Origin of the sequence: Campylobacter bilis (assembly GCF_016806695.1) — a bacterium.
In the GTDB taxonomy this organism is placed as follows: domain Bacteria; phylum Campylobacterota; class Campylobacteria; order Campylobacterales; family Campylobacteraceae; genus Campylobacter_D; species Campylobacter_D bilis.
In genome coordinates this window covers 55,600-113,270 of the sequence record NZ_WUED01000004.1, presented here as the reverse complement: position 1 = coordinate 113,270, position 57,671 = coordinate 55,600, and the positions used below count along the sequence as shown (strand labels likewise).

Below are 57,671 nucleotides of genomic sequence, written 5' to 3'. Positions count from 1 at the left end.
AGCACATAAGAACTCTTTTGATCTGCATTAAATACATTGATTAAAAAATAAGCAAATTCAGAATCATTTAATATTTTATCGCTAAGCTTGACACTCTCACGAGAACTATCACGGCTGACAAAACCTATATCATCGCCTTTAAAATCAGCTAAACTATTTTTAGCCTGTTCTTCCAAATTTTTCCTAGTTTGTTCGCTTAAATACATAGGCAATACTTCATCTCTTGCTTCTTCAAAGGTCTTAATCCTTACAGGATCTGTTTTATTCAATCTGATTATAATATAACCATTATCATAAAGTACGGGTCTTAAAAGTTCAGCGTTTTTAGCCTTATTTAAAAGCTCGATAGGATAGTTAAAATCAGAAGAAGTGATATTAATATCTTTTTGGAAATTGTCTTTTTTATTTTTTAAATCCAAAAATTTAGCATTAGCAAGATTTTTCAAACGTATTAAAGCATAATCTTTTGCGACTTCATTTTTAGCACTTTGAAAATCCTTGATTTTACCAAAAGAGTCTTTGTATTTTAGTTTATTTTCATCTTGATTATAGAATTTTAACAGCTCTTCTTCATCGATTTTTTCATCATCTGCACTTAGAAAATAAGTAGAAATTTCATATACTTTTTGAGTTTTATAATCTTGTTTGTGTATATTCCAAAGTTTTTTTAATTCTTCTTCATCAAGATTAATATTTTTAGGATTATAATCGATCTTTGCAATACTTAAATCATCTTGCATAAAATAACTAGAACCTAGCATTTTTAATTCTTCATCTTTACTAGAAATGTTTAAAATAGGGCCAAGTTTGCTTATAATAATTTCATTTGCAAGCTGAGTTTCATAATCTTTTGGAGTTAAGTTATTAGCATTTAAAAGATCATAATAAATAGTTTTATTAAAATCTCCATTAGGGTTTTGGAATTCTTTAGTATTTGCTAATTTTTGTAAAATTTCATTTTCACTTACACCTATGCCTAAATCTTTAGCAAAATTTAATAAAAGCTTATCTTCAATAAGAGAACTTAAAGCTATGTTTTCAATGCCTAAATCTTTAGCATTCTCCTGGGTTAAAGTACCATTGCTAATTTGATTATAATAGCTTAAAATTTGCTTGTATCTCATATCCCATTCATCAAAAGGGATTTTCTCATTTCCCACTATTGCAACGCTAGAACTACGATTGAGATTAAAATCATAAGCACCCCATCCCAAAAAACCCGCACCAACAAAAGCTATAGTACTAACCCATATAGTGACAATAAGGTATTTTTTGTGATGTTGCATCCAAGTAAGCATATCATTCCTTGATTTATTTTAAATGCTATGATTGTATCGTAGAAGTGTTTAAGTAGAGTTTAATTATGAAATTTTTACCAAAAATATTTATTCTTTCAATTTTTTGAAATGAAATTTAGCTATAATTTAATCTTAATTAGCATAAAATTTTAGGATTGCATTGTGGAAATTCCTCATACTCCGGTTTTACTTCATGAAGTTCAAGAAGTTTTTAAAAGCCTTAAAACAGGTTATTTTCTAGACTGTACTTTGGGTTTTGCTGGTCATAGTAAAGCTTTACTTATGAAGCATCCTCATATGCAATTTATTGCTTGCGATCAAGACACACAAGCATTAGAATTTTCTAAAAAACATCTTGAATATTTTGGAAATAGAATCACTTTCATACAAAGTAATTTTAGTGAAATTTTAGAAAAAATTCCTTCCAAAGAGAATTTAAAAGGTATTTTAGCTGATATTGGAGTTTCTTCATTTCAGCTTGATAATAATTTAAGAGGATTTAGCTTAAAATCTGATTTTTTAGATATGAGAATGGATCAAAATGCTAAAATATCAGCTTTTGACGTTGTAAATACTTATACAAAAGAACAATTAGCCTTTATCTTTAAAGAATACGGACAATTACATAATGGCTCTTTTCTTGCTGAAAAAATTTGCCTTGCAAGAAACAAAGCTAGCATTAAAAGCGGCAAAGAACTTTATCAAATTATAGGAAAAAGCAAACAAAACCATAGAAAAGTATCTCAAGCCACCTTAGTTTTTCAAGCTATTAGGATAGAAGTAAATCAAGAACTTAAAGTACTTGAAAATTTTCTACAAAGTCTTGAAAATTTAAGATTGAAAGATTGTATTTTAGCTATTATTAGTTTTCATTCTTTAGAAGATAAAATAGTAAAAAATTTTTTTAAAAAATGGGCGAAAAATTGTATTTGCGATGAAAGAACAATGCGTTGTACGTGTACAAAAAACCATAGTCTAGGAAAAATAATAAGCAAAAAAGCCATAAGTGCTACTAAAGAAGAATTATTAAAAAACCCCCGATCAAGCTGTGCTAAAATGCGTGTTTTTCACTTTAAAACATGGGATAAGGTATGTTAGAAGACGATTTTTTAAAAGAACGCCAAAACATACGTCAAAAAATGCTAAAATTTTCTCGCGCTATGAATCAAGGCAAACCGCTTGATGATGATTTAAAAGAAGAACTTTCTAGTGATAATATTTTAAGGCGTCGCTTTAAAAAAACAAACACGCATACATTTTTAGAAGAATTAGATAAAGAATACGAATCACAAAATACTCAAAAATCCAATATTTACCTTAAAAAAGATCTCATTAATGTTAAATTAGAAGAAAGACAATCACTTGCTAAAAAAATTCTTTCTAAAATGAAAAAAAGAAAAAAAGAAGATTCTAAAAAAACTAAAAAAATTTTTCCTTTTGTAAGAAAAAAACTAAATGATAGTAAAAACATCCCTCTTAAAACTCAAAATACTTCAAATCCTGATGTAAATGCAAAACCAACTCAAGCAAAAAAAGAATGTAAAAAGCCTTTAAATCAAAGCTCTAATAAAACTCAAAAAACACCTCTAATAAACACCTCAAATACTCTTAAAAAACCCTCGATAGAAAATCAAGTAAGCATCAAGCAAAGTCTAGAGAATTTACAAAAGAAAATCACACAAAAAGAAAGCAAACAAAACCACGCCCCTATCCTCTTAACGCAAAAAAAACAAGAAGATGAAGACTCTCAAAAAGTAAAAAACGTTTTATTAGAAGGTTTTTATGATGCTACAAAAGAAGATAGAAATTTAAATTTTCATCATCTTTTATTTGCAATCTTACTTATCACTTTTGCATTAATCTTATTTACACCTCAAATTTATATTAGAAATCAAATTTATTATCTAAGCAGAGAAATTGCCACGTTAAAAACAGAACAAAGTGTTTTAAACGAAGAGAATAAAGATTTACAAAGAAGATTAGAAAATATGCGTTTTCAAAATCAAATTTTAGATTATTTAGAATGAATGATTTTATCTAAGACGTATTGTTCTAACTGGGCTTTTGGGATTTCTTTTTTTAAAGCTTCTTTATAAAATTCACCTGCCATTGTAGAGTATTTTTCATAAGCAAAATAAGGAAAATGTAAGGTCCAAGCCTTTTGGATGAGTTGCTTAGAAATCATCTTACGAGCATAAACTTTAAAAATATCATATCCTATAAATACACAAGCACTAACCATCACAGCACTTATAATACTTATATGAAAATCAAGCTTAGTCAAAAAATAATGTGTAATTAAAAGCAAAGGTAATAAAATCACCATACATAAAACCCCAAAATACACATAAGAATTTAAAATCTTGAAATTAAAATTTAACTTAGAAGGATCTACAAGCATACCATCATTAAAAAGTGCATTAGCTTCTAGTAAATCACGCACAAGTACAGGCTGATGATCTGATACTCTAAATAAGAAATGAAGACTGAATTCTTTAAACCGTTTCATGACCCACACTTTGTTTTTTGATGAAAATTCTACCTAAAGAAAATTAATTCCAAGTAAAAATGCTTTTGATAAAGTCAAGTTTTCAAAGCTTTAAGCGCTATTAAAATCATACATTCATGAAAAACAAAATATCTTAAACAATAATCTTTTATCAAATATTTTAAGCATTGAATTTATTAATCTTTGATGATTTTAAGACACTAATCCATGCCATGTTTAAAAAAGTTTTTTGATAAAAGATCTATAAAAAAAGTCCTTAAAAATCTTCAATGAAAAAAGCAAAAACATACTCTTAACTAAGCAATTGTAAAAAATCACAATTTGTCTTTATAAAGTTTTACTAACAAGCTCTTGAGTAATTCTAGCAATTTCTAATTCCTCATCTGTAGGCACAACCAAAATCTTTACCTTAGAAGAATTAGAATTTATCATCCTTGCTGCTGAAGATTTTTCTTTATTAAGCTCATGATCTAAAACTATGCCAAGATGGCTTAATCTTTCACAAACTTTTTGGCGTACTAAAGTATCATTTTCCCCTATACCTCCAGTAAAAATAAGCACATCTGTTTTTGGAAGTACAGCAAAATACGCACCTATATATTTTACAAGACGGTAGCAAAACATATCTAATGCCAAGCGTGCTTTATCATTGCCTTTTTGCATTTGATCTTGTATATCTCTAAAATCATTATAAGCACAAATCCCATAAACCCCGCTTTTTTTATTCAATAATGTATCAATTTGCTCTATACTCAAACCCTCAAAATGACTAATAAAAGGCAAAATAGCAGGATCTAAATCTCCACATCGCGTCCCCATAATCAATCCTTCAAGAGGAGTAAACCCCATAGAGGTATCCACACTATGCCCTTTTTCTATAGCACACACACTAGCTCCATTGCCAAGATGAGCTGAAATAGCGTTAAAATCATTTTTATCCTTTTGGAGTAAATTAGCCGCTTTAGAACTCACAAAAGCATGAGAAGTTCCATGAAAACCATATTTTCTTATACTGTGTTTTTCATAAAGCTCATAAGGTAAAGCATACATATAAGCAAAATCAGGCATACTACGATGAAAAGCTGTATCAAAAACAGCGACATTGCGAACATTAGGGGCAGCCTTGATTAGAGTTTTTATACCTGCTAAATGCGCACGATTGTGCAAAGGTGCAAAAATACTTACTCTATCTATTTCCTCAAGAACATAATCATCCACCAAACAATGTGCGTTTAAATTCTTTCCTCCATGCACCACACGATGACCACAGCCATCAAGTGCATTTAAATCAGCTAAAATTCCTGATTCTTTAAAAAGCTCATTGACTATTTGCAAACCCTCTTCATGATTTTTTACAGGGCATTCTCTTTGGAATTTTTCATTGTTTAAAGCATTATTTAAAACAACCTTTGATTGTGATTCTCCGATTTTTTCTACTAAGCCACTCGCCTTAACATGAGTATCATCAAATAATTTAAATTTAATTGATGAAGAACCTGAATTTAAAACTAAAATTTTCATTATTTTTCCTTTATTATTGTGCTTGAATAGCACTTAAAATAACCGTATCTACAATATCATCCACCAAGCACCCGCGGCTTAAGTCATTAACAGGTTTTTTAAGTCCTTGTAAAATAGGGCCTATAGCTAAAGCATTAGCTGTTCTTTGGACGGCTTTGTAACAAATATTTGCCGCATTAAGATCAGGAAAGATATAGACATTAACATGACCTGCTATTTTAGAATCAGGCATTTTCTTTTGTGCAGTTTTTAAATCATAAGCACAATCAAATTGCATAGGACCATCTATATTTAAATCAGGATATTTTTCTTTAGCAATTTTTAAAGCCTGCTTTATAAGATCTACGCTTTCGCCCTTACCACTATCCCCACTAGAGTAAGAAAGCAAAGCTATTCTTGGTTCAAGTCCAAAAGATTTAGCAGTCATGGCACTCACATAAGCACTAGTGGCAAGCTGTTGAGGGGTTGGATTAGGATTTACAGCACAATCAGCAAAAGCTAAAACCTGATCTTCAAGCCCCATGAAAAAAATCCCTGAAACCGAACTGATTCCTTCTTTAGTTTTAATAAGTTCAAGAGCAGGACGTATGGTTTGAGCTGTTGTAGTAGATGCACCACTTACCATAGCATCAGCTTTTCCAGTATAAATTAATAAAGTTCCAAAATAAGTCCTGTCTTTAACCTTATTTTGGGCTTGTTCTAAGGTCATGCCTTTTGCTTTTCTTAAATCATAAAGCACAGAAGTGAATTCTTCATGGTATTGTGATTTTAAAGGATTGATTATTTGTATGGTACTTAAATCAAGTCCTAATTTGTCTATATCTTTTTGGATCTTTTTTTCATCTCCTAATAAAATAAGATCAACAACCTTGCTTTTTAGCAAAATTTCAGCTGCCCTTAAAATTCTCTCATCCTCGCTTTCAGGCAAGACTATGGTTTTTTTATTTTTTAAACTCTGTTTAATAAGATTGTATTTAAAACGATAAGGGGTAATAAAATCATATTCTTTAAGCTTTTGTAATGCTTCAAAATTAAAATTTTCATTGATTAAAAGATAATTTCGCCCATCTAAAGCATGATCAAAATATTTTTGTGCTATGAGTTTATCTTCATCATTAATAATAGCAGCTATAGGTGTATTGAGATTTTTAGCTAATTTTATACTTAGATCAAAGCCATCAAGAATACCAAATTCACAAAAGCTATTTACCAAGACAAAATCGTATTTACGTTTTAATTCTTCATATTCTTCTATAATGACATTGAAAAAATTATGCGGATCTTTGCTAAATTCTTCCATAGCCTCTCTAAAAGTAAAACCGTAAGCACCTTTTAAGGTTTGATTAATATTAAATTCTTCTAGCCAAGTTTGCAAAACAGGTATACGATGTATATATATCACAGGGCAATAAATTGCAATATTTTTATAAATTTTACTATAATTTTGAAGCAATTTTGCACTAATAAGAGTATTTAACTCATCACTTCTAGATCGCATTAAATAAAGATTTGCCATCTTTTTCTCCTTGAATTTACAGATATGGAACACTCTTTGCTTTTATAATTTTAACAAAAGAAAAATAAAAAAATTATATTTTAAAGGACGAAAATGAAAAAAGTTTTACTTTATATGTTACCATTTGCGTTTTTTGGTTGCTCTGCAACAGTTGATCCTCAAATTTCTATGAAACCACCAGCTTATGTTGAAGAACTCGCTCCTAAACAAAGCAATAATATCCAAAGTTCTCCAGGATCACTTTTTGGAAAAGGCGATAATCCTTTATTTTCAGATAAAAAGGCTATGAATGTCAATGATTTAGTAACAGTAGTGATACAAGAAAGCACCTCCCAAAGCACACAAGCAAACAAAGCAACAAGTAGAAGCAATATTTCTAATTTAGGCGGTGGAAGCTTAAGCGGAAGTTCAGGGATTATAGCTAGTGCTATAGATAAAGTCAATGCTTATTCTAATATAGGCTTTAAAACCAATAGTTCTAATAATTATACAGGTACAGGAACGCAAAGCCGCAATGAAAGCTTTAATACTACGATTTCAACACGTGTAATTAAAATTTTATCTAATGGGAATTATTTTATAGAGGGATCAAGAGAACTTTTAATCAACGGCGAAAAACAAATCATACAATTAAGCGGGATTGTACGCCCTTATGATATTGGTCAAGACAACACTATAGACAGTAAATACATAGCCGATGCTAAAATCTTATATAAAACAGAAGGCGAAGTAGAAAGAAGCACTAAAAAGCCATGGGGCAGCAAAGTCATAGAAGCCATATGGCCATTTTAGCAAGGCAAAAAGCCTTGCTTTTTAGGATTTTACCTTTCTGCTTTTAAGCTCATCTTCAACTTCCATTAAAAACCTCTCTACAAGCTCATTTTCTTTAAGCTTAGCTACAACTTCTCCTTGCCTTATCACAAGCCCTTGATTTTTACCAAAAGCTATGGCCACATCTGCTCCTTTAGCCTCCCCAAGAGCATTTACAACACAACCCATAACGCTAATATTTAAAGGTTCTTTGATATGTTTAGTTTTTTCTTCAACTATTTTAATAGCGCTTAATAAATCACTTTGAATCCTTCCACAAGTTGGACATGAAATGATATTTACCCCACTTTTTTGAACACCACTATCTTGCAAAATCGCTTTTGCAACGCGAATTTCTTCTTCAAGCTCTCCTGTTATAGAAATACGCATAGTATCACCTATACCTTTAAGAAGTAAATTCCCCAAAGCAATAGAACTTTTTATAGTACTGTGAAAACGCGTTCCTGCTTCTGTCACACCCAAATGAAAAGGATAATCACAAAGAGGTCTAAGTCTTTCATAAGCTTCTATAGTTTTTTGTGTATCTGAAGTTTTCATAGAAATTTTAATATCAAAAAAATCAAGATCTTCTAAAAACTTGATATTATACATAGCACTTTCAAGCATGGCATCCACACCATAGCCTAATTTATCACTAAATTGCTTTTCTATAGATCCATGATTAACTCCTATGCGTATAGGAATATTGCGTTCTTTACAAGCTTTTACAACTTCTTTGATATTTTGTTTTGAACCTATATTGCCAGGATTAATACGTACTCCATCGATAAATTGGGCACAATATAAAGCTAATTTATGATTAAAATGAATATCCACTATCAATGGTAAAGGACTTTGTGCTTTAATTTCCTTTAAAGCCCTTGCATCAGCCATATCAAGGCAAGCTAAACGTACTATATTAGCCCCTGCAAAATAAAGACGATTGAGTTGTTCTAAACAAGCTTTAACATCTCTTGTCTTAGTAAAAAGCATGGACTGGACTGAAATGGGTGCATCACCCCCTATTAAAACATCGCCTACTTTAATCTGCCGGGTTTTAAATCTTTTATATTCCATAATTTCACTCTTTAAGTTTTTGATATTAAATTTTAACTTTTATTACTTTAATTAAAGTTTATTTTTGATAATATTTAAAGATTTTATCTAGAATCTAAACTAGCATCAATATAAATCATTATAATAAAGAGGAACATTGCAAAATCTTCTAAAATATATTAAAAATAATTTAAATCATACTTTAGCTCGAATTCTTTTGCAAGCCTTACAAAATTCTAATAATGAAAAATTTTTTGCCTTTGTCTTAGAAAATATCCAAATCATTTGCACCTGGCTTAATTCTCATGAATTTTATGAAAAATATTTAATGACAAAACACCCTTATCCTCCTTTAATCAATCCTAATTTTGTAGAAATAGATGCAAGTAAGCATTGTGCACAATTAGCTTGGGATTTAAATTTGCCACTGCCTAAACATTATAAATTCATTTATATTTCTGCTCATGGAGTGGGTGCAGCAGCATTTTTAAGATATCTTCATCAATGCTGCAATGTGACTTGTTTTCCTTCATGGGTTTTACCCCATGATGCTAAAGAAAGATACTGCATCCATCACATGTATCTTAATAATGATAAAATCAATCAATACGCTATTAATATTTCAGAAATCAATCTTCCTTATTTTGATAAATTCTTATCCCTTATAGACTATAATTCTAATATACTTTGTGGGGTACGCGATCCTATAGGAATTTTAAAGCATAATTGGGGAAGAGATTGGAGTAAAGTACAAAGAAATTATCCTTGCGAATTTAATTTAACTTATGATTGGCGCTATTATATCCATTTTTTAACCCATCAAAACCATGCTATTAAGATTGATTTTAAAGAACTGCAAGAAGGGGTTTTTATTCTTGATTATTTATTAAAATACTTTAATAAAAACAATATACATTATCTTGATATGGAAGAAATCAGTCAAACAAAGGCCTTAAATACTATGAATTGCCTTGCTAAAAGATTTGATTTCACTCCAGTACATGAAGATAGTTATGATTTGTTTAAAATCAAAGAATTTAGAGGATATATCCGCTATCTTCTTCCTCTTACTTTCTATGCTAATCCTAAAGATCTTGATAATATGTTTTCACTCAGCACCCCTAATAATAAAAAAAATCCTCATATCTATGCTAAAAGCATTCCTATACTTTTAGAAAGAACCCATATAAATTCTGAAAAAATCAATATTATAAAAGAAATCATCAAAAACGACCTATGCAATGATATAGGTGTATACATTGACAAAAAAGATTTTGAAGAATTAAAACACAATGAACTTTTATTTACAAGTGTTAAAAACTACTTGCATGATTTTTTATCTCACATTAAAACAACCCTAGATGAAGATGAAGCAAAAATGATGAAAGAAAGCGATGTGATAGATTATCTTCGCAAAGATAAAGCCCTAGCACTTAGATTTTTTAATATTTTTGAAAAAGATTTTTCCCATTTAAAACAATGCCGTCATGATATCATTGCTTCTTGGAAGTACTATCAAGAATTTATCAAAATGCACAAAAACTTATAAATCATATAAAATCAATAGGATCTATATCAGCATTGACATTTTTAAATTGCAAAACATAGTTTTCAATCGCAACTAAAGCTTTATAATTTTGACTTCTAAATAACAAATAAAAACGGTATTTTCCCTGTAGCATTTCAACACTACAAACACCATAGCCTACTAATTGCACCTGCTGCATTTTTTGAAATTGGCTTGCAAGTCTTTCGCAAAGTTGCTGGGCATTTTTTTGATTTTTATCCTCTATAAGCACTCTTAAAAGGCGGATAAAAGGCGGATAAAGCTCTTTTCTATTTTCTAGCTCATCTTTTAAAAAAGCATCGTAATCTTTAATATACTTTTCAAAAAAAGCCCTATTTTTGGTTTGTAAAAGCACTCTAGCCTCGCCTTTGCGTCCGGCTCTTCCTGCAACTTGCATTGCTAAGGCTAAGGTTTCTTCACTTGCTTTAAAACTAGGACGAAACAAATACTCATCAAGTCCTAAAATAACACTTAAATCCACACTATGATAATCATGCCCTTTAGCAAGCATAGAGGTTCCAATAAGCACATCAATCTTATTATCATTAAAAGCTTTTAAAATGGTATTTAATTTTTGAATACTAGTAATTTCATCGCTATCAAATTTAGCTATATTTGCCAAAGGCAAAGCATTTTGCAAAAGCTCTTGAAGTTCAGCTGTGCCCATTTTTTTAGCTTCTAACATTTGGCCTTGACAGTTAGGACAATTTTGCTCTATTAAAGAAGTATAATTACAATAATGACATTTTAAAATCTTTTTCTTTTTATGCATGCTCATAGCAATAGAACAAAAAGGACATTGAATGCTTTCTCCACAATCTTTGCAAATAATTTGTCTAAAATTAGCCCTTGTAGGTAAAAAAACGATAGCTTGCTTTTTACGATCTAAGCTTTTTTGCAACTCGTTTAAAAGCATAGGTGTTACACTAAGCTCACTTTCATCATATAAAAAATGCTTTTTGCTTTTAAAAAAAGTACCTTGAAGTCGAAAACTTCGATGTTTATAAAAACTTGTTAATGAAGGAGTAGCTGATCCTAAAACCACTTTAATACCGCTTTTTTGTCCTAAAAAAAGCGCTAAATCCCTTATATTAATAAAAGGCTGATTTGAAGCCTTATAGGAATTATCATGCTCTTCATCCACTACAATAAGTCCTAAATTTCTAAAAGGCAAAAACAAAGCCGACCTAGCACCTGCAATCAAAAGTGCTTTACCTTTAGAAAAAGACTCTAAACATTCTTGCTTTTTTTTCTTTGAAATTTTAGAATGCCAAAGAAAAAAACTGTCTTTAAAATAGACTTCTAAACGCTTTTGCATTTGGGCTGTTAAAGCAATTTCAGGCATTAATAATAAAGCCTGCTTGCCTTGTTCTAAATATTCTTTAATCAAAGAAATATAAATTTCGGTTTTACCACTGCCTGTATCAGCAAAAAGCAAAGAAGGATTTTCTTTCTTGATAAAAGCTAAAGCTTGCTCTTGCTTAAAGCTTAGCTTAGGAGTATTTTCTATACAAATTTTATGGCTTTGATATTGCATGCTTGCGTGGAAAAAACCCAAAACAAAACCGAGTTTTGAAGCATAATAATACACAATAAAATCTGCCAATTCAGCTTGCAAAGGGCTTAAACAATATGGTGTGATTTCTTTAATTGGTGCGGTTTTAAAATCAGGCTTAGGACATTGTTTAATAACAATGGCTTTAAGATTTTTTTTAGTTCTTAAATCCACAAAAACTTGTGTTAAAGGATCAATCTCATCAGCACTATGAAAGGTTAAATTATCTAAATACAAACCACAAATAGCAAGTTCATAATATTTCATAGAAGTTCTTTGCATCTAAAACTTTCTATACATTTTAACAAACCCTGTTTAAAATCATAAACAAAATCAACTTTCTCTTTAGCATTTAAAGCAAAACTATAATGATTTTCACCCGTTTTCATCCAAAATTTAAAATCAGAATAAATAGGCGTATCTAATAAAGAATAAGCACAATCGTTCAAACAATAAAAAAGCTTTTGTTTAGGATGATTGATTTTTGCATGTTCTAAAACAGTTGGGAAATTTAAATTTTTAAGTTTCATTTGAGTGCGCATGAGTGCAAGGGCGGAATTTAACATTTCATAATCAGTTTTTAATTTTAATATTTTTACTTTATCCTTTGTAGTGCCTATAAAGGATAAAGATAAACTTGCCAAAATCGCTAGAATCAACATGACAAAAACAAGTTCAAGCAAAGTAAATGCTTTTTCATTTTATGGGAAGTTCTTCATTGATGGCTTTTATTAGCTTTTTGAGTTCTCTTTCTAAAATATAATTTTCATAGCTTTTTTTTACAAAAGCATCGACAAAATGTTTTAATTCTATTTTTTTGGTGCCACCAGAAATAAAAGCAATATCATCCTCTAAAAAATTCGCAAATTCTTCACTGCATTTAACAATAAAATCTTTCGCATTGACATTAATAATAACTTGTTTAAGATTATCTGCCAAGAACAGCCTCTATTTTCTTATAAATATCTTCGCTTTCTATATTACGAGATTTAAGCTCTTCTTCTAAACGCATGATTTGATTACTCTTTGCTTCATTTTGTGCTTTGACACTAACAAGCTCATTTCTTAAAGCTTCATTAGCCTTGCAAACTTCATTATACTTTTCTATCAACTCATTTACTTTATCAGTCATAGTATTGATTATTTTTTCATCAAACATATTTTTGCCTTATCTTTTGGAAATTTATAATTTTTTGGAAAATATTTTTATAATTGTAGCAGAAAAAAATTTAATTTTAGGTTTTTATTGTTGATTAATTTTTAATTAAAGTATTTTCTTTTAGAATTTTTCATTGAATCAATTAAAAAAGTGAAAATCATGTTAGAACTAACAAGTCAATTTAAACCAAGTCCTGATCAAGAAAAAGCCATCAAAGGTATAGTCAATAGCATCAAAAAAGGCAACAAATACCAAACCTTACTAGGCGTTACAGGAAGCGGGAAAACCTTTACCATGGCAAATGTTATTAAAGAATTAAATATGCCAACTCTTATCATGAGTCATAATAAAAGCCTTTGTGCACAACTTTATAGCGAATTTAAAGGCTTTTTTTCTAATAACCATGTAGAATATTTTATATCTTATTATGATTATTACCAACCTGAAGCTTATATCCCTCGTACGGATGTTTTCATAGAAAAAGACAGTTCTACAAATGAAGATTTAGAACGTTTAAGATTAAGTGCAACAGCCTCTCTTTTAAGCTATGAAGATGTTGTATGCATTGCTAGTGTATCGGCAAATTATGGATTAGGGAATCCTCAAGAATACACAGGTATGGTTTTAATCTTTGAATTAGGCATGCAAATTTCACAAAAAGAACTTTTAAAAAAGCTAGTGGATATGGGTTATAAAAGAAATGACAATTTCTTTGATCGTGCTGATTTTCGTGTTCAAGGCGATATTATAGACATTTATCCTGCTTATTATGAAGATGAAGTAGTAAGACTTGAATTTTTTGGCGATGAGCTAGATGCTATGTATCATTATAATGTTTTAGAAGGCAAAAAAGGTAAAGATTTAAAACGCTTTATACTCTATCCTACAAGCCAATTTAGCGTAGGTCAAACACGCTTAAAACAAGCTATAAATGATATAAAAATAGAATTAAACCAACGCTTAGCCCAATTTGAACACGAAAACAAGCTCGTAGAATATCAACGTCTTAAGCAAAGGGTAGAATTTGATCTTGAAATGCTAAATAGCACAGGCATGTGCAAAGGCATTGAAAATTATGCAAGACATTTAACAGGATTAAAAGAAGGCGACACGCCTTACACACTTTTTGATTATTTTGCTATAAAAGATAGGAAATTTCTTGTTATTGTAGATGAAAGCCATGTTTCTTTGCCGCAATTTCGCGGTATGTTCGCAGGCGATAGAAGCAGAAAGCAAACTTTGGTTGATTATGGTTTTCGTTTGCCTTCAGCATTAGATAATCGGCCTTTGATGTTTGATGAGTTTATCCATAAAAATTGTCAATTTCTTTTTGTATCGGCTACACCTGCACCTTTAGAGCTTGAGTTAAGCAAGGAAAATATTTTTCATCAAATCATGCGCCCTACAGGGTTATTAGATCCTTTTATAGAACTTAAAGATAGCGATAATCAAGTTGAAATTTTATTTGATGAAGCTAAAAAAGTCATAGAAAGAAACGAACGTGTTTTAGTCACTGTACTTACTAAAAAGCTTGCTGAAGAACTCACAAGGTATTATCTACAATTAGGCATGAAAGTAAAATACATGCACTCTGATATTGATGCTGTAGAACGTAATGAAATCATTCGTAATTTAAGAAATGGTACTTTTGATATACTTATAGGTATTAATTTGCTTAGAGAAGGACTTGACTTACCTGAAGTTTCATTAATTGCGATTATGGATGCAGATAAAGAAGGATTTTTAAGAAGTACTACAAGCCTTATTCAAACCATAGGAAGAGCTGCTAGGAATGTCAATGGCAAGGTTTTGCTTTTTTGTAAAAAAATCACAAAATCCATGCAAGAAGCCATGGATATAACCCATGAGAGGCGTAAATTGCAAGCAGCTTATAATAAAAAGCATAATATTACCCCAACTTCAGTCAAGCGTCACATAGAAGAAAGTCTTAAAAACGAAGAAGATCAAGGTATCATTTATCGCAAAGGAAAAAAATTAGAAAAAATGCCAGCTAAAGAAAGAGCCAAATTCATCAAAGAACTACGCAGACAAATGCTAGAAGCAGCTAAAGCACTTGAATTTGAAAAAGCAGCAGCTTTTAGGGATGAAATTCATAAGCTTAAAGATTTATAAGAATAAGATATTTTACTAAAAACTATCCTTCTAACTCATAAAGTTTTTTTCTGTCTGTAGAACTTGCTATATTAAGATGCTTACGGTATTTTGTAATAGTCCTTCGTCCTATATCAATATGAAATTGCTTTTTAATAAGATCTAAGATCTTGCTATCACTTAAAGGTTTATTATGATTTTCATTTTTTACTAAATTAACTATAAATTCCTTCACCCCGACATTTGAAGTTTCTCCTTCTTCATCTAAAGCAAAAGAAAAGAAATCGCGCAAAGGTATAAGGCCTCTTTCACAACTTAAATATTTATTTGCCACAGCTCTTGAAATGGTAGAAGCATTACGACCCAAATCAAGCGCTAAATCCTTAAAAGTCATAGGCTTGATTTCTTTACCCATAAAAAAATCATACTGATATTCTACTATCATAAGCCCTATTTTATAAAGAGTTGCCTTTCGCATTGCTAAAGCATCGACTAAATTTTTTGCTTCTTTAATATAATGGCTTAAAAAATCATGTTCTAAACCATCAGTTTGTATAGAAATTTCAGGATAATAATCATCGTTGATTTTTACCTTAATTTCACCTTCTTCTTTATAAACGAAAATATCAGGAACTATCACACGAGAGTCTTCAAAATATTCTAAAAAAGGAGGAGTACTAAAACGCTTAATCACTCCTAAAGCTTCTTTATACAAAGGTTCTTTAGTATATTTTTGTATGTTTTCAAAATTCATGATCAAAACTCTACAAAATTCATCCAATTTTTCATCCAATTGCATATTATCAAGTGCAAATAAAAAAGCTTCTTTATAATCTTTTGAACCCACGCCCACAGGATCTAAAAATCGAAATCTCAATCTTACACGTTCAAGCTCTTCTAAAGAATATTCTTTTAAAATATTCTTATCATACTCAAAATAACCCTCTTCATTTAAACACTCTATAATCTTTTTTGCAAGTTCTTGAGATTTACTTGTAGGAAAAAGAGGAGGAAGAATTTGTTCATTTAAAAGTTCATAAACACTTTTTTTAGCTATGCCTTTACTATCTACTAAAGCTGAATTGACATTATGTTTATAAAATGAATCAAAATAATTCTTACCATTAGCACAAGTTTGTATAGAATCTTTAACGCTTAAAAAAGGATTTTCTTGGGAAAATTGATCTAAATTCTCCTTTAAATCTTCTATATTTGCTTGTAAAATAGGCAACCAAGAACGTAAAGTCTGAGAAATTTTACTCTTAGGTACTTGAGAAATTTTTTGCTTTAGCATCAATCAAGGAGTTTAAACTCCGCTCCTAGATAATATTTTTTTACATCTTTATTTGTAGCTATTTCATCTGCATTCCCACTAGCAAGCAAAGAACCTGATTTTATAACATAAGCCCTATCACAAATAGCTAAAGTTTCACGCACATTATGATCAGTAATTAATACTCCTATATCAAGCCTTTTAAGCTCTTTAATTAAAGTTTGAATCTCAGCTACTGCTATAGGATCAACACCAGCAAAAGGTTCATCAAGAAGCAAAAATTTAGGCTCACATATAAGACTTCTAGCGATCTCGCAACGCCTCCTTTCACCACCGCTTAAACTCAAACCTTTCCTTAAACGGATGGGCTCTATACTTAAAAGTTCAAGCATTTGCTCGACTTTATCATGTAAAATTTTCTTATCTTTATAAAAAATTTGTGCTGCTAAAAGCAAGTTCTCTTCCACGCTTAAATCTTTAAAAATGCTGCTTTCTTGAGGTAAATACCCTATACCTGATCTTGCACGTTTATTTAAAGGATTTTTCGTAATATCTAAACCATCTAAAACAACCCTTCCACTACTAGGGGCTATAAGGCCACATATCATATAAAATGTCGTTGTTTTACCCGCTCCATTTGGACCTAAAAGCCCAACGACTTCTGCACTATTAACTTCTAAAGAAATTCCATGGATAATTTTGGTTTTTTTAATGATTTTTTCTAAATTGATAATTTCTAATTTACTCATAAATTTGATACTTTCTTTTATTTTCCTTAAGGCTGATTTTAATCTGCATGCTTAAAATTCCAAGTTTTAATAAAGCCTTTTTTAAATTTTCATCACCCCATTCCACTAAATGCAAACCTTCTTCAAAAAAATTTTCAAATAAACCATTAATCAAAAGCCCTTCTAAGCCTTGTTGGTATATATCATAATGATAAATGCAAATGTTTTGATCATGGTATTTTTGCATTATAGAAAAAGTAGGAGAATCCGCCTTATCATTAAGACCTAGAAACTTAACCCAAGCTTGAACTAAACTTGTTTTTCCACTAGCTAAATCCCCTTCAAGCAAAACAACGCCACTTTTGGGCAAATGTTTAAGCATAATTGAAAGCTCCTCTTTGGCTAAAATAAATTCTTTCATAATTTCACCACATACTCATTTTGTGCATTTTTAGGAATATTTTTAGTACTTGGCAAAGCTAAAACCTTATAACTTTGAGTGTATTGAATAAAATATAAAGTGATAATATCTCCTATTTTAACTTCTTTACTTGCTTTAACAATAACGCCATTAATCCCCACAACCCCACTCCTACACATATCTTCAGCAATTGCACGTCTTTTAATAATATTAACTGCATTTAAAAATTTATCAATTCTCATAAAAATAATTTTAGCAAAAAAAATCAAATGTTTTGAAACAAACCTTACTTCCATCCTTCATCTTTCTTTGAAAAAACAAAGCTAAAAAAACTTTTCTTTAAAGTATTTTAGATACAATATTGATCGTTTTTAACACTCATTAATAAAGGATATCTTTAAATGAACAATGAAATAAAAAAAGTGGTTTTAGCTTATTCTGGTGGACTTGATACAAGTATTATTTTAAAATGGCTTCAAGATGAATACAAATGTGAAGTCATAACCTTTACAGCTGATATTGGCCAAGGTGAAGAACTCGAACCCGCAAGAAAAAAAGCCCTTTCTTTAGGCGTAAAAGAAGAAAATATTTTCATTCAAGATTTAAAAGATGAATTTGTTAAAGATTATGTATTTCCTATGTTTAGAGCTAATACTATTTATGAGGGAGAGTATTTGCTTGGAACAAGCATAGCAAGACCTTTAATCGCTAAAACCCAAGCACAAATTGCTTTAAAAACAAAAGCCGATGCAATAAGCCATGGTGCTACAGGTAAAGGCAACGATCAAGTACGCTTTGAATTAGCCTATCTTGCCTTTAATCCTGATTTAAAAATCATTGCCCCTTGGCGTGAGTGGGATTTAAATAGTCGTGAAAAACTCCTAGCTTATGCACAAAAACATGGCATTGATATTTCTAAGCAAAAAGGCAAATCTCCTTATTCTATGGACGCTAATTTACTTCATATTTCTTATGAAGGACTCATTTTAGAAGATCCAGCAAAAACTCCTGAAGAAAGCATGTGGAGATGGGTAAAAAATCCAAAAGATGCTCCCAATGAGAGTGAAATCATAGAATTAGATTTCCAAAAAGGAGATTTAATCGCTATTAATGGTGAGAAATTAAGCCCTTCAGGGCTTTTAAGCCGACTTAACAAGCTAGGTGCTAAACACGGTATAGGGCGTCTTGACATAGTAGAAAATCGCTATGTGGGTATGAAAAGTCGTGGTTGTTATGAAACACCAGGAGGCACTATACTTTTAAAAGCACACAGAGCACTTGAAAGCATCACACTTGATAAAGAAGCAGCACATTTAAAAGACGAATTAATGCCAAAATATGCAAGCTTAATTTACAATGGCTATTGGTTCTCTCCTGAAAGAAAGATGCTTCAAGCCCTAATTGATGAATCTCAAATCCATGCTAATGGAAGTGTAAAACTTGAACTTTATAAAGGCAATGTAACAGTCATAGGCCGCCAAAGTGCTAATGATAGCTTATTTAATACAGCTTATTGCACTTTTGAAGAAGATGAAGTGTATAACCAAAAAGATGCAGCCGGTTTTATTAGACTTAATGCTTTACGCTTTATTATCGCAGGAAAAAATAAAAGAAAATTTTAATACAAGGAAAACACAATGAAAGTATTATTAATCAAAGATGTTAAAAATCTTGGAAAAGCAGGAGAAGTAAAAGAAGTAAAAGATGGTTATGGTCAAAATTTTCTAATCGCTAAAGGCTTTGCTAAAGCAGCTACTAATGAGGTTTTAAAAAAATATGAAAGTGATAAGAAAAAAGAAATGGAAAATTTACGCTTTGAACTTGCAAATTTAGAAAAATTAAAAGAAGAGCTTGGTAAAATCACACTTGAAATTTCAAAGCCCGTAGGTGCTAATGGGAATTTATTTGGCGGAGTGACTAAAGATGAAATCACTCATGCCTTAAAAGAACAAACACATATAGAAATTGACAAAAAAACTCTAGAATGCGACACTTTAAAAAGTCTTGGACTTCATGAAATTAGCATTAAACTAGGTCATGCAATCCACGCAAAATTAAATATAAACATAAAGGCACAATAATGTTTCATGCAACAACAATTCTAGCTTATAAAGGCAAAAACAAATCTGTAATCGGAGGAGATGGTCAAGTAAGCTTTGGAAATACTATTTTAAAAGCCAATGCAGTAAAAATCAGAAAGCTTAATAATGGCAAAGTATTAGCAGGTTTTGCAGGATCTACTGCTGATGCTTTCAATCTTTTTGATATGTTTGAAAACCTTCTTCAAAGTTCAAAAGGAGATCTTTTAAAAGCTGCTATTGATTTTTCTAAAGAATGGAGAAAAGACAAATATCTAAGAAAACTTGAAGCTATGATGCTAGTATTAGATAGAAATCATATTTTCTTGCTTTCTGGAACTGGAGATGTGGTAGAACCTGAAGATGGGCAAATCGCAGCCATAGGAAGCGGTGGAAATTACGCACTTTCTGCTGCAAGGGCCTTAGCAAAACACAGCTCTTTAGATGAAGAAGAACTTGTTAAATCAAGTCTTCAAATTGCGGGTGAAATTTGTATTTACACAAACACCCATATCAAAACTTATGTGATAGAGGATGAAAAATGAATCTAACCCCAAAAGAAATTGTTAAATTTTTAGATGATTATATCATAGGTCAAAAAAAAGCCAAAAAAATCATCGCTATAGCTTTAAGAAACCGCTATCGTAGAATGCAATTAAGCCCTCAATTACAAGATGATATAGTCCCAAAAAATATCCTAATGATAGGATCAACAGGTGTAGGTAAAACTGAAATTGCTAGACGCCTAGCTAAAATGATGGGCTTTCCTTTCATTAAAATTGAAGCGAGCAAATATACAGAAGTGGGTTTTGTAGGACGTGACGTAGAAAGCATGGTAAGAGATCTAGCCAATGCAGCTTTAAATTTAGTAAAAAACGAACAAAGAGAAAAAAATAAAGATAAAATTGAAGAATTTATAGAAAATAAGATTTTAGAAAAACTCTTACCACCTTTACCTAAAGGTATTAGTGATGAAAAACAAGAAGAATACAAAAATAGCCTTGAAAAAATGAAAACCAAACTAAGAAAAGGCGATCTTGATGAAAGCACTATAGAAATAGAAATTTCTCAAAATATGTTCGATACCAATCCTAATTTACCCCCTGAAATGGGTGTAATGCAAGATGTAGTCAAAGTCATTGGGGTTGGCAGTAAAAAAGTCAAAAAAGAAATGAAAATCAAAGATGCTAAAAACGCATTAAAAACAGAAGCTGCAGAGAAAATTTTAGATCAAGAAAACATCAAAAGTGAAGCCCTAAAAAGAGCAGAAAATGAAGGCATTATTTTTATCGATGAGATTGATAAAATTGCAGTTTCAAGTAGAAATTCAAACCGACAAGATCCAAGCAAAGAAGGTGTACAAAGAGACTTGCTTCCTATTGTAGAAGGATCAAATGTACAAACAAAAATAGGAACTTTAAAAACCGATCATATCCTTTTCATTGCTGCAGGGGCATTTCATCTTAGCAAGCCTAGCGATTTAATCCCAGAACTTCAAGGACGTTTTCCTCTAAGAGTAGAACTTGATAGCTTGGATGATAAAGCACTTTATGAAATCTTAACACGCCCAAAAAATTCACTTTTAAAACAATATTGTGAACTTTTAAAAACCGAAAATTTAGAGCTTGAATTTGAAGATGAAGCCATTAAAGAAATCGCTAAAATCGCTTCAAGAGCTAATGAAGAAATGCAAGATATAGGAGCTAGACGCTTACATACAGTGATAGAAAAATTGCTTGAAGATTTAAGCTTTGAAGCTGATGAGTATGCGGGTCAAAAATTCATAGTTGATAAAAAAATGGTTAATGAAAAACTTGGAGATATCATAGAAAATAAAGACCTTGCAAGGTATATTTTGTGAAAAGTGGCTTTGTCAGTATTATAGGGCGAACCAATGCAGGAAAAAGCACTTTAATCAATTCCTTGCTTGAAGAAAAAATCGCCCTAGTCTCTCATAAACAAAACGCCACAAGACGCAAAATCAAAGCTATAGTAATGCATGAAAAAAATCAAATCATTTTCACAGATACACCAGGACTACACCAAAGCAGTACAACCCTAAATCAATTGCTTGTACAAAGCGCTATTAAAGCTATGCAAGATTGCGATGTGATTTTATTTGTCGCAAGCATTTTTGATAGTACAAAAGATTATGAAGCTTTTCTTGGTTTAAACCCAAAAGTGCCTCACATTGTCGTTTTAAACAAAGTCGATCTTAGCAATAACGCTACACTTTTAAAAAAACTAGAAGAATATGCAAAATTCAAAGATTATTTTAAGGCCATTATCCCTTATTCTTGTAAGAAAAAAAGTTATAAAAAAGTTTTATTAGACGAAATTATTAAGCATCTTGACGAACATGAGTATTTTTATGATCCTGATTTTCTTACCCCTAATAGTGAAAAAGAACTTTATCGTGATTTTATTTTAGAAAGCATTTATGAAAATTTAAGCGATGAACTTCCTTATAGTAGCGAAGTATTGATCACACATGCTAAAGACACACCAAAACTTTTCATTTTAGAAGCAAATATTATCACTGATACAAACTCACACAAAGGCATGCTTATAGGAAAAGAAGGAATGACTTTAAAAAGAATAGGTAAGACTGCACGTTTTAAAATTGCAAAACTTGCACAAAAAAAGGTACTTTTAAAACTTTTTATCCAAGTGAAAAAACATTGGCAAAAAGATAAAGAATTTTTAACTCAAATTTTAAGCGATGATAAGCAATCCTTTAAAAAAAGTAAATTTTATTAAGTCCACAGATCTGCTTTACATTCAAAAAATAGGCACCTATCAAGAAGATGAACTTTTTAATAATCTAAGTACAGATTTTAAACTCAATAATCCTTTTAATTATCAAATGGCTTTTTTAAAACACAATGAAATCTATCATTGTTTTTTAACACCTGTTTCTAAATTGAAAAAAAAATCTTTTTGCTTTCCCGAACCTTTAATTTTTCAAGCTTTGCTTGATGAAAACCTTATTAAAGAAAATAATTTTTGCATTTTAAACCTCTATAATGGGAATTTATATTTATATTTTTATAAAGAAGGAAAATTCAGTAGTTTCAAAAAAATGGAAAATTTCAATCATGATAATATACAATTTTTTTTAGAACAAAACCGATTTATAGAACTTTTAAAGCATTATGGAAGCAAATTAATACTTCATAATAAACTCCATACTATTCAAAATCATATTACAATACAAATTAAATGCTTGAATTTAGAAGATTTAATAAATAAAAACAGTTTTTAAAAATTAAGTTTATATAGTGCAAAATATTTGGATTAAACTTGCAATTTTATAAAACACAATAAATTAAAAATGCCTTTTTATAATAAAATGATGCTATTATTTATTTTTATCTTTGCCTTTGTTGTGTTATTTTTATTATCTAAAGATTTCATACAATACAAACAAAATAAAGCAATTCAAAATAAAAATTTTCTAATACAAGAGCAAATCACTCAACTCAAACAAGACAAAGAAAAACTTTTATCAAAAATACAAGATTTAAATCTTACTCTAGAACGCAAAGCATTATCAACACAACAACAAAAACAAATTTTTCTTCCTTAATCCCTGAAATTAATTCGAACAAAAATAAAGCTTCCCTTCTAAATGATATTGTATTATGGCTTAATACAAACAGTATTAAAATCACGTATCTTCAGCTTGAAGAATCAAAAATCACTCTTATTTTTAGTGATGAAAATTATTTTCAACTAGCTTTAAAACATTTAAATTTAAACTTTAAAATCCTAAATCAAGATGAAGCTAAACACAAAATCACTCTAGAAATAATCCATGAGTAAAATAGAAATATTTTTAGAAAATTTAAACCCTAGAGAAAAAATTCTTTTTTCTTGTTTTATTTGCCTTTGTGCTTTATTTTTAGCCTTTAAATTCCATGAGAATTTTTTAGAAGATATTTTTCAAAAAAACTTAAACACCGACAATCATCTCTGCCTTAATGAACTCAAAACACAAATTTCACAACTTCAAAAAACCCAAACAAAGCTTATTAAACAAATAAAAACTGAAGAAAAAACATCCCAAGATTATGCACAAAAATTACAATTATTCTCTTATGAGAAACATTTTTTTCTCAAAACTATAGAAAATTTAGCCCAAAACTTATCTTTGATTGAATTTCGCATCTGGCATAAAAACAAAAATTTACTCAATGAAAATCATATTTTTCTAAAACTAAATGGAGACTTTCATCAAATGCTTTATTTTATACAAAATTTAGAAAATTCAAATTTATATTATCAAATCAATAAAATTGAAATTGAAAATATAACAAGCTTAAAACTTCATTTGCAAATCTCAATTTCTTTTATTACCTTAAATACACAAAACTAGTCTTTAGCTTTACTCTATAATTCTTATGAGTAAAATAGTATCAAGTTTATAAATATTAACAATATCTAAACTACCCATAAAGATTTTTAAAATTTATAATGAATATTACACAAAATAATAAAAAAATCGGTAACATATCGTAACATATAATACAAGCAAAGGGCAAAAAATGTTACTAATTTTCATAATTTATATACTTTTTTATATAATAGATCAAAGTATTTTTAAAAAATTTGAAAGAGGTAATTTTAATATGCAAAAAAAAATAAATACAGCTTTTTTAGGTCATCCAAAGCCTTTATTTAGCTTATCTATGATAGAACTTTGGGAAAGATTTTCTTTTTATGGAATACGTCCCTTGCTTGTACTATTTATGTCCGCAGCCATTAATTTAGGTGGCTTAGGCATGGAAAGAGAAAGCGCTTCTGCCATAGTAGGAATATTTGCAGGCTGTTTATATCTTGCTGCTTTACCTGGTGGCTGGCTTGCAGATAATTATTTAGGGCAAAAAAAAGCTATTTTTTTAGGATCTATTCTTATAGCCTTGGGGCATTTAAGCATAGCCTTATCTATTTTCAATTCCTTAATGTTTTTTATAGGATTAGGATTTATTGTTGTAGGTACAGGACTTTTTAAAACCTGTGCTTCTGTAATGGTAGGTATGCTCTATAAAAATAACGATCCAAGACGCGATTCTGGTTTTACTATATTTTATATGGGAATCAATCTAGGTGCTTTCTTCGCACCTTTAATTTGCGGTTTTTTACAAAAAGAATATGGCTGGCACCTTGGTTTTGGTACAGGTGGACTTGGAATGCTTTTAGCAGTTATTATTTTTTATTTTAAAACCATTCCGGATTTAAAAGAATATAATCAAGAAGTTGGTCTAGAACATAATTGGGAAAAGCTTATAAATGAAAACAAAAATATAGGATTGATTTTTCTTGCTTGCCTTGGTGTTATTGCAACAATAATCATTCTATCTTATTTTAATTTGATCGATTTAAGCCCTGTTTCTTTATCTAAAAAAATGATTTTTGTTATTTTAACTTGCACAGGAATTTATTTTTTATATCTTTTCTTTTTCAGTTCTTTAAGTAAATCAGAAAAAAAGAATTTAGTCGTATTTGTTATTTTATTTTTCATGGCAGCATTTTTTTGGAGTTTTTATGAGCAACAACCTACTTCTTTTAACCTCTTTGCAGAAGATTTCACCGATAGAGTACTGTTTGGCTGGGAGATTCCAACCCCATGGTTTCAATCACTCACTTCTATATTTGTTATTGTTTTTGCACCTGTAATGTCTTTTGTATGGATATTTCTTCAAAAACACAATTTAGAGCTTTCTTCTATTTCTAAATTCGCTTTAGGTATTTTAGGAGCTGGAATATGTTTTATGATTATGATGTTTGCAGCTAAAAATGTTTTAAACACTCAAGGCGGAAGCGTTTCCATGCTTTGGCTTGTGGCTAGCATGTGGTTTTTAACACTAGGTGAATTGTGTCTTTCTCCTGTAGGATTATCAATAATGACTCAAATCGCACCTAATCTCATAAAAAGCCAAGTTATGGGACTTTGGTTTGTAGCAGGTGCTTTAGGAAATGTAGTTGCAGGCTTAGTAGGAGGACATGTTGATGCGAAAAACATCGATTCTTTACCTGATTTATTTGGACAATGTATGTGGTTTTTATTTATAATGGCTATAATTTTATTCTTAATAAGAAAACCAATTTATAAAATGGTACAAAATGAAAAAGGAAAAAAATGAATATTTATAAAACAAGAGTTGAAAAAATCAGAGAATTAATGGAAAAAGAAAATCTTGATGCTTATTTAATCTTAAGTGCTGATCCACATCTGAGTGAATATTTGCCTGACTTTTATCAAAGTAGGGCTTTTGTAAGTGGCTTTAAGGGTTCTGTAGGGACATTAATGATCACTCGCAAAGATGCTTTTTTATGGGTGGATGGAAGGTATTGGCTTCAAGCTGAAGAAGAATTAAAAAATACCACTATAATACTTCAAAAACAAGATGCTAATAATACCATCATAACGTGGTTAAAAGAGAATTTAAATCAAAATCATAATCTAGGCGTAGACTTTGCAGTTTTATCTGTAGCCTTACAAAAGGAATTGCAAAAAAATTGTCAAGCCAACTTAAAACATATTGATTTAATCTCTCCTGTTTGGGAAGATCGACCTAGCCTACCTAAAAACAAAATTTACGAACATGAGTTAGAATATTGTTCTTATAGTAGAAAAGAAAAATTGAATTTTATACGCCAAAAAATGCAAGAATTACAAGCAAAAAATCATCTCATTTCTAGTTTAGATGATATAGCATGGATTACTAATTTAAGAGGCAATGATGTTAATTACAACCCTGTATTTTTAAGCCATTTACTTATCTTAGAAAATCAAGCCTTACTCTTTATAGATAAAGACAAGATTGATCCTAAGCTTGAAAGTGATTTAAATGCAGATGGAATCAAGCTTCAAGCTTATAATGAACTTCAAAATGAGCTTAAAAAACTCCAAAATACGAACTTGCTTATAGAGCCTTTAAAAATGACTGCTTTATTGATCGGTGCTTTAGATAAAAGCGTTGAAATTCTAGAAGACATCAATCCTAGCACACATTTAAAAGCTGCTAAAACAGAAAAAGAAATTGCACACATACAAAATGCTATGATAGAAGATGGGGTAGCTTTATGCAAGTTTTTTGCCTGGCTTGAGGAAAATATTAAAAATGACAAAAGCATAAGCGAACTTGATATTGATACTCAAGTAACTGAATTTAGATCACAAAGCCCTTATTATGTTAGCAATAGTTTTGCTACCATAGCAGGCTTTAATGCTAATGGCGCCTTCCCTCACTATAGAGCAAGAAAAGAAAGCTTCTCTTACATTCAAAAAGATGGGCTTTTACTCATAGATTCTGGCGGACAGTATAAAAATGGCACTACAGATATTACTCGAGTAGTACCTATAGGCAAGATAAATAAAGAACAAATTCATGATTACACCTTAGTTTTAAAAGCACACATCGCCATGTCAAGTACTGTTTTTCCAAAAGACATTTGCATGCCTTTGCTTGATGCTATTACAAGAGTACCTTTGTGGCAAGAACAGCTTGATTATGCACACGGTACAGGTCATGGTGTAGGATATTTTTTAAATGTGCATGAAGGTCCTCAAGTGCTTTCTTACCTAAGTCCTGTACTTGAAAAAACAAAAGCTAAAGAAGGTATGCTAAGTTCTATAGAACCAGGGATTTATAAGGTAGGAAAATGGGGTATTAGACTTGAAAACTTAGTTGTTAATACAAAAGTATCTAATCCTAAAAACACAGATTTTGGGGAATTTTTATACTTTAAAACCCTTACGCTTTGTCCTTTTGAACCAAGTTGTATCGATAAAACCCTATTAGAGGATAAAGAAAAAGCATGGATTAATGCTTATCATAAAGAAGTCTATGAAAAACTTTCTCCTAGACTCTACAATGATCCCGTAGCTTTAAAATGGCTACAAGAAAGAACTGCAATGATTTAAACATAACAGAACTAGAAAAAATAATTTTTCTAGTTCTTTAAAACTTTACTTATTTAAAATATCCAAGTTCCATCATTTTTTGGTAAATTTTTGCTATAGTAGCACCTGAACTTATGGTTCTTCCTCCATGTTCGACTAACACAGTGACAACATAACGTGGTTTAGAATAAGGCGCATAAGAAGTAACCCAAGTATGCGATCTTGTATAGTATTGTAATTGTTTTTCATCTACCCTATTTTTATCCGTTTGAGAAAAGCCCACCACCTGTGCTGTGCCTGTTTTTGCAGCAATTTTTACATTAAGATTATGCAAATAACGATAAGAAGTTCCTCCTTGCTCATTAGCCACCGCATACATCGCATCCCTTATGTAAGGTAATTGGGTTTTTTCAGGCAAGGTAAAAATTTCTTTCTTATTTGTATTTATTTGATCTTTTATTTTTGTATTATTATTTTCTATACTTTTTAAAAAATGGGGCACTACTTCTTCGCCTTTTGCAATTTGTGCAGTATATCTAGCAATTTGCATAGGTGTTGCAAGAAAATTCCCCTGCCCTATAGCAGTGTTTAAAGTATCACCTTGAAACCAAGCTTGTCTGTATCTTTGCATTTTCCATTCTCTACCAGGCAAAGTACCCACAAATTCATTAGGTAAATCCACCCCTGTTTTTACCCCAAAACCAATACGAGATAAAGTCTCATTAATCTGATCGATTCCAACTTGCAAGCTTCCATTATAAAAATAAACATCACAACTATATTTTATAGCATGCTTTAAATCCACAAAACCATGCCCTGATCGGTTCCAACATCTAAAAAGCCTGCCTCCAAGTTCGATACTGCCATTACAAAAATATTGAGTGGCTGGACTAATGCTTTTTGAATTTAAAAAAGATAGCCCCACACCCATTTTTACCACAGAACCTGGAGGATAATAGCCATTAATAAGCTTATTAGTAAAAGGATGATCAAGATTGTTTGAAAGCTCATCCCAATCTTTAAAAGAAATTCCTGTCACAAAAGGATTAAGATCATATTCAGGATAACTTCCAGCAGCCAAAATAGCTCCATCATTTATATCCATGATTATAGCCGCTCCTGCATTGTCTTCAAATAATGCAGTTAAATAAGATTGAAGCTCTATATCAATGCTTAATTGTATATCACTAGATGTAGGCGCACTATAAGAAAGCTGTTCAACTTCTTGATTTAAAGCATTTGCTTTATAAACCCTACTTCCTTTTTCACCTTGCAAAACGTCATTATAATAACGCTCTATACCACTTTTGCCTGTATAATTTGCAAGCTTTGCAATCTCATTTTCTTGGATATCTTGCAAATTTGCCTTACCCACATAACCAATAATATGAGAAGCTAATTTGCCAAAAGGATATTTTCTTTTCACTACAGGATCTATTTTGATAATTTTATTAAGATTTAATTCAGAATAATGAGGAATTATTGCATCATAAGGCACAAAATCTACAACCTTAATAAAATCTTGATTGTAATAAGAATCGTTTTTTTTGTAAATATCGGCTAATTTTTTAGCATTTAAATCAGGAAATAAAAGTTCAAGTTTTGATAGTTCTTCTTCTAAAATTCCCTTTTTAGATTTTTTAATACTTAAATAAGGCTCAAGAGAAATACTAAAACCTAAATCATTAATAGCCAATAAAGTCCCATTTCTATCCATAATCTGGCCTCTAACAGGCACTAAAAATTCAGTTTTTATAGCATTTTGCTTTGCAAGTTCTTCATAATATACATTTGATTTTATACTCAAATAATACACACGGCTTAATAAAAATATAAAAAACAACAATATAAAGCCCACAACTAAACGCATTCTCATTAAATCTTATCCTTAAACAACACATAAGCTAAACAACATTCTATAAATACTGAAACAAAATAAACCCATCCTAAAATATTAATTTTTTCATCTTCAAGATAAGAAAATATAATATTTAATAACAAAATAATAGCATAAGTACAAAGCACAAAAACCACAGGAATGAATTTGCCTATTTTTAAATTTGTTTTAATCCAATCAGCACAAAGATAATAAAAAACAAAAAAAGCAAACCACGATGAAAAAACCCCAAAATTATAAGTAACATCAGTAAAAAATAAAAAAAACAAAGAAAAATACCATCTAAAATCAAATTTAGAAAAATTCCTCTCCCTTTCTTCTAGTAAACAAAACATATAACAAAAAAAAATCCCATAAAGTAAAGGTGCGTATATAAAAATCGATCCAAGAATTTGATAAATAATAAAAAATAATCCTAAAGCAATATAATTACCATTAAATCTTGTCTTATAAACACTTGCATTTCTTTTCATTTATTAAAACCTAAAGTTTGTTCAATGATCACATTTTCTAAAAAATCAAGACCTATTTTATTTAAATTCGAAATCAAAATAGCTTCTTGAAATTCATTTTTTAATTTAGTCTTTTGGCTTTGGTTTAATTTATCACACTTAGTAAAAACTTTAAGTACTTTTTGATCAGATCTTAAAAAACTCTGCAAATAAACACTTACATTCTTATCAATCTCTAAATGAGTATGTCTAGAATCGATTAAATGGATAAATAATTTAATCGAAGTTCTAAGTTTTAAAAACTCATCTAAATTACGATTCCATATTTGTTTTAAATTTTTTGAAACTTTTGCATATCCAAAACCAGGCAGATCGATAAAATTGATATTGAATTTTTCTCTATCATTACTGCATAATACTTCAAAAACATTAATAAGTTGAGTTTTTCCTGGAGTTGCAGAACTTTTGGCCAATTGTTTTTGCTTGCATAAAGCATTAATCAATGAACTTTTACCCACATTAGAACGCCCTAAAAAGGCTACCTCACTACTATTTGATACCCAATTCTCATCAAATTTTACTAAAGAGGTGATAAATTTAGCGTTGATTATCATTGATCTTTTAAATCAAACACAAAACGAGCAGGCTTTTTATCCTTACTCTCTACACGATAAACATTAGCTTTTCGGTTTATTACTATCCTATCACCAAAAAGCTTTTGATTGCTTTTAAGTTCATTTATATAAGCATGACCCTTAATTTCATAAGTATCTTCAAGAACATTATAAATAAACTTATCCCCACTTCCTTTATAAATTTTACCCTTTAAAACAACCTTAAATCTAGCATTTTGCATAGCTTCATAGCGTATAGGTTTGCGATTTTTATCAGTATAAATGATTAATTTTTCAGAATTTAAAATATCACTGCCTCTAGTTACTTCTACATTTCCACTGAGTATACTCTCGCCTTTGTTTTCATCAGAATAAAAATTCAAAGCTTTTATTTCAACTTGTGTGGCTATAGCTACACTCACGCAAGTTAAAAACAAGACTATTTTTCTTCCAACCACGCATTTACTCCTTGGATATTTAAAATCTTATTCTTCATATCATAATTTAAAATATTTCCTTTAACAATATTTGCATTGATTAAAGCTTTAAAATCAGTATGAGTTTGTAAAATTTTGCTTTTAGGTTCGTACTCGACTTCTTCAGAAGTGATTTTTACATCATGGATGTCTGCATAGCTAACATTTCCTTCAAGCAAAACTTTATTAGTATCTTTATTAAAAAATTCTAAACGATTAGCGCTAAGATTAAAATCTAAATTAGAATTAATAAAACCATAAAATTCATCTTTATTAGCATACCTCACCCAAGAATCGGCTTCATAATAAGCTTTAATCACACTAATATTACTCTCATAAGCTCTTAAATTCTTAGCTTCAATATTTTTAAAATTTAAAGCATGAGTTTGTAAATTTAAAGAATAGGGATCTTGCAAACTTAAAATTGTAAAAGTAATCATAAAAAGAGCGATTAAAATCCCAAAAATCTTTATAGCCAAAGCCTATCCCATTCTTCTTTTAAATAATTTTTTTCCACTATTATTTCTATCATCTGAGCTATGGCACCTTGACCACCTTTTTGATCAAGCACCCTATGTACTTTTAAATCCTTATGACCATCTTTGGGTTTAAAGCTAAGCCCTACTTTTTCAAGCAAAGCCTTATCATTGAAATAATCTCCAATAGCTGCACATTGAGAAAAATCTAAATCCAATTTTTCTAAAATTCCTTTAGCACAAGAAAGTTTATCTTTTACCCCTTGATACAAAATTTCTATTTTAAGATCTTTCATTCTTTTTTCGACGCAAGGACAAGTCCTACCCGTAATAACAGCAATCTTTTTCCCAAGTTTTAACCAAGCTTCAATAGCCGCACCATCTTTAACATTAAATTTCTTAATCCACTCCCCATTTGAAGTATAAATAATCTTGCCATCTGTTAAGCAGCCATCCACATCTAAAAAAATCAATTCTATCATTTTATTCTCTTACAACAAAAGCACCCGCAAATGTCCCGCTTGCAGCAAAATCTCTTGCCTCATCCTCACTTCTAAATCCTGTTAAAAAAACACGATTTAAACCATCTGTCTTACGCACAGTAGAACTATAAATTCTATAAGTTTTATATCTAGCAGCTATAATCTTTGCCCCTTCTGGGTTTTTAAAAGCACCAATTTGCACCATGAAATTTCCCCCTTCATAGCTTTGCCCATTATTTGCAATCTCACCTTTACCACCATAATTTACATTAGAATGCACAATATTACCTGTTTTACTAGAACCAAAACCTATAACTTCAAGTCTCACAGGTGCTGTTCCTGAAGCAACCATATCAATTTCACTTGCTGCTCCTTTTGATAAATCAATGATACGATTATTTACAAAAGGCCCTCTATCATTAACGCGCACAGTAACTTGACGATTATTATTTAAATTAGTCACTTTTAAAATAGTATTCATAGGCAAAGTTTTATGTGCCGCAGTAAGACCATTTTGATCATAAATCTCCCCATTAGAAGTCTTTTTACCATGAAATCCTGGCCCATACCAACTAGCAATCCCATCAGCAGTTTCGCCCACTTCTACTACTGTAGGATAATAAGTTTTACCATTAATAGTATAAGGCTTCATGGTTCCTTTAGAACCTGAAGAACTAGGACTGCTTTTAAAATCATTAGAAGGATAATACACCTTAACATTCTTCCCACTAGAAAACAGACCCGTACTAAAACAACCGCCAAAAATCAACCCTGTTAAACTAACGACTAACAACTTGAGTATAATGATTTTTCTTTGCATTTTTATTCTCCTTGATTGGTATAAGTAGTTTTTGATTTACATTAAGATGATTTTTTGTAATTTTATTTAATTGGCGAATTTCATCTAAGTCTGTATTATAAAGCTTAGCAATTTTATATAAAGAATCTCCCGATTTTACTATATAAACCTTTGTCATAGGTATACTTGTATCGACCTTAGCAAGTTTTTCTGCCTTAAAATTTTTATTAAAAAACGCCACTTTATTTAAAGGTATATATATATAATAACCTTTGCCTGGCGGTGTGAAATTATGTTTAAATTGGGGATTGTATTTTTTAAAAATTGCAAAATCCATATTTAAATTCTTTGCTATTTCTTTTAAAGATACCGAAGAAGGCACATCAACCTTTATGAATTCATTGCTTAAAGTATAATTAATCAAAGAAGCATTTTTGCCTAATAAAAAATCCCTATCATTAGCCAAAAAAGCAAAAGTTAAAATCTTTCTTATAAAATTTCTAGTTTCTAAAGCAAGATATTTTTTATGAGGATCAAGTAAAACACTTAAATCATCGCTTTTTGCTTGTTTAATAGCTTGTCTTAATTTAGTATTACCGCAATTATAAGCTAAAAAAGCCAAATACCATTTGCCAAATTCTTCTTTTAAATCTTTTAAGTAATTAATGGCAGCATAAGTTGATTTCACAGGATCACGTCTTTCATCCACATAAGCATCAATCCTTAAGCCTAAATTCTTAGCCGTTGACTGCATCAATTGCCAAACCCCAACCGCTTTAGCATTAGAAACACTGTGAGTTTTCAAACCTGATTCAACCATAGCCAAATACAAAATTTCTTCAGGAAGATCTTCTTGGATTAAAATTTTCCTTATCATGAGTGAAACTTCTGAAAATTTTTGTATGCCATCTATTAAGCTTTGAGTATGTTTTGATTTTAAATCCTGTTGAGTTTGCACAAAAACCAAATCTCTTATGAAGCTTGGATCAATATCTAAATTCCTTAAAACATTCATTTGTCTTTCATAAAATTCAGGCGTATTAATCTGTGCAAAAAGCAAAGCACAAAAAGCAAAAAAACACAAGGCAATTTTTTTCATGCACTGCCTTTGAAAAATAATTTTTGAGAATTAGCAAAGCAAAGTTCTAAAAGCTCTTTTTTTGGCAAATCCAAAACTTCACACATTTTATCAGCTACAAATTGAGTTAAAACAGGCTCATTTCTTTTACCACGATAAGGCTCTGGGGTTAAATAAGGCGCGTCTGTTTCAAGCAATAATTTTTCTTTAGGAATTTGAGGCAAAATAGCAAGCAATTTTTTAGCATTTTTAAAGGTCAAAACCCCACCAATACCAAAATAAAATCCCTCTTGACTAAGACGCAATAAATGCTCACTCGCATTAAAACAATGCAAAACCCCTCCTACAAGATCTTTAGCATAATGATGTAAAATTTCATAAGTATCCTGATTTGCTTCTCTAGAATGGATAATAACAGGCTTTTTAAATTCTATAGCAAGTTCAAGTTGAGCTTTAAAAATCTTTTTTTGTTCTTCTTTTTCTTTTTCAATTTCTTCTGCCAACTCACTTTTAAAACGAAAATAATCAAGTCCGCATTCACCTACAGCCACGCATTTTTCATCATGCAAGTATTGCTTTAAAATTGCTTCATCATAATTTTCAATCTCATAAGGATGCACTCCGGCTGCAAAAAAAATCCTTTCATATTTATGTGCAATCTGCCTTGCATAAGGTAAATCTTTCATATCAGCACCTGGTATGATGATTTTTTCCACACCGTTTTTAAAAGCACGATTTACAACCTCATCTAAATCTTCTTTAAATACTTCACTATCTAAATGACAATGCGTATCAATAATCTTATAACCCTCTTTAAAATCACAATTTAAGAACATATTTCAACCCTATCTTTACCATTATTCTTCGCTTGGGACAATATCTTACTTGCTTTAGCAACCAAATTGTCTAATTTATCCCCACTCTTTGCAAAAACTACACCTATACAAACAGTAAAAAATATCTCATCTACATTGACCAAAACTCCGGCTTTTTTGATATTTACACGTATACGCGAAAAAATTTTAATCGCCTTTTCTTGAGAGATATTTTTAAGCAAAATACAAATCTTTTGTGCACTATATCTGCCTACAAGATCACGTCCTTTAATCTCATTAACAATTTCATTAGCGCATATTTTAATCACCTCATCACCCACTTGATAACCATATTCATCATTAATACTTTCAAGATTATCTATGTCTAAAAAAGCAAAGGCAAATTCTTCTTTTGGATCTATTTCGCTAAAATAATCTTCAATGCCTTGCATTAAAGCATTATGATTTTTAATCCTACAAACAGGATCTAAAGTATTATAAGTATTTAGAATTTTTTTATCCTCCATACAGGATAAACAGCGATCCAATCGACAGTTAAAACCAGCCTTACTTAAAGGTTTTAATAAATATTCATTAACGCCCTTTTTAAAACAATCAACTTCAAAATCATCCTTATGTTGTGCTAAAATAATCACACCTAATTCATCATCACCAAAACGTTCTCTTACTTGATTTAAAAGCTCAAAACCATTAATCACAGGCATATTAGCATCAGCAATAATAAGCTTAACATCATTATTATCATTTAAATAACTCATAGCTTCTTCCCCGTGTGCAGCAGCTAAAACATGAAATTGTCTTTGAAGGAGTAGTTTTTTAATTTCGTTGCGTTCAGATAGATTACTCATAGCTAAAATCACTTTAGTTTTAGCATAGCGATCAAGTTTTATAATAGCATTTAAAATATCATCCACACAAGTTTGACTTTCTTTAAAAATATAATCTAATATATCTTTATCCATAAACTTTTCTTTGGTAGCTTTATCACCACTAGCTGTTAATACTATCACAGGAATTTGCTTTTTAATCACATAATCAACCACTTCACCATTAGGCGCATCTAATAAACACAAATCCGCAAAAACTAAAAAATAATCATTCTCTAGCAATTGTTTAGCCTTTGCAAAATTAAAAGCAATATCCACTTCATAATTTAAACTCATCTGAATTTTTTTAGCTAAAAGCTTGCCCAGCATTTCATTATCATCAATAATTAAAATTTTTTTATTCATAGCACACAAAATACCTTTATACTGAAATTTATTACATTATAAAGAAAGAAAATCTTATAGCCTTTGATTCTAACATAGCAAAATGAAAAATCCGCTTAACTCTTCAATAAAGTTTTAGCAAATTCAAGCGCTTCATCGCTAACAAGCTCCCCACTTACCATTCTAGCAAGCTCTTTAACCCTTTGATCCTTATCAAGCTTTCTTACTATACTTTCTTCATCCTTTTTTTCAACTAAAAAATGATTATGTGCCTTAGAGGAAAGTTGAGGCAAATGTGAAATAGCAAAAATCTGATAAAATTCAGAAAGTTCAAGTAAAATCTTTGCTATACTCATAGCCTCTTTTCCGCTTAAATTAGCATCAATTTCATCCAAAAACAACACGCCCTTACCTTCATTTAAAATTTTGCATTCTGTAGCTATAAAAGCAAGCCTTAAACGGTTTAATTCCCCTGAACTTAAATGCTTAAGATTAGCCAAGTTAATATCTAAGACTAACTCATCTTTACCTAAAGCTGAAATTTTTTCATTTTCTTTGAGTGTTAAAAGGGCATCTTTCATATAAAGATTTTGCAGATAATCATTTAAATAATTTTGCAATGTTTGAAGATTTTGTTCCCTTGTTTGAGTGAGTTTTTTAGCTTTTTGCATTAATCTTTGTTGTGATTCTTTGACTTTTTTTTCAAGCTCTTTTTTTTCAAAACTTAAATTTTCATAATGCTCTAATTCTTGTTTTTTTTGTTTTAAAACCTCCAAAGCATTTTCTATACTTTCATAACGCTTCATAAGATAAGATAAATTTTCAATGCGATCTAAAAGCGTTTCGATATCAAAATCATAATCTTGCATTTTTTGATTCTCGCAAATCATACGCAGCTCATTAAAACACTCGCTAAAAAAGCTTGCATCCACTTCGCTTAAATTTAAAGCTTCTATCACAACTTTTTCAAAGTCAAAAACACCCTCTGCCTTAGCCCAAGCTTGTGTTAATTTATCCTTTTTAGAAAGCCTTTTTTTAAGTACTAAAAGCTCTTCGTATTCTCCTATTTTAGGATTAATACTCGAAATTTTTTCAATTTGCATTTTAGCAAGTTCTTTTAATTCTTCTACTTTTTTTTCTTCCTCTAAAATCACATTTAATGCATGAAAATTCTGAGTATATTCTTCAAAATCTTTCTTAAATTCTTGCAAAAAAGAAGAAAATTCCGCATTTTTTTGTATTTCTAAAGCATCTAAAAGATTTAAAAATTTTTCATTACTAAATTCATTATTTTCCTTAGCACTTAAATACTTAATGAAACTTTTACTTAAATTTTGCAAACTTTTTTTGGCTATGCTTTGATTATTGATAAAATACTTCGTACTTTTTTCTTTTAAAAGTTTAAATACATTTTCTTCTTCACTTTCTATACCAAAATTCTCTAAATCTAATTTATCATCCACTTGAATTTCAACTGATTTTGCTTCACTCTCACACAAACAAAACGCTGATAAAATTCCTTTGAACAAAACTGACTTTCCTGCACCGCTAAGCCCTGTGAAAACTGTAAGTCCTTTTGAAATGTCAAGTTCAGCCTTCTTAAAACTAAGATTGTTTTTCATTACAATTTTACCAATCATCAATTTCCCCAATGTAATTTTTCTTTTAAAATCTGAAAATAATCTCTATTCTTAGGATGGATTAAAGCGACATTTTTATCGCTTAAACCCACTTTTACATTTATAAAATCATTCATTTTATAATTTTCTTGCCCATCAATACAAAGCAAACAATCTTTTGCCATGATTTCTATTTCAAAACCCTTAGGCAAAACAATAGGACGCTGGGTTAAAGAATGCGAACAAACAGGTGTTAAAATAAAAGCTTGGGCCAAAGTATAAACTATAGGACCATTAGCGCTTAAATTATAAGCTGTTGAACCTGCTGGAGTTGCTACTATAAGCCCATCACCAAAATACTCGTTAAATTTTTTGGCCTTTCTAAAAACTTCTATATGAGCCATAGAAGCTTTATTATCTTTAGTGATAACTACATCATTAAAGGCTAATTTTTCTAAAATCTCTCCTTGTTTATTTGTCAAACAAACGCTTAATAAATAAGGCTTTTCTATTCTAAAATCGCCTTGAAAAAATGCTTTAAAAAAATTCTCTGCTTCATCTACCTTAAAATCTGTTAAAAAACCCAAATGCCCTGCATGAATTCCTAAAACAGCCTTATCATACTCACAAGCCTTACGACACAAAGAAATCAAAGTTCCATCGCCCCCTAAAGAAATGATAAAATCAGATATTTTAAACAAATCATCAAGCGTATATTTTGCTAAATTTAAAAGTTTAGAACTTTCTTTAAATAATACAAGCTCTACGCCATATGCATTTAAAATTGCCTCAAGTTTTAAAATTTCTTTATCTAAACTAGAATGAGTGCGTGCAACAAGGCCAATTTTTTTAATATTTTTATAATCGATTTTATTTTGCATACAAAATTATATCAAATCTTAGCAAAGCAAAAGAATAAAAATACTATAATTTTCATTTTATCTTAAAAAAATCATTTTTCAAGGAATAAATTTGCGAAGTCATTATAATACAGACTTGGGAATTTCCCATGTAGGTCAAAACGTTAAACTTTGCGGTTGGGTAAATAGCTACCGCGATCATGGTGGAGTTATTTTTATAGATTTAAGAGACAGAAGCGGGATCATTCAACTAGTTTGTGATCCTAATGATAGTAAAGAAGCTCATCAAATTGCCTCTAATGCAAGAAATGAATTTGTTTTAATCGCACAAGGAGTAGTCCGTCCACGTGGAGAAGGTTTGATAAATCCTAAATTAAAAACAGGAGAAATTGAAGTTGTTGTTTCCAAACTCAATATAGAAAATGAAAGCTCTGTGCCTCCTTTTGGCATCGGGGATGAAAGCGTGAATGAAGAATTACGCTTAAAATACCGCTTTTTAGACTTAAGAAATCCTAAACTTTATGCTAATTTTGCCTTGCGTTCTAAAGCTTGTATAGCCGCTAGAAATTCTTTAGCCAACATGGGTTTTTTGGAGGTTGAAACCCCTATTCTTACCAAAGCCACTCCTGAAGGTGCAAGAGATTATCTTGTCCCATCTCGTGTGCACCAAGGCGAATTTTACGCTCTTCCTCAAAGCCCTCAACTTTTCAAACAACTTTTAATGTGCAGTGGTTTTGATCGCTATTTTCAAATTGCAAAATGTTTCAGGGATGAAGATTTAAGATCTGATCGCCAACCTGAATTTACACAAATTGATGTAGAAATGAGTTTTTGTGAACAAAAAGACATTATAGAAGTAGCAGAGAACTTTTTAAAAGATATTTTTAAAGCTTGCGGCAAAGAAATCCAAACTCCTTTACCTCAAATGCAGTACAAAGACGCCATGGAAAATTATGGTTCAGATAAACCTGATTTAAGATTTGATCTTAAACTAATTAATGTCATAGACATTTTTGCTAAATCCAATAATGAAATTTTTGCAAATATTGCCAAAGATACAAAGAAAAATCGCATTAAAGCCTTACGTGTTCCAAAAGGCGATACCATCTTTTCAAAAAGACAAATGCAAAGATTTGAAGAATTTGTGCGTAAATTCGGTGCTCAAGGTCTCGCTTTCATACAAGTTAAAGAAGATGGGCTTAAAGGCCCGCTTTGCAAATTCTTTAACGAAGAAGATCTTAAACAACTAAGCAAACGCTGTGAACTTGAACTTGGAGATGTGGTATTTTTCGGTGCAGGAAGTAAAAAAACCGTGTTAGATTATATGGGAAGATTTAGGGTTTTTCTAGCTCAAGAACTCAAGCTTATAGATCCTAATGTTTTAAAATTTGTATGGATAGTCGATTTTCCTATGTTTGAACAAAACGACGATGGAAGCTATCATGCTATGCATCATCCTTTCACCATGCCAAAAAATATCGATACAAATGATTTAGAAGAAATTTCATCCATTGCCTATGATATTGTACTTAATGGGGTTGAACTTGGAGGTGGAAGCATAAGAATCCATAAAAACGAAATCCAGCAAAAAGTATTTAAACTTCTAGGCATTGATGAAGAAGAACAAAAAGAAAAATTCGGCTTCCTGCTTGATGCGCTAAGTTTTGGTGCTCCGCCACACGGAGGTATAGCCATAGGTCTTGATAGGCTTATCATGCTAGTAAGTGGTGCAAACAGTATTAAAGAAGTCATAGCCTTCCCTAAAACTCAAAAAGCCCAATGCTTAATGACAGATGCACCTTCAACTGCAAGTAATGAGGCTATGAGAGAACTAGGAATTAAATTAAGGGAGAATATAAAATGAAAGAATTATTTTTAATCATAGGCGCACCAGGTAGCGGAAAAACTACTGATGCAAATTTAATTGCTCAAGCAGATGCAAACATTACCCATTACTCAACAGGCGATCTTTTAAGGGCTGAAGTAGCAAAGGCAAGCGAACTTGGAAAAACCATAGATAGCTTCATTTCTAAAGGCAATCTAGTACCTTTAGATATAGTTATTAATACCATAATTTCAGTCCTTAAAGCCACTCCTAGCAAAACTGTTATCATTGATGGCTATCCAAGAAGTGTAGAACAAATGATAGAATTAGACAAGGTTTTAAGCAAGCAAAATAAAATCTGTCTTAAAGGAGTCATTGAAGTAAGGGTAAGCGAAGAAGTAGCAAAAGAACGTGTTTTAGGCAGAAATCGTGGGATGGATGATAATGAAGAAGTGTTTTATAATAGAATGAAAGTCTACACAGAACCTTTAAATGAAATTTTAGCCTTTTACCAAAAGAAAAAGCTTCATTTCATTATAGATGGAGAACGCACGATTGAATCTATTGTCGCAGATATGAAAGACTTGATAAAAAAAAATCAAAGCATATAAAGGAGAGAAAATGGACTTAAGTAAAATCAAAATCGGAGAAATTCCAAATAAAATCAATGCCATCATTGAAATTCCATATGGATCAAATATAAAATACGAAATTGATAAAGATAGCGGCACTATCATGGTAGATCGCGTTATAGCTAGTGCGATGTTTTATCCTGCAAATTATGGTTTTATCCCTAATACTTTAGCTGATGATGGTGATCCTTTAGATATTTTAGTTCTTAATGAATACCCTATTCAAGCAGGTGCTATCATTCCTTGCCGTTTAATAGGAGTTTTAATCATGGAAGATGAAAGCGGGATGGATGAAAAATTACTCGCTCTACCTCATTCTAAAATCGATGCAAGGTATGATAATATTAAAACTTATACAGATTTAAACCAAGCAACTTTAAATAAAATAAAAAATTTCTTTGAAACCTATAAAATTTTAGAACCTAATAAATGGGTAAAAGTGCAAGATTTCAAAGATGAAAAAGCAGCGATTGAAATCTTAGAAAAAGCAATTAAAAACTACAAATAAATCTTTAGCCTTAAATAAGGCTAAAACTCTAAGGAAAACTTATGAAAAGCATCATTTTAGGCGGGGGATGTTTTTGGTGTATTCAAGCTGCATTAGAACAAATCAAAGGTATAATCCATACAGAAGCAGCCTATAGCGGCGGTAAAATAAATCCTACTTATGAAAGCGTTTGCAAAGGTGATGGAAATATAGAGGTTGTAAAACTTAGCTATGATCAAAACCAAATCTCGCTTATTGAAATCCTAACACTTTTTTTCAAAATACACGATCCAACAAGCCAAGATAAACAAGGTGCAGATGTGGGCATACAATATCGTTCAGTGATTTTTTATGAAAATGAAGAAGATAAACAAGTGATTAACAATTTCATCAAAGAACAGCAAAAAACTTTTGATAAACCCATACTCACTCAAGTTTGTAAACTAACAACCTATTCTAAAGCCGAAGATTATCATCAACATTATTTTATAAAAAATCCCCATCAAGGATATTGCCAAAGTGTTATTGCTCCTAAAATAGCAAAAATACGACAAAATTGATTTATTGTTTAAGTTTAGAAAAAAATCATACTTTATTCACAGCCTTTTCACGCTGTGATTTTCTTCTTAAAAAGGCTAAAAATGGAACTTTAAGCTTTAAAATGGTTAAAAAAATATTTATTGTTTTTTAAGTTTTTTTATGAATTTGGTTTTTAATGTGAATAAATTCTAAACTTAACCTAATTTTCTAAGCTTAGCTATAAAAAATCCATCATAATCTAAGCTAGGTAAGATACGCTTACATTTTGCAATTTCACTCATCTTACTTTGTGCTTCTTTGGCCTTAGCATTTTCTAGCTTGATTTCTAAAAGTTCTATTTTAAACTGGCTTTTTAATGCATTTTCTATCACTTCTTCATTTTCTTCTTTGCTAAAAGTACAAGTGCTATATACAAGTTCACCACCTATTTTTAACGCCTTTAATGCAGAATGTAAAAGCTTTTTTTGTATTTTGGCAAGATTTTTTATTTCTTTATAACTTTTTTCTAGTTTAAAACCCATCTTAGACAGGGTTGAACAAGGCGCATCAAGTAAAATTTTATCAAATTTTAAAGGACATAAATTGCCAATATTTTTACCATCTTTATTATAAACCTTCGCATTTACTCCATAATTTCTAAGATTTTTTTGTAAGATAAAAAATCTCTCTTTGTTTATCTCATTGCAAGCTAAATAACCCGTATTTTGCATAAAATTAGCAAGATTGATGCTTTTTCCACCAGGTGCAGCACACATATCAAGCACACTTTGACCAGGTTTAACCTCTAAATTTAAAGCACACAAATAAGATGCATAATTTTGTATATAAAATTTATATTCATTAAAAGCCTTCATAGAACTTAAAATTTTTTTATCCTTAGCCTCGAACAAATAACAATAAGCATTCATTTTACGAAACTTTAAGCCTTGTTTTAAAAACTCATATTCTAAAGCTTGGGCATTAGAATTTAAAGTGTTTAAAAAAACACAAACATTCTTTTCTTTTTCAAAAGAAAACAAAAGACTTTCAAATTCATCTTGAGTATACAGCATTTTGATTTTAGAGAGCAAAATAATCCTTTATTAAAATTAAAGCGGCTAAAGAATCTAATTTCCCATCTTTTTTTCGCGTATTAAACGCACTCAATTTCAAAGCCTCTTTGCTTGTGCCACTTTCATCAACAAAACAAATTTCTTTTTCAAATTCAAGCAAAGATACAAAATGTTTAATACGTCTTGTCATCTCCTCTTCACTAGATCCGCCCTTTGGAATACCTACAATAAGCAAAGAAATTTCATATACTTTAAGCAAATTTTTCACTTCATTAGCGGCTTGATTGCGATTTTTTCTCAAAACTGCATCTAAAGGCAAAGCAATTTTTTTATCCACACAAAGCGCTACACCTATGCGTTTTAAACCTATATCTAAAGCCAAAGCTTTCATACTAAAACCCTTATAAAAAGTCTTTCAATAGAAATTTTTCCTTCAAGTTCATATTTATAAAGCTCTTGACCATAAACTTTTAAAGCCTCATCAACACTCACGCCTTTTTTGCAAAATTCTAAAAATTCATCTTGATTTTCATTAACTTGGTTTTTATCAACAAAAGCAAACTCACTCACAAAATCCCTAAAGTCACAAATAAGCTTAGCTTTATTCTCCTTTAAAAGCCAATTCGTTCCTGCACTTTCATGAAACCTTTGAGGCGAAACATACAAAGGCTTATTGAGTTTTAAAGCAAGCCTAGCACTTTGCATAGAACCACTTTGCATATCTGCTTGAGTTATAACAACGACTTTGCTTAAAGCAATAATCAAACGATTTCTAAGCAAAAAATCATAATTTTTGGGCAAATAATTATCCTCATTTTCACTTAAAGCTAAGGCATTTTTATAAATTTGTTTGATAACTTTTTCATTGGTTTTAGGATAAATTTGTTCTAAACCATTAGCAAAAATAGCTATAGTATTTGGCATAGCCGCCATACTTGCAGTTATATCCACTCCTAAAGCACCCCCACTTACCACACAACAATTAGCATCTTAAGCATAGTAACTAAAGAAAAAACGCAGTTTTTCGTATAAACACTCATGCGTCTTGAACCTATAATAGCGATTTTATCTTGTTTTAATAAAGATAAATTTCCTTTATAATATAATTTTTCAGGCACTTTTTGCAAATCTTTAAAAAATTCTAAAAACTCACTCTTTATAATTTCACTTGCCATAAATCTCACTCAAATACACAAGTTCTACACTTTTTAACAAATCTTTGCTTTGTTTTAAAGCTTTAAAAGTATTTTTTCTAGGATGAGCTATGGCTAAAGCAAAACCTTTTTTTTGTGCGAGTTTTACTGCATATGCAAGTTGATTTTTAATATATGCTACATCATCTTGATTATCTAAAAAAACATCCCTTTGTATATAAACTTCTCCTAAATCTTGAGCTATCTTACTTGCTTTAGAATTGCTTGTAGTTTTAGAATCTACAAAAAAGATATTTTGAGTTTTTAAAGCTTCATAAAGATTTCTCATAGCTTTTTCATTGCTAGTAAATAAGCTTCCTGTATGGTTATTAATATATTTTAGATTTTTAAAATCTTTTTTAATTTGCTTGATTTTTTGAAAAATTCTTTCCTTGCTATCATTAGGATTTAAAGTATCTAACTCAGCCTTATCATAATCAATCGCAGCTAAAGGCAAGTGCACCATATAAAAATCAAATTTTAAAGCAAGTTTTGGGGTGTTTTTATGATTTTTATCTGGAGGAAAAAACGAAGGATTGAGTTTTAAATCCAAAGCTTTTAAACGCTTAACCTGGCTTGCATTTGCCATATCATCAATAATAATAGCAAGTTTTGGCAAAGTATTTTTTCTTGCAATTTGAAGATTTTTTGGCAAAATGGCATTTTGTTCATTAGTAAGATTTTGCTCTTGTAAAATCAAATCTTGATTTTGTTTTATCTCTACAATAGGATTTAAATTTTGTTCTTCAAAGCTAAGATTAAAATCTTGAATTCTTTGTTCTAAAACACTCACAGATGCATTATTATCAAAGGATTGATTTTCCTTATAAAGAAAATTATCCACTTCATTTTCATAAGTGTTTAAAAAATTTAGATTTTCTTGTTTTTCTTTTTGTATAGTATCGATAAAATCAGGTTTAAAGTAAACATTTTGGGAATTTTGCTTTTGGATTAAAATTCCCAAAATCAAAGCAATACAAGCTAAAACAAGTATGATTATAATTAAATAACGTTCAATTAAAACAAATCTTTTCTTTGACAATGTTTAATTCTTGTCTTTATCTACTAATTTTTTAGCACTGATCCAAGGCATCATAGCACGTAAATTACGCCCTGTTTTTTCTATCAAAGAATCATTCATATTTTTACGTTCTGCATGCATTCTTGCAAAACCTGCACGACGTTCTAAAATAAAATCCTTAGCAAAAACGCCATTTTGGATATCTTTTAAAACCTCTTTCATAGCCTTTTTAGTTTCTTGGGTGATGATTTTTGGTCCTGTGATATAATCGCCATATTCTGCAGTATTTGAAATAGAATAACGCATATCCGCAATCCCCCCTTGATAAATCAAATCTACAATAAGTTTCATCTCATGCAAACATTCAAAATACGCCATTTCAGGTTCATATCCTGCTTCTACTAAGGTTTCAAATCCTGCTTGTATCAAAGCACTAAGCCCTCCACAAAGTACGGCTTGTTCACCAAAAAGATCGGTTTCTGTTTCGGCCTTAAAAGTTGTTTCTATAATCCCTGTACGTCCACCGCCAATAGCACTTGCATAACTTAAAGCCAAATTTTTAGCATGCTTGCTTTCATCCTGATGGATGGCTATTAAACAAGGTGTCCCACCTCCTATAACAAACTCATTTCTTACAGTATGCCCTGGTGCTTTAGGTGCGATCATAATCACATCAATGCCTTCTGGAGCAACGATTTGTCCATAATGGATATTAAAACCATGTGCAAAAGCTATGGCTTTGCCTTTGGTTAAATAAGGCTTGATTTGAGTGTTAAATATATCTGCTTGAATTTCATCAGGAGCTAGTATCATAATCACATCTGCAAGTTTAGAAGCCTCACTCACACTCATGACTTCAAAACCAGCATTTTTTGCCTTAGCATAACTTAACCCCTCTTGACGCAATCCAATAATAACATTTACACCACTATCTCTTAAATTCATAGCATGTGCATGACCTTGGGAACCAAAGCCTATGATAGCTACTTTTTTTGACTCAATTAATTTTAAATCACAATCTTTATCATAATACACCATAATTGCCATAATCACTCCTAAAATTCAAAAAATTAAAGGCATCATTATAACAATTAAAGTATAAATTTCATATTTTTTTGATAAACTTTATGGAAGAATTTCATAAAAAGTTACAAAGTATAAAAAGTGAAAGAATTTTTAAACCGTCTTAATTATGGCATAAGTGCCCATGAAATCAGCAATGACTTCAAACAAATTTTAAGAGAACTTTTAGCTCACCATATCATTAAAGAGTATAAAAACAAATACTATCTTAACAACGGCTTTGCCTTTGGAAATATTGATATTTCACAAAAAGGCACAGGATTTCTTAAATGCCTTGATGAAAGCTTTAAAAAAGATCTTTTAATAGAAAGCAAGCATTTAAAAGGTGCTAATTATAAAGATCTTGTTGTAGTAAAACTCCTTCCTTTAAAGAAAAAGCGTCCTAGTGCTAAAGTAATTTTGGTTTTAAAAAGGGCTAATAAAAGCTCTTTAGTCATCACTAAAAAATATGGCCAAAGCATACTAGGAATGCATATTCAAACCGGATTAAGCACAGTTTTAAAAGCTTCTCAAAAATCCCTAAAAGCTTTACCCTTGGGAACAGTATTAAAAATAGATAATGAAAACAATAATATCTTAGAAGTTTTAGGACATATAGAAGATGAAAAAATAGATGAAAAAATCTCTCTTGCACTTTTTAATAAAAATAGCGAATTTAGCGATACTTGCATCAAGCAAGCTTTAGCCAATGGCGACAGTGTGGATGCAAGCATGTATCAAGACCGCATAGATTTAAGGACTTTGGCTTTTTGCACTATAGATCCTACCCATGCAAAAGACTTTGATGATGCAATTTATTGGGATAAAGAAAAACGCCAAATCTATGTAGCCATTGCAGATGTTAGTGAATACGTTTATGCTTATAGTGCTATTGATAAAGAAGCTAGAAATCGAGGATTTTCCATTTATTTTCCTCACATTGCCATACCCATGCTACCACGTCCTTTAAGCGAAAATATCTGTTCTTTAAAGCCTCATTTAGATCGCTTAGTATATTGCTTTAAAATCACCTTAGATGAAAAATGCCAAGTGCTTAAAGAAGAACTTTTTGAAGCCATTATCAATTCTAAGCGCCGTTTTGATTATGATGAAGTGGATGCAATTTTAGTAGAAAAACCCGATTTAAAAGAATTATCTTGGATTTATCAACTTTTTGAAATCACAAAAACCTTGTGCAAAAAGCGCCTTAAAAATGCCTTTGAGTTTCACACCGAAGAACTTAGAATGACTTTGGATGAAAATTTAAACCTTAAAAGTACGGTTTTTGAAAAAGACACTCCCTCGCATAATTTAATAGAAGAATGCATGCTTTTAGCCAATAAAGCAGCTGCAAAACTCATAAGTACAGGTATTTTTAGAAACCATTTAAGTGCAGATACAAAAAAAATCCATAAACTTTTAAGCCAATTGCGTGAACTTGGAATCGATATAAATTATAAAAGCAAAATCTTAGAACTCATATCAGACATACAGACCTTAGCCAATGAACTCAATTTAAGAGCCGAAGTAGACAAACTCATCATTAAAGCACAAAAAAAAGCTGAGTATTCTAGTATCAATGCAGGGCATTTTGGCTTAGGATTTGATAGATACTCACACTTTACAAGTCCTATACGTAGGTATTCTGATCTTATCTTACACAGACTTTTAAAAGCCAAGCAAAAAAATGATGAAAAGCTTTTTAATTATCTTCTTTTAAACATACAAAGCACCTGTGAAAGCCTTAGCACACTTGAAAGAGAGGCTGATAAGGTGGCACTTGATTTTATGGATAGAAAATTTGCTAGATGGGCCGCTAAAAATATAGGCAAAAAATTCAAAGCCTTAGTAGTGCAAAATGAAGGAATTTGCATAGCTAAATTAGAAGATGAAATCAAAGGTGCAAAACTAATTCTTCACGATACTCATGTGAATTTATTACAAAGTGTTGAAGTACAAATCGTACAAGCTGATATTATAATGGCTAAAATTTATGCAAAAATCACCCAAAGATTTAATCCAAAGGAAGCAAATGTATAAAAAAGAATTGCAAACCCTACTTGATAAAGGATCAATTCCTAACTTTTTTTTTCTTTATGGATCAGATAACTTCCAAATAGAACTTTATACTGATTTTATCAAAGAAAAATACCAAGTTGATGAAACCTTAAAGCTTTTTTTTGAAGAATATAATTTTTCACTAGCAAGTGATTTTTTAAGTACAGCCTCTCTTTTTAGTGAAAAAAAACTTTTAGAAATTAAAACTGCTAAGAAAATCCCTATAAAAGATCTTAAATTTCTCATAGAACTTTGCAAAAATCATAAAGACAATTTCTTTCTTTTAGAATTTTATGATGAGTCTAGCAAACAAAGTGAGATAGAAAAAATTTTTTCTCCTCATTTCGTACGCTTTTTCAAAGCCAATGGAACCAAAGAAGGCATAGAACTTTTAAGCATAAAAGCAAAGCAATTAAACATACAAATCACTCACAATGCTTTATTTACCCTTTTTACTAATTTTGATGAAAACTTATATCTTGCCGCTAGCGAACTTAATAAATTTAAAGATTTAAAAGTAGATGAAACAGCTATAAAACAATATTGCTATAGTTTAAATACAGGTAGTTTTGAAAGTTTTTTTGAAAAAATCTTAAAAAAGCAAGACTTTAAAAGTGAACTTGAAAAAATTTTAGATAATTTTAATGAAATCACTTTAATTAATTCTTTATACAATTCTTTTTATCGTTTGTTTAAAATCGCTCTTTATGTTAAAATTAATGGAAAAATAGATTTTAAAGAACTTTTAGGCTATACACCTCCAAGCCAAGTAGGGCAAAACTTAAGTGCTCAAGCTTTTAGCCTAAAAATCGAACAATATAAAGAAATTTTCACTCTTTTATTAAAAAGCGAATACGAACTCAAAACCGATTCTAAACTTATGAAAAAAGAATTTCTAATCTCAACCCTACTTAAACTTATAAGGATTTTAAAAAGCTAAATCATTCCATTACAAGTCGCATAAGATGCAAATCTTCACCCTGTGTGATCTTATATTCTAAAGAACCACAATGCATACATTTAAAAATATTTTCTTTTAAAACACTAGTTTTATCGCATGTTAAACACAAAATTTCAAGCGGTGCAAGCTCTATAAAAAGCCTAGCACTTTTACAAAAAGAAGAATTTTCTTTAAAGGTTTCAAAACAACGCTTAAAAAGGTCCTCTTCTATACCACTTAAACGCCCTATTTTAACATAAATTTCTTGCACGCTTTTAGCCCCATTAGCTAAAACATGTTCTTCGCAAAGTTCGATTAAAGATTCTACAATGCTAAGCTCATGCATTAACAAATCCTTGGTAAAAGCTCACCCTTAGGTGCTTCTAAAAAGCGTTTTGCTCCATAAGCATTTTGCAAGATTACACGGGATTTTTTTTCTTCTAAAACCCTTCCTATAATATTTGCATTAGGATTATATTTTCTTAAAATTGCCAAAGCCTCTCCCTCCTCTTCTTTTTCTACACAAAGTATGAAAGTGCCTTCATTTGCAAGTTCAAAAGCTTCATAGCCAAAAAGCTCACAAAGCCCAGCTACTTCATTTTGTATAATGATTTTTTCTTCAAAAATCAATAAATCATTCCCGCTTTGTTTTGCCCATTCATTCAAAACCGCACTCAAACCCCCGCGTGTCGCATCGCGCATGGCTACTACTTTGATATTTTTCTCTAAAAGCTCTAAAACTTCTTTGTTTAAAGCCTTACAATCACTTTTTATATCGGCTTTTAAATCATTTCTTTTAATTAAAACACTAGCCCCGTGTCTGCCTATATCCCCTGAAACAAGTATACTCAATCCTGCTTTTATATTTTTAGTTTCCTTTTTAGAAATAATTTCCCCTAAAATGGTAGTATTAATATAAATTTCATCTCCCTTGCCCTTTGGTACTACCTTAGTATCTCCGCAAACTAGCATGACTTCACATTTTTCACACTCTTCTTTAATGCTTTGTAAAATCCTTTCAAGCTTTTCTAATTCAAAGCCTTCTTCTAAAATTAAGGCTAAACTAAGATATTTTGGCTTTGCACCCACCATTAAAATATCATTAACACAGCCACAAACACAAAGTTTTCCTATATTGGTTTGTTCATCTAAAAAAATGGGATTTAAAACAAAAGAATCCGTACTCAAAGCCAAATTCCCTAAAATGGCTGCATCATTAGCATCTTTTAAAATTTCATTATCAAAGATTTTAAAAAACTTCGATAAAAGATCATTCATCTCTTCTCCGCCACCCCCATGCGCTAAAGAAATGTTTTTCATGCATGCACCTTTGAGTATTTATAATACGCCGCACAAGCACCCTCACTTGAAACCATACAACTTCCTATAGGGTTTTTAGGCGTGCAAGCTTTAGCAAAAACCTTGCAATCATAAGGCTTAGCCAAACCTCTTAAAATTTTATGACAAATGCAAGCTTTACTTTCATCTTTACTTTGCACAGTACAATCAAACTTTTTGCTTGCATCATAAGCACTAAATTCTTCTTTTAATTCCAAGCCACCTTCTTTAACAAGCCCTAAGCCACGAAATTCAAAATCACATGTTTTAAAATATTCTTTGACCAAATTTTTGGCTTTTATATTACCTTGTTTGCTTACTGCTCTTGAGTATTGATTATAAACTTCAAAGCTTCCTTGGTTAACTTGCCTTACTAAATTTAAAATACTTTCTAAAATATCCACAGGTTCAAACCCGCTCACAGCTATAGGAGTTTTAAAACGAGTGGCTAAAGGCTTATAAATATCATAGCCTGTGATCACACTCACATGAGAAGGACCCAAAAAAGCATCAATTTTTACATTTTCATCATCCATAATCGCTTTAATAGGTGCAGGAACGGTAACATGATTAATATGCAAAAAAACATTTTTTATATCTTCTTCTATAAGTTTTTTAAGAAGCAATGCACTCATAGGGGTTGTTGTTTCAAAACCTATAGCAAAAAAAATAAGGGTTTTATTAGGATTTTGTTTTGCAAGTTCTAAAACTTCAAGCGGGGAGTAAAGTGCTCTTATATCCTTGCCCTTAGCTCTTAAATCAAGCAAAGAAAACTCACTCCCTCGGACCCTTAAAAGATCACCTAAAGTACATAAAATAACCCCTGGCATACTTGCAAGTTTAATAGCTACATCAATACGATTGCGCGGCATAACGCAAACAGGACAGCCTGGCCCATGGATAAAAGAAAGTTCTTTAGGCAAAAGCGAAGGCAAAGCATACTTCATAATACTATGCGTATGTCCTCCGCAAATTTCCATGATATTAATAGGAGTTTTACTCTCTTTAAAGATCAAATTTCTTAAAGCCAAAAAGCTTTTTTTATCTCTAAATTCATCGATAAAATTCATTTAAGCCCAAGTCTCCCTCATCACTTTTTATCTCACCTGAATTCATCTTTTGTACAATTTCTTCATAAAGTTTTATACTTTCTAAAGCGGCTTGTTTGTTGATTTTCTCCATAGCAACTCCAACATGGATTAAAACATAATCGCCCTTTTGCAAAGGCTCATCAATCAAATCTAAATTCACCTTTCTTTTCACACCTAAAGTCTGTACTAAAGCGTTATTTAATTCATCAATTTCTAAAATTTCAGAAGGAATAGACAAGCACATTAAAAAAGCTCCTTTTTAAATTTTAGCAATTTATACCAAAGTTCCATATTGGTACCATTTTTCGCATCAAGAGTTATAATATCAGCCCTTGGACTAAGCTCTTTAATAAGCTTGCTTGCTTCTTTGATATCAAAATCAAAATGGTGTGCCAAATCAGCTTTAGTGATCAATACTAAATCTGCCTTTTTAAACATCACAGGATACTTTTGAGGCTTATCACTGCCTTCAGTTACTGAAAGCAAAACTACATTTAAATGCTCGCCTAAATCATAGCTAGCAGGACACACCAAATTCCCCACATTTTCTATAAAAAGCAAATCCACATCATCTATAGCTAAATGATGTAAGGCTTCATGTACCATAAAAGCGTCTAAATGACAGCTTTGCCCTGTAGTGATTTGATACGCTAAAGCACCCGCATTTTTTACCCTTAAAGCATCATTTTGAGTTTCTAAATCTCCTTCAATCACAGCGATTTTAAACTCATCTTTTAAAGCTTTAATCGTGCTTTCTAAAAGCGTAGTCTTTCCACTTCCTGGTGAACTCATTAAATTGATACAAAGTGTATTTGACTCATTAAAATGGGATCTATTATGTGCAGCTTGTTCATCATTTTTACTCAAAATTTTAGAAATAAGCTCTAGAGTTTTACTCTCTTTTAAACTAGGATTGGCATGATGATCGCCATGATGAGAATGTTCTTGATGAGAGTGATCATGATGCGAAGGGGATGAATTTATAGAGCAGCCACAATCTTTACACATTTTCTATCCTTTCTAATTTTTACTTCAATTTTAACCTTAAAAATATTAAAAAATTATGAGTTTTTAAAATAATTTATTTTATTTTTCTAAATTTAAATAATGCACCATTTGTCCTAAGGCTATAGAACTATCATTGCAAGGGTATTTTAAAGGTAAAAAAAATTCAAAATCCCTAGCTTTTAAAAGTTCTATTAAAGTTTTATTTTGAAAAACTCCTCCACTTAAAAGTACTTTTAAATCATAATCCTTACTAAAAGTGATGATAAAATCAGCCAAAGCGTTTAACATACCTGTAATGGCCTTAGTTTTTTCATCTTTTAAAGCACCTAAAATCAAACTTTTAAAACAAATCTGTCCCTTTTGAACAAAAAGCTTATAAGAAAAATCAAGCTTTTTATCATAAAAAGCTTCACACATTAAGCCCATTTGAGCTTCATAAGAACTTTTCTCTATACCAAAAACTATGCTTCCAAAAGCATCAATAATACGACCTAAAGAACTTGTTTGCAAGGTAGAATGGGTATAAATTTTTTTAAGATTTTCAAGCTTAATTTTTGGAATTTTATCTAAAAATTCTTTGGCTTCTTTTTCCAAATCATAATGCCAAATCAAACTTAAGGCTAAATTTTGTATGTTTTTAATATCACTATTAATAAGGGTAAAATTCTCAAAATGAGCTATCCTCTCATATTCTTTTAAATTCCCTATTAAAACCTCTCCGCCCCAAATCTTACCATCTTCTCCATAGCCCGTTCCATCAGCTATAAAACCTAAAACTTTTTCATTTTGCATGAAGTGTTTTTCATATTCAAAATAAGCCGCACAAAAATGCGCATAATGATGGGCAATTTTTTGAGTAATTTTAAACTGCTTAGTATAAGCAAAGTGGGGATGTTTATCACACAATATAGCATCAAATTGCAATTCATAATTTTGCTTAAAAAATTCTAAAAGCTGAAAAAACCTCTCTTGCACATCCACACTTTTTAAATCCCCTATATAAGGAGAAAGCAAAAGCTTATTTTCATAAAAAATCACAAATTCATTCTTAAGTTCACAACCTAATGCCAAAAAAGTACCCTTTTTATCACTTTCATATTCTAAATAAAGTGGATTTAAACCCCTTGAAGTGCGTAAAAACATAGCTTCATCTTGGACAATTTGTAAAATACTATCATCACTTGCATTAATAATTTCTCTATCATAATCAAGATAAAAATCAAAAACTCCGCTAAGCTTTTGAAACAAATTCACCTCATCTTTAATAATACTTTCACCACTTAAATTAGCACTCGTTGCTACCACAATGCCATCAAAATACTCAAAAAGCAAAAGATGCAAAGGAGTATAAGCTAGCATAATACCTACCCTATCAATATCAGGTGCTATTAAAGGCAGGGTTTTTTTCGCCTTTAAAATCACAATAGGAGCTAAATTTGATCTTAACCAAGCTTGTTCTTTATCATTAATAAAGGCAAGTTTTTTAGCATGGTTTAAATCCTTACACATCAAAGCAAAGGGCTTTTTGGGACGATTCTTTCTCATTCTTAAAGTTTTTAAACTTTCTTCATTTAAAGCATCACACATTAAATGAAAACCTCCCATGCCTTTAATAGCTAAAATCTTTCCTTCTTTTAAAAGCTTAGCACATTCTATAAAAGCATTTTTATCATGGGATAAAATTTCCCCTTTTTGGTTTTTAAGAAAAACACTTATTTTACATTTAGGACAACTAATAGGCTGGGCATGAAAACGACGATTTTTAGGATCTTCGTATTCGCTTTTGCAAAACTCGCACAGGGCAAAATTCTGCATGCTTGTATTGCACCTATCATAAGGAAGACTTTTTATAATGCTAAAGCGTGGCCCACAATGCGTACAGGTAATAAAAGGATATAAAAAACGGGGATTTTTTTCATCAAAAAACTCTTTTTTACACTCCTTACACACTGCAAAATCACTTAATATAGGCACGCTTTTGGTATTTTGCAAAGAAGGAGTAATGCTAAAAGTGCTATAATTTAAAACAGAAGTTTTAATACAATCAAGCCTATCTATTCTTGCTAAAGAAGGAAGACTAGCCTTTAAATTTTGTATGAAATTTTCGCATTCTTTTTGAGTGCAAGCAAGTATAATTTCTACTCCAAAACCATCATTTCTTACCTCTCCTAAAAGCTTTAATTTTAAAGCCAAATCTAAAACCAAAGGACGAAATCCCACCCCTTGGACTAGACCTGAAATTTTAATCTTATATCCTAAGGGGTACATCACTAAGCTGACAATTTTTAAGATGTTTTAAAGTATTTTTAAGTAAAGCCTTATGTTCAAATAAAGATCCACTCACCACCGCTAATTGACTTTGTTTTTTCTCTCTTAACTCATCATAAGTATCACGCAAAAAATAAGCCAAGCTTTCCACAGCCCCATAAGCAATATTAGCACTATCAACTCCTGCTAGCATAAAGCTCATAGTAGAACGCAAAGTTCTAGTATAATCAAAGCTTTTATCTTCTTTTAAGCGATAATCAATCTTCACCCCACGCGGCATTTTTGACTCATCAGCAATTTTTAAAAGTTCTTCTCCTGCCTTTTGTAAATTTTCATCTAAATTCAACACCCTTCCTAGTAAACAAAGCAAAGAATAAAAATTATTTTTAAGTTTAAAGCTTTCATCTAAAAGCGGAAATTCTTTAGCAAAATTTTCTAAAAGCCTAGCTCCAATTTGATCTTTTCTAATCTCATCATAAAGTTCTTTAGAATCTTTAGGTAAAGACAATTTAAGCAAATTTAATTCTTTATTGATTAATAAAATATCTTCATAATCCTTGCTAAGCTCTAGTATAAAAGCTTGCTCACCATAAAGACTAAGTATATAAGAAATCCTGGCTAAATTTTTATCTTCTTTAGAAAAAATCAGCTCCCTTGCCTTAGTATTAATAAACTCAAAACCTTCTAAAACCACAAATTTATCATCTAAAGTCATGATTTGAAAGTCTTTTTCATATTCTTTTATCTTTTTTACACTTAAAAATTTGTATTCTTTTTCAAACAATTTCAAGCCCAAAGCAAAACAAAATAAATCCTGTGGAAGTTTTAATTTAAAATCATGAAAATCAAGATTGTAATTTTTTCTAAAAACAGCATTTAATCTTAATTTCATCAAAGGCTTTTCAAGACTAGCAAGGAATTTCAAATTTTCGTTTGAACACACAAAAACAGAATGAATGGCTGCTATATTACAAGGAAGCAAAAAATCGCAGTTAAAATCCCCTTTAAACAAAGCAAGCTCATAAATGCCTTTTTTATCTTTTATAAAAATGCTTTTTTCTTGCGTTAATAAATCAAAAGCCAAGTCCAAAAAAGAATTAAAATTATTCTCATTAAGCATGTGAAATTGCTCTAAATCGCTTGCAAATTCACACTCGCAAAACACACCCCATTCATTTTTGCTTAAGATTTTTTTCTCTTCATAAGCCTTAGAATTTAAATAAGTAATAAAAGCAAATTTTGAAAAATCTCTATGCTTAAACTCGCAAGGGACAAATGCTTGCGCAGCTTTTACATCAAATTGCCTTAAAAACATACTATGACTCATAGAATTTAAAGAATCACAAAAGGTCTTTAAGCTTGCCTCATCCCCATCAATGATAAAACGATAATGATCCTTTTGCTTTTCTAAAGTATAAGAATAATCCTTGGCATAAAAACGTAGCAAATACTCAAAAATATCATTATTTGCACTATAAACAAAATCAAATTCCAAAGTCATAGTATGCCTTTTTTCAAAAATATACTATAAATATAACATTTTTAACTTAAAAATTCTTTCTCTCTTTGTCTAAAATCACTCATAAAATATTCAATAAAAGCATAAAATTCTTTGCCATGATTAGGAAATTTCAAATGGGCTAATTCATGCAAAATCACATATTCTATAGCCTTTAAACTCTTTTGCAAAAGTCTTAAATTCAAATTAATATAAGCTTTATCTAATTACACGAACCCCAACGCGTTCGCATATTTTTAATACTTAAATGAGTGTAAATCAAGCCTGTTTTTTGATTCCATTTTTTAAGATAAAATGAAAAAATCTTTTTTGCATTTTGTCTTAAAAACAAATCCAAACTCGCTTTATCACAAGTGATAATAGTATTTTTATTAAAATGTGTTTTTTTAGCATGAGTGCAAAAAACGATCTTGTATTTTTTAGCTAAAAAAATCATTTCATCATTAAGAAAATTGAGTATAAACTTCTGCTTAGCCTTCACTCTCCATGCCCATGAATCCTCTAAAAAATTATAAACCTCCCAAAAAGCACAATAATAAGGTATACTAAGAACCCATTCTCCTTTGTCATTAAGTCTTAATCTTAAAGATTGGATGCGTTTTTTAGAATAAAAAAAGATCTCACCTTTATAAAGCAAGGTCTTCAAACAAGTGCTTTGCCTTGCCATTTCTTACTTTTCCATCGGTATGAATTTACTAAAGCACGCAAAAATTCATCTGCACAAAAACCTATCCAAACACCCAAAATCCCAAATCCAACATGAAAGCAAAGCACATAACCCACAGGCAAAGAAACCCCTATCATAAATACAAGTGCAGTAAAAAACGCAAATTTTGCATCCCCGCTAGCACGCAAGGAATTGACCATAACAATATTAAAAGTACGTGAAATTTCAAGAAAAATAGAAAGGGCAAATAAAGGCATCATTAAAGCTCTTAACTCCTCTTTAAGCCCTAAAAGCTGCATGGTAAAATCTTTAAAACCATAGTTTAAAAACGCAACTAAAGCACTTGCAATCACACTAAAATACAAAGCACGCCAAGTGTGTTTATACGCGATATTTTCATATCTTGCACCCACTAACTTGCCTATGATAATTTCATTAGCCATGCTGATTGCTTGTCCTATAAGCATAATAAGCATAGAAATTTGAAAATAAATTGTTTGTACGCTTAAATTCGCCTCGCCTAAACTTGCTACAAAAGCAAAAGCTATAGTATATTGCACTATCCATAAAAGATTTTCCCCTGCTGAGTATCCTCCTATATTTAAAACCTTTCTTAAAACTTCTTTTTCTAAGGCCAACATTTCTTTTATTTTAAGAT

At 30.6% G+C, this 57,671-nt stretch carries 55 protein-coding genes and 4 pseudogenes (2 of these 59 only partly in view); 20 read left to right on the top strand and 39 right to left on the bottom strand.

Annotated elements, in window-relative coordinates:
- On the bottom strand, positions 1-1,298 hold the 5' portion of the coding sequence (locus GRQ01_RS02935; RefSeq protein ID WP_158334342.1) for a peptidylprolyl isomerase. Its footprint begins 193 nt before the window's first position; 1,298 of the gene's 1,491 nt are visible here — the first part of the coding sequence; the start codon lies at positions 1,296-1,298; its stop codon lies beyond the left edge, outside the window.
- Between the two features lie 162 nt (positions 1,299-1,460).
- Between GRQ01_RS02935 and rsmH the strand changes: the two genes are divergently transcribed.
- Positions 1,461-2,396 (top strand): 16S rRNA (cytosine(1402)-N(4))-methyltransferase RsmH, encoded by a 936-nt coding sequence (gene rsmH / locus GRQ01_RS02930; protein WP_203121152.1) that lies wholly within the window; start codon positions 1,461-1,463, stop codon positions 2,394-2,396.
- Positions 2,390-3,325 carry a hypothetical protein gene (locus GRQ01_RS02925; protein ID WP_158334341.1) on the top strand — a complete coding sequence of 312 codons (936 nt, stop codon included), beginning with the start codon at positions 2,390-2,392 and terminating at the stop codon, positions 3,323-3,325. The genes rsmH and GRQ01_RS02925 overlap by 7 nt, the downstream gene beginning before the upstream one ends.
- On the opposite strand, the gene GRQ01_RS02920 is transcribed toward GRQ01_RS02925, so the two are convergent.
- From GRQ01_RS02920 to pta, 3 genes are all read right to left on the bottom strand, one after another.
- Entirely contained in the window at positions 3,313-3,807 is a 495-nt protein-coding gene (locus tag GRQ01_RS02920; RefSeq protein WP_158334340.1) for a hypothetical protein, read from the bottom strand. The genes GRQ01_RS02925 and GRQ01_RS02920 overlap by 13 nt on opposite strands.
- A gap of 327 nt (positions 3,808-4,134) precedes the next feature.
- Positions 4,135-5,328, bottom strand: a complete 1,194-nt coding sequence (locus GRQ01_RS02915) for an acetate kinase (RefSeq protein WP_158334339.1) — start codon at positions 5,326-5,328, stop codon at positions 4,135-4,137.
- Positions 5,329-5,341: 13 nt separating this feature from the next.
- Positions 5,342-6,844, bottom strand: coding sequence for a phosphate acetyltransferase (pta, locus tag GRQ01_RS02910; RefSeq protein ID WP_158334338.1), 1,503 nt, complete (start codon positions 6,842-6,844; stop codon positions 5,342-5,344).
- A 93-nt stretch (positions 6,845-6,937) separates the two neighbouring features.
- Here pta and flgH point away from each other — a divergent pair, with 93 nt between their 5' ends.
- Positions 6,938-7,636 (top strand): flagellar basal body L-ring protein FlgH, encoded by a 699-nt coding sequence (gene flgH / locus GRQ01_RS02905; protein WP_158334337.1) that lies wholly within the window; start codon positions 6,938-6,940, stop codon positions 7,634-7,636.
- A 21-nt stretch (positions 7,637-7,657) separates the two neighbouring features.
- Here the strand turns inward: flgH and ispG are convergent, their stop codons facing one another.
- Entirely contained in the window at positions 7,658-8,731 is a 1,074-nt protein-coding gene (gene ispG, locus GRQ01_RS02900) for a flavodoxin-dependent (E)-4-hydroxy-3-methylbut-2-enyl-diphosphate synthase (RefSeq protein ID WP_158334336.1), read from the bottom strand.
- A gap of 136 nt (positions 8,732-8,867) precedes the next feature.
- On the opposite strand from ispG, the gene GRQ01_RS02895 reads away from it, so the two are divergent.
- Positions 8,868-10,259, top strand: coding sequence for a DUF2972 domain-containing protein (locus GRQ01_RS02895; RefSeq protein WP_158334335.1), 1,392 nt, complete (start codon positions 8,868-8,870; stop codon positions 10,257-10,259).
- Between the two features lies 1 nt (position 10,260).
- On the opposite strand, the gene GRQ01_RS02890 is transcribed toward GRQ01_RS02895, so the two are convergent.
- The 4 genes and pseudogenes from GRQ01_RS02890 to GRQ01_RS02875 form a co-directional block, all read right to left on the bottom strand.
- The gene (locus GRQ01_RS02890; protein WP_158334334.1) at positions 10,261-12,114 is read right to left on the bottom strand and encodes a primosomal protein N'; all 1,854 of its coding nucleotides are present in this window, start codon (positions 12,112-12,114) and stop codon (positions 10,261-10,263) included.
- Positions 12,096-12,524 (bottom strand): annotated as a pseudogene (locus GRQ01_RS02885) (type II secretion system protein); the annotation flags it as partial. The pseudogene GRQ01_RS02885 and the gene GRQ01_RS02890, both read right to left, overlap by 19 nt.
- 4 nt (positions 12,525-12,528) lie before the next feature.
- The gene (locus GRQ01_RS02880) at positions 12,529-12,771 is read right to left on the bottom strand and encodes a hypothetical protein (protein ID WP_158334333.1); all 243 of its coding nucleotides are present in this window, start codon (positions 12,769-12,771) and stop codon (positions 12,529-12,531) included.
- Entirely contained in the window at positions 12,761-12,991 is a 231-nt protein-coding gene (locus GRQ01_RS02875; RefSeq protein WP_158334332.1) for a hypothetical protein, read from the bottom strand. The genes GRQ01_RS02880 and GRQ01_RS02875 overlap by 11 nt, the downstream gene beginning before the upstream one ends.
- Positions 12,992-13,150: 159 nt before the next feature.
- On the opposite strand from GRQ01_RS02875, the gene uvrB reads away from it, so the two are divergent.
- Complete coding sequence (uvrB, locus tag GRQ01_RS02870) at positions 13,151-15,124, top strand: excinuclease ABC subunit UvrB (protein ID WP_158334331.1); 1,974 nt, start codon at positions 13,151-13,153, stop codon at positions 15,122-15,124.
- A 22-nt stretch (positions 15,125-15,146) separates the two neighbouring features.
- Here uvrB and GRQ01_RS02865 read toward each other — a convergent pair whose 3' ends face one another.
- The 4 genes from GRQ01_RS02865 to GRQ01_RS02850 are packed head-to-tail and all read right to left on the bottom strand — an operon-like array spanning position 15,147 to position 17,767.
- Complete coding sequence (locus tag GRQ01_RS02865) at positions 15,147-16,397, bottom strand: RNA polymerase factor sigma-54 (RefSeq protein WP_158334376.1); 1,251 nt, start codon at positions 16,395-16,397, stop codon at positions 15,147-15,149.
- Complete coding sequence (lptB, locus tag GRQ01_RS02860) at positions 16,397-17,125, bottom strand: LPS export ABC transporter ATP-binding protein (RefSeq protein ID WP_158334330.1); 729 nt, start codon at positions 17,123-17,125, stop codon at positions 16,397-16,399. The genes GRQ01_RS02865 and lptB overlap by 1 nt, the downstream gene beginning before the upstream one ends.
- Positions 17,118-17,525 carry a tRNA (adenosine(37)-N6)-threonylcarbamoyltransferase complex ATPase subunit type 1 TsaE gene (tsaE, locus tag GRQ01_RS02855; protein WP_158334329.1) on the bottom strand — a complete coding sequence of 136 codons (408 nt, stop codon included), beginning with the start codon at positions 17,523-17,525 and terminating at the stop codon, positions 17,118-17,120. Before tsaE ends, lptB begins: the two co-directional genes overlap by 8 nt.
- The gene (locus GRQ01_RS02850) at positions 17,522-17,767 is read right to left on the bottom strand and encodes an RNA-binding S4 domain-containing protein (RefSeq protein WP_158334375.1); all 246 of its coding nucleotides are present in this window, start codon (positions 17,765-17,767) and stop codon (positions 17,522-17,524) included. Before GRQ01_RS02850 ends, tsaE begins: the two co-directional genes overlap by 4 nt.
- Positions 17,768-17,926: 159 nt before the next feature.
- Between GRQ01_RS02850 and GRQ01_RS02845 the strand changes: the two genes are divergently transcribed.
- The 9 genes and pseudogenes from GRQ01_RS02845 (at position 17,927) to GRQ01_RS02805 (ending at position 27,533) form a co-directional block, all read left to right on the top strand.
- Positions 17,927-19,147, top strand: coding sequence for an argininosuccinate synthase (locus GRQ01_RS02845; RefSeq protein WP_158334328.1), 1,221 nt, complete (start codon positions 17,927-17,929; stop codon positions 19,145-19,147).
- Positions 19,148-19,162: 15 nt separating this feature from the next.
- Positions 19,163-19,606, top strand: coding sequence for a 50S ribosomal protein L9 (gene rplI / locus GRQ01_RS02840; protein WP_158334327.1), 444 nt, complete (start codon positions 19,163-19,165; stop codon positions 19,604-19,606).
- Complete coding sequence (gene hslV / locus GRQ01_RS02835) at positions 19,606-20,148, top strand: ATP-dependent protease subunit HslV (protein WP_158334326.1); 543 nt, start codon at positions 19,606-19,608, stop codon at positions 20,146-20,148. The genes rplI and hslV overlap by 1 nt, the downstream gene beginning before the upstream one ends.
- Entirely contained in the window at positions 20,145-21,464 is a 1,320-nt protein-coding gene (gene hslU / locus GRQ01_RS02830) for an ATP-dependent protease ATPase subunit HslU (protein WP_158334325.1), read from the top strand. The genes hslV and hslU overlap by 4 nt, the downstream gene beginning before the upstream one ends.
- A complete protein-coding gene (gene era, locus GRQ01_RS02825) occupies positions 21,461-22,363 on the top strand; it encodes a GTPase Era (RefSeq protein ID WP_203121150.1) in 903 nt (300 codons plus the stop codon). The genes hslU and era overlap by 4 nt, the downstream gene beginning before the upstream one ends.
- Positions 22,326-23,428 (top strand): annotated as a pseudogene (locus tag GRQ01_RS02820) (hypothetical protein). Before era ends, GRQ01_RS02820 begins: the two are co-directional and overlap by 38 nt.
- Positions 23,421-23,981 (top strand): hypothetical protein, encoded by a 561-nt coding sequence (locus tag GRQ01_RS02815; RefSeq protein WP_158334324.1) that lies wholly within the window; start codon positions 23,421-23,423, stop codon positions 23,979-23,981. The pseudogene GRQ01_RS02820 and the gene GRQ01_RS02815 overlap by 8 nt, the downstream one beginning before the upstream one ends.
- A 253-nt stretch (positions 23,982-24,234) precedes the next feature.
- A complete protein-coding gene (locus GRQ01_RS02810) occupies positions 24,235-25,749 on the top strand; it encodes a peptide MFS transporter (protein WP_158334323.1) in 1,515 nt (504 codons plus the stop codon).
- On the top strand, positions 25,746-27,533 hold the full coding sequence (locus tag GRQ01_RS02805; RefSeq protein ID WP_158334322.1) for an aminopeptidase P family protein: 1,788 nt from the start codon (positions 25,746-25,748) through the stop codon (positions 27,531-27,533). The genes GRQ01_RS02810 and GRQ01_RS02805 overlap by 4 nt, the downstream gene beginning before the upstream one ends.
- A 49-nt stretch (positions 27,534-27,582) precedes the next feature.
- Here GRQ01_RS02805 and mrdA read toward each other — a convergent pair whose 3' ends face one another.
- The 12 genes from mrdA to GRQ01_RS02745 form a co-directional block, all read right to left on the bottom strand.
- Positions 27,583-29,388 carry a penicillin-binding protein 2 gene (mrdA, locus tag GRQ01_RS02800; RefSeq protein ID WP_158334321.1) on the bottom strand — a complete coding sequence of 602 codons (1,806 nt, stop codon included), beginning with the start codon at positions 29,386-29,388 and terminating at the stop codon, positions 27,583-27,585.
- On the bottom strand, positions 29,388-29,882 hold the full coding sequence (locus GRQ01_RS02795) for a hypothetical protein (RefSeq protein WP_158334320.1): 495 nt from the start codon (positions 29,880-29,882) through the stop codon (positions 29,388-29,390). The genes mrdA and GRQ01_RS02795 overlap by 1 nt, the downstream gene beginning before the upstream one ends.
- Positions 29,879-30,475: a ribosome biogenesis GTP-binding protein YihA/YsxC gene (gene yihA / locus GRQ01_RS02790; protein WP_158334319.1), complete on the bottom strand. Its 597-nt coding sequence runs from the start codon at positions 30,473-30,475 to the stop codon at positions 29,879-29,881. The genes GRQ01_RS02795 and yihA overlap by 4 nt, the downstream gene beginning before the upstream one ends.
- Positions 30,472-30,933 (bottom strand): LptA/OstA family protein, encoded by a 462-nt coding sequence (locus tag GRQ01_RS02785; protein WP_203121148.1) that lies wholly within the window; start codon positions 30,931-30,933, stop codon positions 30,472-30,474. The genes yihA and GRQ01_RS02785 overlap by 4 nt, the downstream gene beginning before the upstream one ends.
- Positions 30,915-31,430 carry an LptA/OstA family protein gene (locus GRQ01_RS02780; protein WP_158334318.1) on the bottom strand — a complete coding sequence of 172 codons (516 nt, stop codon included), beginning with the start codon at positions 31,428-31,430 and terminating at the stop codon, positions 30,915-30,917. Before GRQ01_RS02780 ends, GRQ01_RS02785 begins: the two co-directional genes overlap by 19 nt.
- On the bottom strand, positions 31,421-31,909 hold the full coding sequence (locus GRQ01_RS02775) for an HAD hydrolase family protein (RefSeq protein WP_158334317.1): 489 nt from the start codon (positions 31,907-31,909) through the stop codon (positions 31,421-31,423). The genes GRQ01_RS02780 and GRQ01_RS02775 overlap by 10 nt, the downstream gene beginning before the upstream one ends.
- Before the next feature lies 1 nt (position 31,910).
- Positions 31,911-32,729, bottom strand: coding sequence for a septal ring lytic transglycosylase RlpA family protein (locus GRQ01_RS02770; RefSeq protein WP_158334316.1), 819 nt, complete (start codon positions 32,727-32,729; stop codon positions 31,911-31,913).
- Positions 32,689-33,807 (bottom strand): lytic transglycosylase domain-containing protein, encoded by a 1,119-nt coding sequence (locus GRQ01_RS02765; RefSeq protein ID WP_158334315.1) that lies wholly within the window; start codon positions 33,805-33,807, stop codon positions 32,689-32,691. Before GRQ01_RS02765 ends, GRQ01_RS02770 begins: the two co-directional genes overlap by 41 nt.
- Positions 33,804-34,622 (bottom strand): TatD family hydrolase, encoded by an 819-nt coding sequence (locus GRQ01_RS02760; protein ID WP_158334314.1) that lies wholly within the window; start codon positions 34,620-34,622, stop codon positions 33,804-33,806. The genes GRQ01_RS02765 and GRQ01_RS02760 overlap by 4 nt, the downstream gene beginning before the upstream one ends.
- A complete protein-coding gene (gene cbrR, locus GRQ01_RS02755) occupies positions 34,613-35,854 on the bottom strand; it encodes a bile resistance response regulator CbrR (RefSeq protein WP_158334313.1) in 1,242 nt (413 codons plus the stop codon). Before cbrR ends, GRQ01_RS02760 begins: the two co-directional genes overlap by 10 nt.
- A 95-nt stretch (positions 35,855-35,949) precedes the next feature.
- Positions 35,950-37,473, bottom strand: a complete 1,524-nt coding sequence (locus GRQ01_RS02750) for an AAA family ATPase (protein ID WP_158334312.1) — start codon at positions 37,471-37,473, stop codon at positions 35,950-35,952.
- Positions 37,473-38,333, bottom strand: coding sequence for an NAD(+) kinase (locus GRQ01_RS02745; RefSeq protein ID WP_158334311.1), 861 nt, complete (start codon positions 38,331-38,333; stop codon positions 37,473-37,475). Before GRQ01_RS02745 ends, GRQ01_RS02750 begins: the two co-directional genes overlap by 1 nt.
- A 91-nt stretch (positions 38,334-38,424) precedes the next feature.
- Between GRQ01_RS02745 and aspS the strand changes: the two genes are divergently transcribed.
- Genes aspS through msrA form a run of 4 tightly spaced genes read left to right on the top strand, consistent with a single transcriptional unit; the run spans position 38,425 to position 41,816 of the window.
- Entirely contained in the window at positions 38,425-40,176 is a 1,752-nt protein-coding gene (gene aspS / locus GRQ01_RS02740; protein ID WP_158334310.1) for an aspartate--tRNA ligase, read from the top strand.
- Positions 40,173-40,748 carry an adenylate kinase gene (locus tag GRQ01_RS02735; RefSeq protein ID WP_158334309.1) on the top strand — a complete coding sequence of 192 codons (576 nt, stop codon included), beginning with the start codon at positions 40,173-40,175 and terminating at the stop codon, positions 40,746-40,748. Before aspS ends, GRQ01_RS02735 begins: the two co-directional genes overlap by 4 nt.
- A 10-nt stretch (positions 40,749-40,758) precedes the next feature.
- On the top strand, positions 40,759-41,277 hold the full coding sequence (gene ppa / locus GRQ01_RS02730) for an inorganic diphosphatase (RefSeq protein ID WP_158334308.1): 519 nt from the start codon (positions 40,759-40,761) through the stop codon (positions 41,275-41,277).
- Between the two features lie 41 nt (positions 41,278-41,318).
- The gene (gene msrA, locus GRQ01_RS02725) at positions 41,319-41,816 is read left to right on the top strand and encodes a peptide-methionine (S)-S-oxide reductase MsrA (RefSeq protein WP_158334307.1); all 498 of its coding nucleotides are present in this window, start codon (positions 41,319-41,321) and stop codon (positions 41,814-41,816) included.
- A gap of 174 nt (positions 41,817-41,990) precedes the next feature.
- Here msrA and GRQ01_RS02720 read toward each other — a convergent pair whose 3' ends face one another.
- From GRQ01_RS02720 to ilvC, 5 genes and pseudogenes are all read right to left on the bottom strand, one after another.
- Positions 41,991-42,848: an RsmB/NOP family class I SAM-dependent RNA methyltransferase gene (locus GRQ01_RS02720; protein ID WP_158334373.1), complete on the bottom strand. Its 858-nt coding sequence runs from the start codon at positions 42,846-42,848 to the stop codon at positions 41,991-41,993.
- Between the two features lie 7 nt (positions 42,849-42,855).
- Positions 42,856-43,239, bottom strand: coding sequence for a Holliday junction resolvase RuvX (gene ruvX / locus GRQ01_RS02715; RefSeq protein ID WP_158334306.1), 384 nt, complete (start codon positions 43,237-43,239; stop codon positions 42,856-42,858).
- Positions 43,236-44,023 (bottom strand): annotated as a pseudogene (locus GRQ01_RS02710) (DNA-processing protein DprA). The gene ruvX and the pseudogene GRQ01_RS02710 overlap by 4 nt, the downstream one beginning before the upstream one ends.
- A complete protein-coding gene (locus tag GRQ01_RS02705; protein ID WP_158334305.1) occupies positions 44,013-45,083 on the bottom strand; it encodes a divergent polysaccharide deacetylase family protein in 1,071 nt (356 codons plus the stop codon). The pseudogene GRQ01_RS02710 and the gene GRQ01_RS02705 overlap by 11 nt, the downstream one beginning before the upstream one ends.
- A 3-nt stretch (positions 45,084-45,086) precedes the next feature.
- Positions 45,087-46,109 carry a ketol-acid reductoisomerase gene (gene ilvC / locus GRQ01_RS02700; RefSeq protein ID WP_158334304.1) on the bottom strand — a complete coding sequence of 341 codons (1,023 nt, stop codon included), beginning with the start codon at positions 46,107-46,109 and terminating at the stop codon, positions 45,087-45,089.
- A 117-nt stretch (positions 46,110-46,226) separates the two neighbouring features.
- Here ilvC and GRQ01_RS02695 point away from each other — a divergent pair, with 117 nt between their 5' ends.
- Both GRQ01_RS02695 and GRQ01_RS02690 read left to right on the top strand, forming a co-directional pair.
- Complete coding sequence (locus GRQ01_RS02695; protein WP_203121145.1) at positions 46,227-48,164, top strand: RNB domain-containing ribonuclease; 1,938 nt, start codon at positions 46,227-46,229, stop codon at positions 48,162-48,164.
- Positions 48,157-49,122, top strand: coding sequence for a DNA polymerase III subunit delta (locus GRQ01_RS02690; RefSeq protein WP_158334303.1), 966 nt, complete (start codon positions 48,157-48,159; stop codon positions 49,120-49,122). The genes GRQ01_RS02695 and GRQ01_RS02690 overlap by 8 nt, the downstream gene beginning before the upstream one ends.
- A 1-nt stretch (position 49,123) precedes the next feature.
- Here GRQ01_RS02690 and GRQ01_RS02685 read toward each other — a convergent pair whose 3' ends face one another.
- The 9 genes and pseudogenes from GRQ01_RS02685 to GRQ01_RS02645 all read right to left on the bottom strand — a co-directional run.
- Entirely contained in the window at positions 49,124-49,468 is a 345-nt protein-coding gene (locus GRQ01_RS02685) for a hydrogenase maturation nickel metallochaperone HypA/HybF (protein WP_158334302.1), read from the bottom strand.
- Entirely contained in the window at positions 49,468-50,442 is a 975-nt protein-coding gene (gene hypE, locus GRQ01_RS02680; protein ID WP_158334301.1) for a hydrogenase expression/formation protein HypE, read from the bottom strand. Before hypE ends, GRQ01_RS02685 begins: the two co-directional genes overlap by 1 nt.
- Complete coding sequence (gene hypD, locus GRQ01_RS02675; protein ID WP_158334300.1) at positions 50,439-51,530, bottom strand: hydrogenase formation protein HypD; 1,092 nt, start codon at positions 51,528-51,530, stop codon at positions 50,439-50,441. Before hypD ends, hypE begins: the two co-directional genes overlap by 4 nt.
- Positions 51,514-51,795: a HypC/HybG/HupF family hydrogenase formation chaperone gene (locus GRQ01_RS02670; RefSeq protein WP_158334299.1), complete on the bottom strand. Its 282-nt coding sequence runs from the start codon at positions 51,793-51,795 to the stop codon at positions 51,514-51,516. The genes hypD and GRQ01_RS02670 overlap by 17 nt, the downstream gene beginning before the upstream one ends.
- Entirely contained in the window at positions 51,795-52,559 is a 765-nt protein-coding gene (gene hypB / locus GRQ01_RS02665; protein WP_158334298.1) for a hydrogenase nickel incorporation protein HypB, read from the bottom strand. Before hypB ends, GRQ01_RS02670 begins: the two co-directional genes overlap by 1 nt.
- Before the next feature lie 78 nt (positions 52,560-52,637).
- Entirely contained in the window at positions 52,638-54,827 is a 2,190-nt protein-coding gene (gene hypF, locus GRQ01_RS02660) for a carbamoyltransferase HypF (RefSeq protein ID WP_158334297.1), read from the bottom strand.
- Positions 54,808-56,328, bottom strand: coding sequence for a hypothetical protein (locus tag GRQ01_RS02655; RefSeq protein ID WP_158334296.1), 1,521 nt, complete (start codon positions 56,326-56,328; stop codon positions 54,808-54,810). Before GRQ01_RS02655 ends, hypF begins: the two co-directional genes overlap by 20 nt.
- Before the next feature lie 41 nt (positions 56,329-56,369).
- A pseudogene (locus tag GRQ01_RS02650) lies at positions 56,370-57,013 on the bottom strand (M48 family metallopeptidase).
- Positions 56,989-57,671, bottom strand: partial view of an MATE family efflux transporter gene (locus GRQ01_RS02645; RefSeq protein WP_158334295.1) — the 3' portion only. It continues 634 nt past the right edge of the window; the window shows 683 of its 1,317 coding nt (coding positions 635-1,317); its start codon lies beyond the right edge, outside the window; the stop codon is at positions 56,989-56,991. Before GRQ01_RS02645 ends, GRQ01_RS02650 begins: the two are co-directional and overlap by 25 nt.

What these genes read in the sequence shown, in the direction of transcription:
- GRQ01_RS02925 (WP_158334341.1), top strand. Translation starts at nt 2,390, where the DNA reads ATGTTAGAAGACGATTTTTTAAAAGAACGCCAAAACATACGTCAAAAA.
- GRQ01_RS02920 (WP_158334340.1), bottom strand. Translation starts at nt 3,807, where the DNA reads ATGAAACGGTTTAAAGAATTCAGTCTTCATTTCTTATTTAGAGTATCA.
- GRQ01_RS02915 (WP_158334339.1), bottom strand. Translation starts at nt 5,328, where the DNA reads ATGAAAATTTTAGTTTTAAATTCAGGTTCTTCATCAATTAAATTTAAA.
- pta (WP_158334338.1), bottom strand. Translation starts at nt 6,844, where the DNA reads ATGGCAAATCTTTATTTAATGCGATCTAGAAGTGATGAGTTAAATACT.
- flgH (WP_158334337.1), top strand. Translation starts at nt 6,938, where the DNA reads ATGAAAAAAGTTTTACTTTATATGTTACCATTTGCGTTTTTTGGTTGC.
- ispG (WP_158334336.1), bottom strand. Translation starts at nt 8,731, where the DNA reads ATGGAATATAAAAGATTTAAAACCCGGCAGATTAAAGTAGGCGATGTT.
- GRQ01_RS02890 (WP_158334334.1), bottom strand. Translation starts at nt 12,114, where the DNA reads ATGCAAAGAACTTCTATGAAATATTATGAACTTGCTATTTGTGGTTTG.
- GRQ01_RS02875 (WP_158334332.1), bottom strand. Translation starts at nt 12,991, where the DNA reads ATGTTTGATGAAAAAATAATCAATACTATGACTGATAAAGTAAATGAG.
- uvrB (WP_158334331.1), top strand. Translation starts at nt 13,151, where the DNA reads ATGTTAGAACTAACAAGTCAATTTAAACCAAGTCCTGATCAAGAAAAA.
- GRQ01_RS02865 (WP_158334376.1), bottom strand. Translation starts at nt 16,397, where the DNA reads ATGCTAAAGCAAAAAATTTCTCAAGTACCTAAGAGTAAAATTTCTCAG.
- lptB (WP_158334330.1), bottom strand. Translation starts at nt 17,125, where the DNA reads ATGAGTAAATTAGAAATTATCAATTTAGAAAAAATCATTAAAAAAACC.
- tsaE (WP_158334329.1), bottom strand. Translation starts at nt 17,525, where the DNA reads ATGAAAGAATTTATTTTAGCCAAAGAGGAGCTTTCAATTATGCTTAAA.
- GRQ01_RS02850 (WP_158334375.1), bottom strand. Translation starts at nt 17,767, where the DNA reads ATGAGAATTGATAAATTTTTAAATGCAGTTAATATTATTAAAAGACGT.
- GRQ01_RS02845 (WP_158334328.1), top strand. Translation starts at nt 17,927, where the DNA reads ATGAACAATGAAATAAAAAAAGTGGTTTTAGCTTATTCTGGTGGACTT.
- rplI (WP_158334327.1), top strand. Translation starts at nt 19,163, where the DNA reads ATGAAAGTATTATTAATCAAAGATGTTAAAAATCTTGGAAAAGCAGGA.
- hslV (WP_158334326.1), top strand. Translation starts at nt 19,606, where the DNA reads ATGTTTCATGCAACAACAATTCTAGCTTATAAAGGCAAAAACAAATCT.
- hslU (WP_158334325.1), top strand. Translation starts at nt 20,145, where the DNA reads ATGAATCTAACCCCAAAAGAAATTGTTAAATTTTTAGATGATTATATC.
- GRQ01_RS02815 (WP_158334324.1), top strand. Translation starts at nt 23,421, where the DNA reads ATGAGTAAAATAGAAATATTTTTAGAAAATTTAAACCCTAGAGAAAAA.
- GRQ01_RS02810 (WP_158334323.1), top strand. Translation starts at nt 24,235, where the DNA reads ATGCAAAAAAAAATAAATACAGCTTTTTTAGGTCATCCAAAGCCTTTA.
- GRQ01_RS02805 (WP_158334322.1), top strand. Translation starts at nt 25,746, where the DNA reads ATGAATATTTATAAAACAAGAGTTGAAAAAATCAGAGAATTAATGGAA.
- mrdA (WP_158334321.1), bottom strand. Translation starts at nt 29,388, where the DNA reads ATGAGAATGCGTTTAGTTGTGGGCTTTATATTGTTGTTTTTTATATTT.
- GRQ01_RS02795 (WP_158334320.1), bottom strand. Translation starts at nt 29,882, where the DNA reads ATGAAAAGAAATGCAAGTGTTTATAAGACAAGATTTAATGGTAATTAT.
- yihA (WP_158334319.1), bottom strand. Translation starts at nt 30,475, where the DNA reads ATGATAATCAACGCTAAATTTATCACCTCTTTAGTAAAATTTGATGAG.
- GRQ01_RS02775 (WP_158334317.1), bottom strand. Translation starts at nt 31,909, where the DNA reads ATGATAGAATTGATTTTTTTAGATGTGGATGGCTGCTTAACAGATGGC.
- GRQ01_RS02770 (WP_158334316.1), bottom strand. Translation starts at nt 32,729, where the DNA reads ATGCAAAGAAAAATCATTATACTCAAGTTGTTAGTCGTTAGTTTAACA.
- GRQ01_RS02765 (WP_158334315.1), bottom strand. Translation starts at nt 33,807, where the DNA reads ATGAAAAAAATTGCCTTGTGTTTTTTTGCTTTTTGTGCTTTGCTTTTT.
- GRQ01_RS02760 (WP_158334314.1), bottom strand. Translation starts at nt 34,622, where the DNA reads ATGTTCTTAAATTGTGATTTTAAAGAGGGTTATAAGATTATTGATACG.
- cbrR (WP_158334313.1), bottom strand. Translation starts at nt 35,854, where the DNA reads ATGAATAAAAAAATTTTAATTATTGATGATAATGAAATGCTGGGCAAG.
- GRQ01_RS02750 (WP_158334312.1), bottom strand. Translation starts at nt 37,473, where the DNA reads ATGATTGGTAAAATTGTAATGAAAAACAATCTTAGTTTTAAGAAGGCT.
- GRQ01_RS02745 (WP_158334311.1), bottom strand. Translation starts at nt 38,333, where the DNA reads ATGCAAAATAAAATCGATTATAAAAATATTAAAAAAATTGGCCTTGTT.
- GRQ01_RS02735 (WP_158334309.1), top strand. Translation starts at nt 40,173, where the DNA reads ATGAAAGAATTATTTTTAATCATAGGCGCACCAGGTAGCGGAAAAACT.
- ppa (WP_158334308.1), top strand. Translation starts at nt 40,759, where the DNA reads ATGGACTTAAGTAAAATCAAAATCGGAGAAATTCCAAATAAAATCAAT.
- msrA (WP_158334307.1), top strand. Translation starts at nt 41,319, where the DNA reads ATGAAAAGCATCATTTTAGGCGGGGGATGTTTTTGGTGTATTCAAGCT.
- GRQ01_RS02720 (WP_158334373.1), bottom strand. Translation starts at nt 42,848, where the DNA reads ATGCTGTATACTCAAGATGAATTTGAAAGTCTTTTGTTTTCTTTTGAA.
- ruvX (WP_158334306.1), bottom strand. Translation starts at nt 43,239, where the DNA reads ATGAAAGCTTTGGCTTTAGATATAGGTTTAAAACGCATAGGTGTAGCG.
- ilvC (WP_158334304.1), bottom strand. Translation starts at nt 46,109, where the DNA reads ATGGCAATTATGGTGTATTATGATAAAGATTGTGATTTAAAATTAATT.
- GRQ01_RS02690 (WP_158334303.1), top strand. Translation starts at nt 48,157, where the DNA reads ATGTATAAAAAAGAATTGCAAACCCTACTTGATAAAGGATCAATTCCT.
- GRQ01_RS02685 (WP_158334302.1), bottom strand. Translation starts at nt 49,468, where the DNA reads ATGCATGAGCTTAGCATTGTAGAATCTTTAATCGAACTTTGCGAAGAA.
- hypE (WP_158334301.1), bottom strand. Translation starts at nt 50,442, where the DNA reads ATGAAAAACATTTCTTTAGCGCATGGGGGTGGCGGAGAAGAGATGAAT.
- hypD (WP_158334300.1), bottom strand. Translation starts at nt 51,530, where the DNA reads ATGAATTTTATCGATGAATTTAGAGATAAAAAAAGCTTTTTGGCTTTA.
- GRQ01_RS02670 (WP_158334299.1), bottom strand. Translation starts at nt 51,795, where the DNA reads ATGTGCTTGTCTATTCCTTCTGAAATTTTAGAAATTGATGAATTAAAT.
- hypB (WP_158334298.1), bottom strand. Translation starts at nt 52,559, where the DNA reads ATGTGTAAAGATTGTGGCTGCTCTATAAATTCATCCCCTTCGCATCAT.
- hypF (WP_158334297.1), bottom strand. Translation starts at nt 54,827, where the DNA reads ATGTACCCCTTAGGATATAAGATTAAAATTTCAGGTCTAGTCCAAGGG.
- GRQ01_RS02655 (WP_158334296.1), bottom strand. Translation starts at nt 56,328, where the DNA reads ATGACTTTGGAATTTGATTTTGTTTATAGTGCAAATAATGATATTTTT.